The organism is Serratia sp. AKBS12, from assembly GCF_024793895.1.
GTDB lineage: Bacteria > Pseudomonadota > Gammaproteobacteria > Enterobacterales > Enterobacteriaceae > Serratia_F.
Window position 1 is genome coordinate 1 of the sequence record NZ_JANUSB010000002.1, and the last position, 57,671, is coordinate 57,671.

The 57,671-nt window shown below is 55.5% G+C and carries 55 protein-coding genes, 1 tRNA gene, 1 other RNA gene and 1 other annotated feature (1 of these 58 running past the window's edge); of the genes, 17 read left to right on the forward strand and 40 right to left on the reverse strand.

The annotated features are described in order from the left end of the window. Positions 1-435: 435 nt before the first annotated feature. The 3 genes from clpB to rluD all read right to left on the reverse strand — a co-directional run bounded on the left by clpB (position 436) and on the right by rluD (position 4,848). Complete coding sequence (gene clpB / locus NYE85_RS00020) at positions 436-3,009, reverse strand: ATP-dependent chaperone ClpB (protein ID WP_259002148.1); 2,574 nt, start codon at positions 3,007-3,009, stop codon at positions 436-438. Between the two features lie 130 nt (positions 3,010-3,139). Further along, entirely contained in the window at positions 3,140-3,871 is a 732-nt protein-coding gene (gene yfiH / locus NYE85_RS00025; RefSeq protein WP_259002149.1) for a purine nucleoside phosphorylase YfiH, read from the reverse strand. Continuing rightward, positions 3,871-4,848, reverse strand: a complete 978-nt coding sequence (rluD, locus tag NYE85_RS00030; RefSeq protein ID WP_259002150.1) for a 23S rRNA pseudouridine(1911/1915/1917) synthase RluD — start codon at positions 4,846-4,848, stop codon at positions 3,871-3,873. The genes yfiH and rluD overlap by 1 nt, the downstream gene beginning before the upstream one ends. 131 nt (positions 4,849-4,979) lie before the next feature. On the opposite strand from rluD, the gene bamD reads away from it, so the two are divergent. From bamD to pheA, 4 genes are all read left to right on the forward strand, one after another. Beyond that, positions 4,980-5,711 carry an outer membrane protein assembly factor BamD gene (gene bamD / locus NYE85_RS00035; RefSeq protein ID WP_259002151.1) on the forward strand — a complete coding sequence of 244 codons (732 nt, stop codon included), beginning with the start codon at positions 4,980-4,982 and terminating at the stop codon, positions 5,709-5,711. A 312-nt stretch (positions 5,712-6,023) separates the two neighbouring features. Further along, positions 6,024-6,371 (forward strand): ribosome-associated translation inhibitor RaiA, encoded by a 348-nt coding sequence (raiA, locus tag NYE85_RS00040; protein WP_259002152.1) that lies wholly within the window; start codon positions 6,024-6,026, stop codon positions 6,369-6,371. A 121-nt stretch (positions 6,372-6,492) separates the two neighbouring features. Beyond that, positions 6,493-6,619, forward strand: a sequence feature (Phe leader region). Then, complete coding sequence (pheL, locus tag NYE85_RS00045) at positions 6,494-6,541, forward strand: pheA operon leader peptide PheL (RefSeq protein ID WP_193764799.1); 48 nt, start codon at positions 6,494-6,496, stop codon at positions 6,539-6,541. It overlaps the preceding feature by 48 nt. Before the next feature lie 32 nt (positions 6,620-6,651). Further along, positions 6,652-7,809: a bifunctional chorismate mutase/prephenate dehydratase gene (pheA, locus tag NYE85_RS00050; protein WP_259002154.1), complete on the forward strand. Its 1,158-nt coding sequence runs from the start codon at positions 6,652-6,654 to the stop codon at positions 7,807-7,809. Between the two features lie 150 nt (positions 7,810-7,959). Here the strand turns inward: pheA and tyrA are convergent, their stop codons facing one another. Beyond that, a complete protein-coding gene (gene tyrA / locus NYE85_RS00055; protein ID WP_259002156.1) occupies positions 7,960-9,081 on the reverse strand; it encodes a bifunctional chorismate mutase/prephenate dehydrogenase in 1,122 nt (373 codons plus the stop codon). Between the two features lie 6 nt (positions 9,082-9,087). Beyond that, positions 9,088-10,161 carry a 3-deoxy-7-phosphoheptulonate synthase gene (locus tag NYE85_RS00060; RefSeq protein ID WP_259002158.1) on the reverse strand — a complete coding sequence of 358 codons (1,074 nt, stop codon included), beginning with the start codon at positions 10,159-10,161 and terminating at the stop codon, positions 9,088-9,090. 502 nt (positions 10,162-10,663) lie between these two features. Here NYE85_RS00060 and NYE85_RS00065 point away from each other — a divergent pair. Next, positions 10,664-12,007, forward strand: a complete 1,344-nt coding sequence (locus tag NYE85_RS00065) for an anaerobic C4-dicarboxylate transporter (RefSeq protein WP_259002160.1) — start codon at positions 10,664-10,666, stop codon at positions 12,005-12,007. A 247-nt stretch (positions 12,008-12,254) separates the two neighbouring features. Next, positions 12,255-13,019, forward strand: a complete 765-nt coding sequence (locus tag NYE85_RS00070; protein WP_259002162.1) for a YdiY family protein — start codon at positions 12,255-12,257, stop codon at positions 13,017-13,019. 90 nt (positions 13,020-13,109) lie between these two features. On the opposite strand, the gene NYE85_RS00075 is transcribed toward NYE85_RS00070, so the two are convergent. Beyond that, positions 13,110-13,979 (reverse strand): phage repressor protein CI, encoded by an 870-nt coding sequence (locus tag NYE85_RS00075; protein ID WP_259002164.1) that lies wholly within the window; start codon positions 13,977-13,979, stop codon positions 13,110-13,112. Positions 13,980-14,401: 422 nt separating this feature from the next. Here NYE85_RS00075 and NYE85_RS00080 point away from each other — a divergent pair, with 422 nt between their 5' ends. The 3 genes from NYE85_RS00080 (at position 14,402) to NYE85_RS00090 (ending at position 15,538) form a co-directional block, all read left to right on the forward strand. Further along, the gene (locus NYE85_RS00080) at positions 14,402-14,596 is read left to right on the forward strand and encodes a hypothetical protein (RefSeq protein ID WP_259002166.1); all 195 of its coding nucleotides are present in this window, start codon (positions 14,402-14,404) and stop codon (positions 14,594-14,596) included. A gap of 256 nt (positions 14,597-14,852) precedes the next feature. Then, complete coding sequence (locus NYE85_RS00085) at positions 14,853-15,071, forward strand: phage holin family protein (protein ID WP_259002167.1); 219 nt, start codon at positions 14,853-14,855, stop codon at positions 15,069-15,071. A 248-nt stretch (positions 15,072-15,319) separates the two neighbouring features. After that, positions 15,320-15,538, forward strand: coding sequence for an ogr/Delta-like zinc finger family protein (locus tag NYE85_RS00090; RefSeq protein WP_259002169.1), 219 nt, complete (start codon positions 15,320-15,322; stop codon positions 15,536-15,538). A 239-nt stretch (positions 15,539-15,777) separates the two neighbouring features. On the opposite strand, the gene rplS is transcribed toward NYE85_RS00090, so the two are convergent. The 5 genes from rplS to ffh all read right to left on the reverse strand — a co-directional run bounded on the left by rplS (position 15,778) and on the right by ffh (position 19,380). Further along, positions 15,778-16,125: a 50S ribosomal protein L19 gene (gene rplS, locus NYE85_RS00095; RefSeq protein WP_004955150.1), complete on the reverse strand. Its 348-nt coding sequence runs from the start codon at positions 16,123-16,125 to the stop codon at positions 15,778-15,780. A gap of 55 nt (positions 16,126-16,180) precedes the next feature. After that, the gene (gene trmD / locus NYE85_RS00100) at positions 16,181-16,936 is read right to left on the reverse strand and encodes a tRNA (guanosine(37)-N1)-methyltransferase TrmD (RefSeq protein WP_039991110.1); all 756 of its coding nucleotides are present in this window, start codon (positions 16,934-16,936) and stop codon (positions 16,181-16,183) included. A 52-nt stretch (positions 16,937-16,988) separates the two neighbouring features. Next, positions 16,989-17,537: a ribosome maturation factor RimM gene (rimM, locus tag NYE85_RS00105; protein ID WP_004955153.1), complete on the reverse strand. Its 549-nt coding sequence runs from the start codon at positions 17,535-17,537 to the stop codon at positions 16,989-16,991. A gap of 18 nt (positions 17,538-17,555) precedes the next feature. Continuing rightward, positions 17,556-17,804: a 30S ribosomal protein S16 gene (gene rpsP, locus NYE85_RS00110; RefSeq protein ID WP_039991114.1), complete on the reverse strand. Its 249-nt coding sequence runs from the start codon at positions 17,802-17,804 to the stop codon at positions 17,556-17,558. 214 nt (positions 17,805-18,018) lie between these two features. Then, on the reverse strand, positions 18,019-19,380 hold the full coding sequence (gene ffh, locus NYE85_RS00115) for a signal recognition particle protein (RefSeq protein WP_259002176.1): 1,362 nt from the start codon (positions 19,378-19,380) through the stop codon (positions 18,019-18,021). A gap of 167 nt (positions 19,381-19,547) precedes the next feature. Between ffh and NYE85_RS00120 the strand changes: the two genes are divergently transcribed. Both NYE85_RS00120 and NYE85_RS00125 read left to right on the forward strand, forming a co-directional pair. Beyond that, the gene (locus tag NYE85_RS00120; protein ID WP_004955165.1) at positions 19,548-20,339 is read left to right on the forward strand and encodes an inner membrane protein YpjD; all 792 of its coding nucleotides are present in this window, start codon (positions 19,548-19,550) and stop codon (positions 20,337-20,339) included. 64 nt (positions 20,340-20,403) lie between these two features. Continuing rightward, complete coding sequence (locus NYE85_RS00125) at positions 20,404-21,693, forward strand: HlyC/CorC family transporter (protein ID WP_004955167.1); 1,290 nt, start codon at positions 20,404-20,406, stop codon at positions 21,691-21,693. 77 nt (positions 21,694-21,770) lie between these two features. Here NYE85_RS00125 and luxS read toward each other — a convergent pair whose 3' ends face one another. The 11 genes from luxS to pncC form a co-directional block, all read right to left on the reverse strand. Then, positions 21,771-22,286, reverse strand: a complete 516-nt coding sequence (gene luxS / locus NYE85_RS00130) for an S-ribosylhomocysteine lyase (protein WP_259002181.1) — start codon at positions 22,284-22,286, stop codon at positions 21,771-21,773. Between the two features lie 165 nt (positions 22,287-22,451). Then, positions 22,452-24,014 (reverse strand): glutamate--cysteine ligase, encoded by a 1,563-nt coding sequence (gene gshA / locus NYE85_RS00135; RefSeq protein WP_259002183.1) that lies wholly within the window; start codon positions 24,012-24,014, stop codon positions 22,452-22,454. Between the two features lie 81 nt (positions 24,015-24,095). Beyond that, the gene (locus tag NYE85_RS00140; RefSeq protein WP_259002185.1) at positions 24,096-24,524 is read right to left on the reverse strand and encodes a YqaA family protein; all 429 of its coding nucleotides are present in this window, start codon (positions 24,522-24,524) and stop codon (positions 24,096-24,098) included. Continuing rightward, positions 24,521-25,087, reverse strand: coding sequence for a fructose-1-phosphate/6-phosphogluconate phosphatase (yqaB, locus tag NYE85_RS00145; protein WP_259002186.1), 567 nt, complete (start codon positions 25,085-25,087; stop codon positions 24,521-24,523). Before yqaB ends, NYE85_RS00140 begins: the two co-directional genes overlap by 4 nt. Before the next feature lie 161 nt (positions 25,088-25,248). Then, a non-coding RNA gene (locus tag NYE85_RS00150) (RtT sRNA) lies at positions 25,249-25,366 on the reverse strand. 26 nt (positions 25,367-25,392) lie between these two features. Continuing rightward, positions 25,393-25,485, reverse strand: a tRNA-Ser gene (locus tag NYE85_RS00155). A 312-nt stretch (positions 25,486-25,797) separates the two neighbouring features. Beyond that, complete coding sequence (gene csrA / locus NYE85_RS00160) at positions 25,798-25,983, reverse strand: carbon storage regulator CsrA (RefSeq protein WP_004091602.1); 186 nt, start codon at positions 25,981-25,983, stop codon at positions 25,798-25,800. Positions 25,984-26,235: 252 nt separating this feature from the next. Further along, a complete protein-coding gene (alaS, locus tag NYE85_RS00165; RefSeq protein ID WP_259002267.1) occupies positions 26,236-28,863 on the reverse strand; it encodes an alanine--tRNA ligase in 2,628 nt (875 codons plus the stop codon). Between the two features lie 134 nt (positions 28,864-28,997). Then, positions 28,998-29,531, reverse strand: a complete 534-nt coding sequence (gene recX / locus NYE85_RS00170; protein ID WP_259002268.1) for a recombination regulator RecX — start codon at positions 29,529-29,531, stop codon at positions 28,998-29,000. 58 nt (positions 29,532-29,589) lie between these two features. After that, positions 29,590-30,651 carry a recombinase RecA gene (gene recA, locus NYE85_RS00175; RefSeq protein ID WP_259002270.1) on the reverse strand — a complete coding sequence of 354 codons (1,062 nt, stop codon included), beginning with the start codon at positions 30,649-30,651 and terminating at the stop codon, positions 29,590-29,592. A gap of 111 nt (positions 30,652-30,762) precedes the next feature. Beyond that, positions 30,763-31,251 (reverse strand): nicotinamide-nucleotide amidase, encoded by a 489-nt coding sequence (gene pncC, locus NYE85_RS00180; RefSeq protein WP_259002273.1) that lies wholly within the window; start codon positions 31,249-31,251, stop codon positions 30,763-30,765. Positions 31,252-31,480: 229 nt separating this feature from the next. On the opposite strand from pncC, the gene NYE85_RS00185 reads away from it, so the two are divergent. Next, on the forward strand, positions 31,481-32,890 hold the full coding sequence (locus NYE85_RS00185; RefSeq protein WP_259002275.1) for an MFS transporter: 1,410 nt from the start codon (positions 31,481-31,483) through the stop codon (positions 32,888-32,890). A gap of 40 nt (positions 32,891-32,930) precedes the next feature. Here NYE85_RS00185 and mltB read toward each other — a convergent pair whose 3' ends face one another. Continuing rightward, positions 32,931-34,022, reverse strand: coding sequence for a lytic murein transglycosylase B (gene mltB, locus NYE85_RS00190; RefSeq protein ID WP_259002277.1), 1,092 nt, complete (start codon positions 34,020-34,022; stop codon positions 32,931-32,933). A 309-nt stretch (positions 34,023-34,331) separates the two neighbouring features. Here mltB and mutS point away from each other — a divergent pair, with 309 nt between their 5' ends. Continuing rightward, positions 34,332-36,884 (forward strand): DNA mismatch repair protein MutS, encoded by a 2,553-nt coding sequence (gene mutS, locus NYE85_RS00195; protein ID WP_259002279.1) that lies wholly within the window; start codon positions 34,332-34,334, stop codon positions 36,882-36,884. 69 nt (positions 36,885-36,953) lie between these two features. Here mutS and rpoS read toward each other — a convergent pair whose 3' ends face one another. From rpoS to ftsB, 8 genes are all read right to left on the reverse strand, one after another. Then, on the reverse strand, positions 36,954-37,952 hold the full coding sequence (gene rpoS, locus NYE85_RS00200; RefSeq protein WP_234589037.1) for an RNA polymerase sigma factor RpoS: 999 nt from the start codon (positions 37,950-37,952) through the stop codon (positions 36,954-36,956). A gap of 54 nt (positions 37,953-38,006) precedes the next feature. Further along, positions 38,007-38,990 (reverse strand): murein hydrolase activator NlpD, encoded by a 984-nt coding sequence (gene nlpD / locus NYE85_RS00205; protein WP_259002782.1) that lies wholly within the window; start codon positions 38,988-38,990, stop codon positions 38,007-38,009. Between the two features lie 316 nt (positions 38,991-39,306). Then, positions 39,307-39,933 carry a protein-L-isoaspartate(D-aspartate) O-methyltransferase gene (locus tag NYE85_RS00210; RefSeq protein WP_259002283.1) on the reverse strand — a complete coding sequence of 209 codons (627 nt, stop codon included), beginning with the start codon at positions 39,931-39,933 and terminating at the stop codon, positions 39,307-39,309. Next, positions 39,933-40,688 (reverse strand): 5'/3'-nucleotidase SurE, encoded by a 756-nt coding sequence (surE, locus tag NYE85_RS00215; RefSeq protein ID WP_259002285.1) that lies wholly within the window; start codon positions 40,686-40,688, stop codon positions 39,933-39,935. Before surE ends, NYE85_RS00210 begins: the two co-directional genes overlap by 1 nt. Continuing rightward, a complete protein-coding gene (gene truD / locus NYE85_RS00220) occupies positions 40,669-41,715 on the reverse strand; it encodes a tRNA pseudouridine(13) synthase TruD (RefSeq protein WP_259002286.1) in 1,047 nt (348 codons plus the stop codon). Before truD ends, surE begins: the two co-directional genes overlap by 20 nt. Positions 41,716-41,719: 4 nt before the next feature. Then, positions 41,720-42,193 (reverse strand): 2-C-methyl-D-erythritol 2,4-cyclodiphosphate synthase, encoded by a 474-nt coding sequence (ispF, locus tag NYE85_RS00225; protein WP_259002289.1) that lies wholly within the window; start codon positions 42,191-42,193, stop codon positions 41,720-41,722. Beyond that, complete coding sequence (gene ispD, locus NYE85_RS00230; protein WP_259002291.1) at positions 42,193-42,909, reverse strand: 2-C-methyl-D-erythritol 4-phosphate cytidylyltransferase; 717 nt, start codon at positions 42,907-42,909, stop codon at positions 42,193-42,195. The genes ispF and ispD overlap by 1 nt, the downstream gene beginning before the upstream one ends. Before the next feature lie 3 nt (positions 42,910-42,912). Continuing rightward, on the reverse strand, positions 42,913-43,230 hold the full coding sequence (gene ftsB, locus NYE85_RS00235; protein WP_039991128.1) for a cell division protein FtsB: 318 nt from the start codon (positions 43,228-43,230) through the stop codon (positions 42,913-42,915). Between the two features lie 402 nt (positions 43,231-43,632). Here ftsB and NYE85_RS00240 point away from each other — a divergent pair, with 402 nt between their 5' ends. The 3 genes from NYE85_RS00240 (at position 43,633) to NYE85_RS00250 (ending at position 46,050) form a co-directional block, all read left to right on the forward strand. Then, a complete protein-coding gene (locus NYE85_RS00240; protein WP_259002294.1) occupies positions 43,633-44,403 on the forward strand; it encodes a basic amino acid ABC transporter substrate-binding protein in 771 nt (256 codons plus the stop codon). Positions 44,404-44,576: 173 nt separating this feature from the next. Further along, a complete protein-coding gene (locus NYE85_RS00245) occupies positions 44,577-45,344 on the forward strand; it encodes an amino acid ABC transporter permease (protein ID WP_259002783.1) in 768 nt (255 codons plus the stop codon). Then, positions 45,328-46,050 carry an amino acid ABC transporter ATP-binding protein gene (locus NYE85_RS00250; protein WP_259002296.1) on the forward strand — a complete coding sequence of 241 codons (723 nt, stop codon included), beginning with the start codon at positions 45,328-45,330 and terminating at the stop codon, positions 46,048-46,050. The genes NYE85_RS00245 and NYE85_RS00250 overlap by 17 nt, the downstream gene beginning before the upstream one ends. A gap of 51 nt (positions 46,051-46,101) precedes the next feature. Here the strand turns inward: NYE85_RS00250 and NYE85_RS00255 are convergent, their stop codons facing one another. The 5 genes from NYE85_RS00255 to cysG form a co-directional block, all read right to left on the reverse strand. Beyond that, positions 46,102-46,419, reverse strand: coding sequence for a DUF3561 family protein (locus NYE85_RS00255; protein ID WP_004955234.1), 318 nt, complete (start codon positions 46,417-46,419; stop codon positions 46,102-46,104). 94 nt (positions 46,420-46,513) lie between these two features. Beyond that, positions 46,514-47,206: an adenylyl-sulfate kinase gene (cysC, locus tag NYE85_RS00260; protein WP_259002299.1), complete on the reverse strand. Its 693-nt coding sequence runs from the start codon at positions 47,204-47,206 to the stop codon at positions 46,514-46,516. Further along, entirely contained in the window at positions 47,145-48,572 is a 1,428-nt protein-coding gene (gene cysN / locus NYE85_RS00265; protein WP_259002300.1) for a sulfate adenylyltransferase subunit CysN, read from the reverse strand. Before cysN ends, cysC begins: the two co-directional genes overlap by 62 nt. Positions 48,573-48,583: 11 nt before the next feature. Beyond that, a complete protein-coding gene (gene cysD / locus NYE85_RS00270; protein ID WP_259002302.1) occupies positions 48,584-49,492 on the reverse strand; it encodes a sulfate adenylyltransferase subunit CysD in 909 nt (302 codons plus the stop codon). A gap of 9 nt (positions 49,493-49,501) precedes the next feature. Next, positions 49,502-50,920 carry a siroheme synthase CysG gene (cysG, locus tag NYE85_RS00275; protein ID WP_259002304.1) on the reverse strand — a complete coding sequence of 473 codons (1,419 nt, stop codon included), beginning with the start codon at positions 50,918-50,920 and terminating at the stop codon, positions 49,502-49,504. Between the two features lie 229 nt (positions 50,921-51,149). On the opposite strand from cysG, the gene NYE85_RS00280 reads away from it, so the two are divergent. Further along, the gene (locus NYE85_RS00280; RefSeq protein ID WP_259002306.1) at positions 51,150-52,232 is read left to right on the forward strand and encodes an aminopeptidase; all 1,083 of its coding nucleotides are present in this window, start codon (positions 51,150-51,152) and stop codon (positions 52,230-52,232) included. Positions 52,233-52,394: 162 nt separating this feature from the next. On the opposite strand, the gene NYE85_RS00285 is transcribed toward NYE85_RS00280, so the two are convergent. The 4 genes from NYE85_RS00285 to NYE85_RS00300 all read right to left on the reverse strand — a co-directional run. Beyond that, entirely contained in the window at positions 52,395-53,129 is a 735-nt protein-coding gene (locus NYE85_RS00285) for a phosphoadenylyl-sulfate reductase (protein ID WP_259002308.1), read from the reverse strand. 17 nt (positions 53,130-53,146) lie between these two features. Then, positions 53,147-54,862 carry an assimilatory sulfite reductase (NADPH) hemoprotein subunit gene (gene cysI / locus NYE85_RS00290; RefSeq protein WP_259002310.1) on the reverse strand — a complete coding sequence of 572 codons (1,716 nt, stop codon included), beginning with the start codon at positions 54,860-54,862 and terminating at the stop codon, positions 53,147-53,149. Beyond that, on the reverse strand, positions 54,862-56,673 hold the full coding sequence (gene cysJ, locus NYE85_RS00295; RefSeq protein ID WP_259002312.1) for an NADPH-dependent assimilatory sulfite reductase flavoprotein subunit: 1,812 nt from the start codon (positions 56,671-56,673) through the stop codon (positions 54,862-54,864). The genes cysI and cysJ overlap by 1 nt, the downstream gene beginning before the upstream one ends. Before the next feature lie 265 nt (positions 56,674-56,938). Further along, positions 56,939-57,671: the 3' portion of an aminotransferase class I/II-fold pyridoxal phosphate-dependent enzyme gene (locus NYE85_RS00300; protein ID WP_259002314.1), read on the reverse strand. The gene runs 449 nt beyond the window's last position; 733 of the gene's 1,182 nt are visible here — the last part of the coding sequence; its start codon lies beyond the right edge, outside the window; it ends in the stop codon at positions 56,939-56,941.

Sequence of the window (57,671 nt, forward strand, 5' to 3'; positions counted from 1 at the left end):
ACTCGTGAAGCGGTGCTCAAAGATTCACTAAATGAATTTTACTTCAGTAGTCACTCTTCAAGACTTGATATTTTTTTGCGCCGGAGATAAAACTCATCGGCGCGGGCTGCGTATACTACGCTTTTCGCCCTGAGAGTCAAGCGTTTATTTCGCTTTCGTCTCACTGACTGGGTGGTGCGTCCTGCGCTTAAGCAGTCGTTGTTCCCGGTCAGTGGAGGCGCATTATAGGGAGTTCTCAGAAGGCCGCAACCCCTAATTTCAAAAAAACTCCCAAGCGAACAAAAAACAGCCAATAAGCTTATTTTAGGGTATTTATTAGCCACTAAATGGCTATTTTTAGCCCTCCAATGTGACAACTCTCGCAAAAGTGCCAAAACACCCCAAGTAAAAGGGAGCGGTTGCCCGCTCCCTTTTTAACGTTATTATCGCTTATCGTCACTGCTTGGCGACAATATGATCGTTTTCGACATCCAGCGTCACCGGTTTGCCAGGCAACAGCGCCCCCGAAAGGATTTGCTGTGCCAGCGGATTTTCGATCTCCTGCTGGATGGCGCGTTTCAATGGCCGTGCACCGTACACCGGGTCGTAACCGGTTTTGCCAAGCAGCGCCAGCGCAGGTTCGGTAATCGTCACCGCGTAGCCGCGTTCTTCCAGTCGTTGGTACAAACGCTCCAACTGGATTTTGGCAATCTCGGCAATATGCTGTTGACCCAGTGGATGGAAGACCACCACCTCATCTATACGATTGATGAATTCCGGACGGAAGTGATGACTCACCATTTCCATCACCGACTCTTTCATTTGTGCATAGTTCATCTGACCAAAATGTTCCTGAATCAGATCGGAACCCAGGTTAGAGGTCATGATCACCACGGTATTACGGAAGTCAACGGTACGCCCTTGCCCGTCGGTCAAACGCCCGTCATCCAATACCTGCAACAGGATATTGAATACGTCCGGATGCGCTTTTTCGACCTCGTCCAGCAAAATGACGGAATACGGTCTGCGGCGCACCGCTTCAGTCAGATAGCCGCCCTCTTCATAACCCACATAGCCGGGAGGCGCACCGACCAGCCGCGAGACGGAATGTTTTTCCATAAACTCGGACATATCAATACGCACCATCGCATCATCACTGTCGAACAGGAAAGAGGCCAGTGCCTTACACAGTTCGGTCTTACCGACACCGGTCGGCCCCAGGAACAGAAAAGAGCCAATCGGGCGATTCGGATCCGACAAACCGGCACGGCTACGACGGATGGCATTCGATACTGCGGTCACAGCTTCGTCTTGGCCAATCACCCGTGAATGCAGTTCCTGCTCCAAACGCAGCAGTTTGTCGCGTTCGCCTTCCAGCATTCTGGCCACCGGGATACCGGTTGCCTTTGCCAGCACTTCTGCAATCTCGGCATCGGTGACGCGGTTCCGCAACAGCTTCATGGTCTTGCCTTCTGCCTGCGTTGCCGCAGCAAGCTGTTTCTCCAGCTCGGGGATCTTGCCGTATTGCAACTCGGACATCCGCCCCAGATCGCCAAGTCGACGAGCCTGCTCGAGGGAGATTTTCGCCTGCTCCAGCTCCGCTTTGATGTTCTGGGTACCAGACAGCGAGGCCTTCTCAGCTTTCCACTCTTCTTCCAGTTCGGAATATTCGCGTTCTTTTTGATCCAGCTCGCTGCTGAGCATTTCCAGCCGTTTCCGGCTGGCATCGTCAGATTCTTTATTCAGCGCCTGCTGTTCCAGTTTTAACTGGATAACGCGACGTTCCAGCCGATCGAGCGCTTCCGGCTTCGAGTCCATCTGCATGCGAATGCTGGACGCGGCCTCATCTATCAGGTCAATGGCCTTATCCGGCAACTGGCGGTCCGAGACATAACGGTGCGACAGCGTCGCCGCTGCCACGATCGCAGGGTCGGTAATCTGCACATGGTGATGCAGTTCATAACGTTCTTTCAGGCCACGCAGAATCGCGATGGTGTCTTCAACGCTCGGTTCGGCGACGAACACCTTCTGGAAACGACGCTCAAGCGCCGCATCCTTTTCTATATATTGACGATACTCATCGAGCGTGGTTGCGCCGACGCAATGCAGCTCGCCACGAGCCAATGCCGGTTTCAGCATATTACCGGCGTCCATCGCACCGTCAGCCTTGCCGGCACCAACCATGGTATGCAGTTCGTCAATAAACAGAATGACGCTGCCTTCCTGCTTGGCGAGGTCACTCAGCACGCCTTTCAATCGCTCTTCAAACTCACCGCGGTATTTGGCACCGGCAATCAGCGCGCCCATGTCGAGCGACAGCACTCGCTTGTGCTTGAGTCCTTCAGGCACTTCACCATTGATGATGCGCTGTGCCAGGCCTTCCACAATAGCGGTTTTACCCACGCCGGGTTCACCGATCAACACCGGGTTGTTCTTGGTACGGCGTTGCAGTACCTGAATGGTACGGCGAATTTCCTCGTCACGACCGATCACCGGGTCAAGTTTGCCCTGTTCGGCACGTTCGGTAAGATCGATGGTATATTTTTTCAACGCCTGACGCTGGTCTTCAGCACCCTGGTCTTCCACGCTGTCGCCGCCTCGCATTTGCTCAATCGCCTTGCTGATTTTATCGGTTGTCGCGCCGGCTGCTTTCAGCAGATCGGTCAGCGTGCCGCGATCTTCCAGCACCGCCAGTACAAATAATTCGGAAGAGATAAACTTGTCCGCACGCTTTTGCGCCAGCTTGTCGCACAGGTTCAGCACTCGCACCAGTTCGTGGGACGGTTGCACGTCGCCACCGGTGCCTTCGACCTGCGGCAGACGGGAAAGAGCCTGTTCGATTTCGGTGCGTACGCGCCCGGCATCGATACCGGCTGAGGTTAAGAGTGGACGAACCGAGCCCCCTTCCTGATTGAGCAATGCGCTCATCAGATGTAACGGTTCAATAAACTGGTTGTCGTGCCCAAGGGCTAGAGATTGGGCATCGGCGAGGGCAAGCTGGAACTTGTTGGTAAGACGATCCAGACGCATAACACCTCCAATATAGGACAAAATTGCTACTGGAGATTAAATGAGGTCATCCCTCAAATTTTCAAGGTTATTTTGACACTATATTATGAGTACAACGCCATGCGTCAGTGGACCGTCCTAATTCAATAGGTTATATCAGCCAGATTAAACTTGCCAGACGTCCGGTTATTCGCTCGCGTCGATAGGAGAAAAAATGACTGATTTCGCTGACGGTACAACGGTTGCCACCATATATTTCGGTGATTCCAACAGCTTGCAGCCGCTGGCGTGCCAATAAGTAGATATCGGCAAGGTATTTATCACCCTGCGGGATAAAAGCAGCGCCAGCGGCGGCGTCGACCGCCGTAAATGCCGCGCGTACCTCAGCGCCGACCTCGAAGCACTGCGGTCCGATGGCCGGTCCAAGCCAGGCAATAATCTGCCCAGGCTCGGCGGCAAATTCCGCAACCGTGCTTTCCAGCACCCCATCGCATAACCCACGCCAACCGGCATGGGCAGCGGCGACTTCCTTGCCGGCTCGGGAGCAGAACAACACCGGCAGGCAATCCGCCGTCATCACCGCACAAACCTGCCCCGGCTGATTGCTGTACACCGCATCAGCGCGCAGATCGGTCGGCACCTGCCCTTCCAGACGCAGTACGCGAGTCCCATGCACCTGTTCCAGCCAGTACGGCATCTGCGGCAGGCTTGCCCCCGCCACCAGCAGCTCACGGTTACGCCATACCGCCGATTCAACATCACCGACATGGCTGCCGAGATTGAGCGAATCATAGGGCGGCAGGCTTACGCCGCCATGTCGGGTGGTACTGCAGGCCACGACACCTGGCGGTAACGGCCAGTCAGGTTGGATAAGCGCGTCCATTACCAGTTCATCTGATCCTTGAATTCTTCGGTATCGGCCTTCAGCGCATCGATCAAATCAACCATATCCTGTGGCAATGGCGCATGCCATTCCATCTGAATGCCGCTGATAGGATGATACAGGCGCAGCATGGTTGCATGCAGTGCCTGACGGTCGAAGCCGCGTAAAGTGGTGATAAAGTCCTCTGACGCACCTTTTGGCGGACGTGGGCGACCACCGTACAGCGGATCGCCCACCAGCGGATGGTTAATGTGCGACATATGCACACGGATCTGATGGGTACGGCCGGTTTCCAGACGCAAACGTAAACGGGTATGCGCGCGGAAATGCTCCATGATGCGGTAATGCGTTACCGCCGGTTTGCCCATCGGGTGAACCGCCATATGAGTACGTTTGGTGGAATGGCGCGCAATCGGCTCTTCCACGGTGCCGCCGGCGGTCATGGTACCAATCGCCACCGCTTCGTATTCACGGGTAATTTCCCGCAACTGCAGCGCTTCAACCAGACGGGTTTGCGCAGGCACGGTTTTGGCGACCACCATCAGACCGGTGGTGTCTTTGTCCAGGCGGTGAACGATGCCGGCACGCGGCACGTCGATGATTTCCGGATAGTAATGCAGCAAGGCATTGAGCACCGTGCCATCCGGATTGCCGGCCCCCGGGTGTACCACCAGATCGCGCGGTTTGTTGATTACCAGAATGTCGCTGTCTTCATAAACGATATCCAGCGGGATATCCTGCGGTTCCCAACGCGCTTCTTCTTCAATCTGCGCATCAATGGCAACCGTCTCTCCCCCCAGTACCTTCTCTTTCGGTTTGTTTGTCGTTTTGCCGTTGACCTGTACCCGATCTTCCAAAATCCATTCTTTTATGCGAGAACGTGAATAATCGGGGAACAATTCGGCCAAAGCCTGATCTAAACGTTGTCCGAGTTGAGATTCGGCCACCGTTGCGGTGAGTTGTACTTGTTGTGCCATATGCAGCTTCTTCGTTAACGTTGGGTTTTCACGGCGATGCCGTTTAATATAATGTGCTATTGTAACTGGTCTTTGTCGGGAGCTTAACGGACAGTCTCCCGGAATAACACCCTGAGGATAATCAAAACGTCATGACGCGTATGAAATATCTGGTGGCGGCAGCCACGTTGAGCCTGGCGCTGGCAGGTTGCTCCAGTTCCAAGGATGCGGTTCCCGACAACCCGCCTTCGGAAATCTATGCAAACGCCCAGCAGAAACTGCAGGACGGTAACTTCAAGGGCGCGATTACGCAACTCGAAGCGTTAGACAACCGCTATCCTTTCGGGCCGTACTCCCAGCAAGTGCAGCTGGATCTGATTTATGCCTACTATAAGTCGGCCGATCTGCCACTGGCGCAGGCATCCATCGATCGCTTTATGCGCCTGAACCCAACGCATCCGAACATCGATTATGTGATGTACATGCGCGGTCTGACGGATATGGCACTGGATGACAGCGCATTGCAGGGCTTCTTCGGGGTCGATCGTTCAGACCGCGATCCACAGCATGCCCGCGCTGCGTTCCGCGATTTCAGCCAGCTGATTCAGCAGTATCCGAGCAGTCAATATACGCCGGATGCACAAAAGCGCCTGGTATACCTCAAGGACCGTCTGTCCAAGTATGAGCTTTCAGTGGCGGAATACTACACTAAACGCGGTGCTTACGTCGCGGTTGTTAATCGTGTCGAACAGATGATGCGTGAATACCCGGACACCAAAGCGACGCGTGATGCGCTGCCGTTGATGGAAAACGCGTACAAGCAGCTGCAGTTGAACGGCCAGGCGGACAAAGTGGCGAAAATCATCGCTGCCAATCAGTCCTGATTGTCGTCCTGCATGGCAGAAAACAAAACGGCAGCCTCGGCTGCCGTTTTTATTGGCGCGCGCTGGCACCAGACTGGGAAAATATATAATTAAAAACACAGCGTTAGCAAACAATCCACGCCGGTCAACTTATCAATAATGCGCGATCCGACGAGAAGACTCAAGCGCTAGATGGCGGTTTCAGAGGCTAAATCACAGATTGAACTAACTTTGCAAAAGGTGACAAAAAAAGGTGATTTTCCTCACCCCTTTAGCCATAAAGCGGGGTATGCTGAATCCATCCAAGACGGAAAGACAAGAGAGGTAAGTCATATGACAATCAACATTACCAGCAAACAAATGGATATCACCCCCGCAATCCGTAATCATGTCGAAGACCGTCTCAGTAAACTGGATAAATGGCAGGCCCAGCTGATTAACCCGCACATTGTTTTATCCAAAGAACCTAAAGGGTTTGTGGCCGACGCCACCATTACCACGCCAAACGGCCCGCTGGTCGCCAGCGCCAAACACGAAGATATGTATACCGCCGTCAACGAACTGATCGCCAAGCTGGAGCGCCAGCTCAACAAAGTGCAGCATAAAGGCGAGGCACGCCGCGCACACGCCAGCGTGAAGGACGTCGTTCCGGAAGTAGAAGTGGAACCGGAACAAGAGTAATCCGTCCCGGTAGTTTCACACCAGCGCGCCCAAGGGCGCGCTTTTTGTTCACCGGTTTTTATTGACAGAGAGAAAACCCAGCGGTTACTTTAAAACCTCACTCATTAGCCGATAGGCAGCCAATGCAACGCAAACCGTTTTTCTTCGCATTCTTTTTTACCTTCCCCTGATTGGGAGGCGTTTCGTCGTGTGATAAAGAATGCGAAGACGAACAGCAAAGCCTCCTGGAACCAGGGGGCTTTTTTTATGATTATTAGAAAAACACAAGGCAAAGCTGATTATGACTGACAACCCGTTACTCGTGCTGCGTGAACGCATCAGCGCACTGGATCTGAAACTGCTGGCATTGCTGGCAGAGCGTCGTGAGCTGGCGGTAGAAGTGGGCAAAACCAAGTTGCACTCTCACCGTCCAATCCGTGATAAAGAGCGCGAGCGCGACCTGCTGGACGCCCTGATTACCGCCGCCAAACCTTATGATCTGGACGGTTTTTACATCACTCGACTGTTCCAGCTGATTATCGAAGACTCGGTGCTGACGCAACAGGCACTGTTGCAACATCAACTCAATCAGACCAGCCAGCATTCTGCACGCGTTGCGTTCCTCGGTCCAAAAGGCTCTTACTCTCATCTGGCCGCGCGCCGCTACGCCGCACGCCATTTCGACCAATTGATAGAGCACGGCTGTCAGAAGTTCCAGGATATTTTCACCCAGGTCGAAACCGGCCAGGCGGACTACGCGGTATTACCGATTGAAAACACCAGTTCCGGTTCCATCAATGACGTTTACGACCTGCTGCAGCACACCAGCCTGTCAATCGTCGGCGAACTGACCAATCCGATCGATCACTGCGTGCTGGTCGCCAGCGACACCGATCTTAACCAGATTGATACCGTCTATAGCCATCCACAACCGTTTCAGCAGTGCAGCCATTTCATCAGCCGCTACCCGCACTGGAAAATCGAATACTGCGAAAGTACCGCCGCGGCAATGGAAAAGGTTGCCAAAATCAATTCGCCAACAGCCGCCGCACTGGGCAGCGAAGCCGGCGGCGCGCTGTATGGTTTGCAGGTGCTGGAACACAACCTGGCCAATCAGCAACAGAATATTACCCGCTTCATCGTGCTGGCGCGCAAGGCAATTGACGTGTCAGAACAGGTACCGGCAAAAACAACCTTTATCATGGCAACCGGCCAACAGTCGGGGGCGCTGGTCGAAGCGTTGCTGGTGCTACGTGACAACGGCATCATCATGACCAAATTGGAATCCCGCCCGATCCATGGCAATCCGTGGGAAGAGATGTTTTACATCGACGTACAGGCCAATATCCGCTCCGATGCCATGCGGAAGGCTCTGCAGGACTTGACGCCAATTACTCGTTCGTTGAAGGTGCTGGGCTGCTACCCTAGTGAAAACGTGGTGCCGGTCAACCCCTCCTGAACCGCATAAAACCGCCGGGTAGGATAACCAGGCAATCAGTTGACCGACGATTCGGCCTGGAATACGCAGGGATTCGGTTTGATAGCTGACATAGTCGCTCGTTGAAAGGTCTGGCATCTGCCAGACCTTTTTTGTGATGTATCGCGGATTTTATTGACGGCTGTCGTTGGCCTGACGCAGCAGCGAGCGACTTTCCACCAGGAAACGTTCGGCATAATCGCCGAACCAGTGCTCAACCTTTTGGAAACTATTGATAAACTGCTGTTTATCGCCATGCTCCAGCAGTTCTATCGCCGCGCCGAAACGCGTGTAGTAACGCTTGATCAGTTGAATATTTTCTTCCGACGACATAATGATATCCGCGTACAGCTGTGGATCCTGCGCGAACAGCCGCCCCACCATCGCCAGCTCCAGTCGGTAAATCGGCGAGGACAGTGCCAGCAATTGCTCAAGCTGCACGTTTTCCTCCGCCAGATGCAGGCCGTAGGCAAACGTGGCGAAGTGGCGCAGAGCCTGAATGAACGCCATGTTCTGGTCATGTTCCACCGCGCTGATGCGGTGCAACCGTGCCCCCCAGACCTGCAATTGCTCAAGCAGCCACTGGTAGGCTTCGGGCTGACGGCCGTCGCAGTACACCACCACCTGCTTGGCAACGCTGCCGACATCTGGGCCAAACATCGGGTGCAGCCCCAATACCGGGCCGCCATGTGCCGCCAACATCGCCTGCAGCGGGCGGTTCTTCACCGATGCCAGGTCAACCAGAATGCAGTCGTCCGGCAGCGCCGGCAGCCGCTGAATAACCTGCTCGGTGACGTGGATCGGCACGCTGACAATCACCATGCCGGCGTCAGACAGCAGCGTTTCCGCCTGCGGCCAATCTTGCTGATCCAACACTTTTACCTGATAGCCCGACAGCGTCAGCAGGCGATTGAACAAACGTCCCATCTGGCCGTTACCGCCGATAATCACAATCGGACGCAGTTGTGGGCACAGGGTTTTAAAGCCTTTGTCATTCTCGCTGACATACGATTCGCGCATCACACGACGCAATATGTCTTCAATCAGATCCGGCGGCACGCCAAGCGCCGACGCCTCCGCACGGCGCGAAGCCAGCATCGCCGCTTCACGCTCGGGTACATACACCGGCAGTCCGTGGCGGCTTTTGACTTCGCCCACTTCAGCCACCAGATGCAGGCGTTTCGCCAGCAAATCCAGCAATGCTTTATCCACTTCGTCAATTTGATCGCGCAGCGCGGTCAGTTCAGCCACCATAACTCACTACTCTCCAGTGCGTGCCATCAGCGCGGCACCAAGCTGCTGATGCATGCGGCGCAGCAGCGTCTCGGTATCATTCCAGTCAATGCAGGCGTCGGTGACGGATACCCCGTAACGCATATCGACACGCGGCTGCTCGGAAGACTGGTTGCCTTCATGCAGATGGCTTTCCAGCATGATGCCGGTAATAGAGCGATTACCTGCGTTGATCTGCTCCATTACCGACTCGGCAACCACCGGCTGACGGCGGTAATCTTTATTAGAATTGCCATGGCTGCAATCTATCATCAAGGACGGACGGAGTCCCGCTTCACGCATCTGTTTTTCACAGGCCGCGACGTCTTGCGCACTGTAATTCGGCGTTTTGCCACCGCGCAGGATCACGTGGCCATCCGGGTTGCCTTGAGTTTGTAACAGGCACACTTGCCCAGCCTGATTGATACCAACGAAACGGTGCGGCATGGCAGCGGCTCGCAAGGCGTTGATGGCGGTCCCCAGGCTACCGTCGGTGCCATTTTTAAAGCCGACCGGCATCGACAGGCCGGACGCCATTTCGCGGTGGGTCTGCGATTCGGTGGTACGCGCACCGATTGCCGACCAACTGAACAGATCGCCGAGGTATTGCGGGCTGTTGGGATCCAGCGCTTCGGTGGCCAATGGCAGCCCCATGCCAACCAGATCCAGCAGCAGGCGACGCGCAATGTGCAAACCGGCTTCGACATCAAACGAGCCATCCATATACGGATCGTTGATCAGGCCTTTCCAACCGACGGTGGTTCTTGGCTTTTCAAAATAGACGCGCATAACGATATACAGCTGATCGCTCAATTCAGCCGACAGGGTTTTCAAACGACGTGCGTAATCCAGTGCCGCATCCGGATCGTGGATCGAGCATGGCCCGCATACCACCAGCAGACGGTGATCGCGCCCTTGCAAAATATCGGCGATAGTTTTGCGGGCTGCGGCGATTTCATTTTCGTCGCTGGCGCTGAGCGGGAACTGGTTTTTCAGCTCTTCTGGCGTAATCAAAACCTGTTCTGCACTGATGTGTACGTTATTGAGCGCGTCTTTTTGCATGATGCTGTTCCTGTCGTTTGCCGTTATGCCTGAGCGTAAGTAAATTGAACATTGAGCGTTACAGGCCTCTACCTTAACACGACATGTAAAGATTTCAATCCAAAAACCGTAAATAAAAAATTACTGACAACCACTCACCCATGAAGACCAGAAAAAACAAACGGTGAAAAACAATAAATATCATTTAAAAACAATAAATAATAACAATAAAACCAATACAAAAATCACCATAATGCGTAAGATGTCAACTGCCTCAAACCCATAGCTGATCGTAAATATAACTTTACACAAATCAATCTTCGTCACGCAATACCGCTTTATACCTCCCCAAAATAGTTACGCGTGAATAAACATTGCGCAACCTCATAGTTCTCCCCCGGTAATTACTGAATGATGGCACTAAACGGTTCACACCTCTTTAGGGGTAAGCCTGCGCAGACAGGCTCCGTCACCTGCAAGGAAGGCTCATGAGCCACAGCATTTCTTTTAACAAGGGACTCTCATGATAACTCTGCAATTTGCCATTATTATTGTTTGCTTACTGGTCGGTACCCGCTTTGGCGGTATGGGACTGGGGTTGATCAGCGGTATCGGTTTATTCCTGCTGAGCTTTGTGTTTGGTCTACAACCCGGCAAACCACCGGTTGATGTCATGCTGACCATACTGGCGGTCATTGGCTGTGCGTCGGTGCTGCAAACCGCCGGCGGATTGAATGTCATGATGCAATACGCCGAACGCCTGCTGCGTCGTCATCCACAGCACATCACGCTGCTGGCGCCGTTCACTACCTGGACGCTGACCTTCCTGTGTGGTACCGGCCATGTGGTATATACCATGTTCCCGATTATTGCCGATATCGCCATCAAAAAAGGCATTCGACCGGAACGGCCGATGGCCGTGTCGTCGGTTGCATCGCAAATGGCCATCACCGCTTCACCGGTTTCGGTGGCGGTGGTTTCACTGGTGTCCATCATTGCCGCCGGCCATGGCATCGGCAAGGCCTATACCCTGCTGGAGATATTGGCGATCTCCGTCCCTTCTTCACTGGTCGGCGTATTGATGGCCGCGCTGTGGAGCCTGCGCCGTGGCAAGGATTTAGACAAAGATGCCGAGTTCCAGGCGCGGATCGGCGATCCAGAGCAACGTGCCTATATCTATGGCGGTACCGAAACGCTGCTGAATCAGCGCTTCGCCAGGCAGGCCTATGCCTCTACGCTGATCTTTTTTGCGGCGATTGCCGTCGTGGTGCTACTCGGGGCATTTGCCGATTTACGGCCGTCATTTGAGGTCAAAGGGGTGCTGAAACCGCTGTCGATGAATCTGGTGATTCAGATGATGATGCTGATCGCCGGCGCCATCATATTAATGAGCTGTAAAGTGAAGCCGGGCGACATCGCCAACGGCGCGGTGTTCAAAGCCGGCATGGTGGCCATTTTCTCGGTATTCGGCGTCGCCTGGATGAGCGATACGTTCTTTCAGGCACATATGGGTGAGTTAAAGCTGCTGCTGGAGGATGTGGTCAAAAGCCAGCCGTGGACCTATGCCATCGTGCTGTTTCTGGTATCCAAACTGGTAAACAGCCAGGCGGCGGCGCTAGCAGCCATCGCACCGATGGGGTTGCAACTGGGGGTCGATCCCAAAATGCTGCTGGCTTTCTTCCCTGCGGCCTATGGTTATTTCGTCTTGCCAACCTATCCTAGCGACTTGGCCTGCATCGGCTTTGACCGATCCGGCACCACGCGTATCGGTAAATTTATCATCAACCACAGTTTTATTATTCCAGGTTTGATCGGCGTGTTGTGTTCCTGCATCACCGGTTATCTGCTGGTCAGCACCTTCATGTAATTCCCCGCGAGTGGCGGCAATGGGGCAACCGTTGTCGCCTGACGACACTTGTGCTGAAAGGCCGGGTAAAGATTAAGGATACAAAGCATTTTATCGCGTCCAAGCCAGTAAAATCAGCAGAAGAGAAGAGAATAACTAGTAGTTAAAAATTAAAAACTTAAGCTAATCGGCGCTATTTTGGACGGCAGCGTGAGTCGCTATAATGCGCCCGCTTTTACCAACCACCACTTAACAAACTGGATCCAAAATGCTCTCTTCACGCGCTCGTCGCGCTATTCCGTTGTACCTAAGCTGTTTGAGTGCTTGCCTGTCTTTTTCATCCTTTGCCGACAATACGCTGTTTACCGCGATGGACGATCCGGCCACGGCAAAAAAACCGTTTGAAGGTAATATTCAGGCCGGTTATAACGCGCAGTCCGGCAACTCGGAAAGCTCCACCCTGCTTGCCAATACGTCACTGACCTGGTTTAACACCGTCAGCGCATACAGCCTGTGGGGATCCGCCACCAATACCACGTCATCCAATGTGCGTTCCTCTGAGAAATATCAGGCCGGTGGCCGCACGCGTTACAACATGACCGAGCGTAACTATTTGTTTGGACAGGCAAGTTGGTTGAACGATCGCTTCGCTGGTTATGATTCACGCTCGACGCTGACCGGAGGCTATGGTCGTCAAATCTTCAACGATCCGATTCACGATCTGCGCGTCGAGTTTGGCCCTGGTGTGCGCCATGATGAATATCACGACGGTGGCCGCACCACCAAAGCACTGGCTTATGGTGCTGCCAACTATTCCTACCAGTTGACGGACAACACCAAGTTCACCGAAGGTTTCTCCGCGTTGGCAAACGAAGACATTACCTTGAACTCCGAAACTGCACTGAACGTGGCCATTAATGACCGGTTCTCGTTGCGCCTGGCCTATACCGTGACCTACAACAGTGAACCGCCGGCTTCTGCACCGAAAAACACCGATACCACAACCTCGGTAACGCTGGTTTACGGCCTGTAAGCACGCTATAGCAACGGCCTGCCGACCATCATCGCGCCTCCCCACCGAACACCCGACGACGTCAAACTCAGTGGGCAAACGGTGGGTTTTTTATGCCTGTTGTGCCAGCGTCAACCAGACCATTCCCAACGCTTTCAAGGCGTCGGTGGAACATTGAAAATCAGCGTTTCCACCGCTGACCTGTAGCTGATTGCCTGGTAGACGCGCAATATCATACACATCTATATTGCCATCAATGTCGATCAGCCAACGTCCATTAGCGATATGCGTAATAGCCAGATCTACCAGCCATGCGGTACGCCCACCGTCAACGTAAGCCGGGTGCAAAACGCGAGTGGGGATCAAGGCCGGATCGGCCAACCACTCCCCCGCAGGCTGCAATTGCCCTGCCAGCAATTGATATTGTGGCAAGGCACGAGCACGACTGGTGGCAGGTGCCGCCGGCGTGGCCGCGCTGTGCATATTGCCTTCGCCAGTCGCCAGCCATAACAGCGGTACCCCGGTATCCAACGCACAGGTCACCACGATATCGCCAGGAAAATAGTCACGCCGCACCCAGGTACTCATGGTGCCGGAGGAGATACCCAGCAGATCGCCCAACTCTTTTTGCAGACTGAATCCGTACGCATCCAGAATCCGCCGCAGCACCCCCTTACCACCAGACGCCAGCACCCGTTCATACAACGCTTTGCCACGTACCGCCGGCAAGACTTTCTCTCGAGGCTGCTGCTTTGCTTTCTCGCCGGTCATCAGCCAGGCCAGATCGGCCCCGGTGGTCAGCGCACAATTGATAATCACCTGCCCCGGCACGCTGCCCCGTTGCAACCAACTGCTGATATTGTTGGGCGCGATGCCCAAGGTATCGCTCAGCTCTTTTTGTGTGGCTACGCCATAAGAAGAAAGGATTCTTTCAATCACTGCGCCGACGTCGGCGTTGTCATTCACAGTTTCTTCACGCATAACTTCCCCGGTCATAAAATAATGTTGCTTTTACACATCGTCGTTGGCGAATCGCAAGCGCACAGCCGCGACAACCTGTATTGCCTGGCGTGGCTTTCGCCTATCATTAGATTATGCGGCATGAACCATGAAAATACAAACAACCAGCGCGCAAAAGCAAGTTATGAAATCAAAAAGCGACTCCTGTCTTCATCAATTATCTCTCCTGCAGCCAGCAACGGTACTTTTTACCTTATCGCCCCAACCGCTGACGCTTTCTCTCCCCGGAGGTTTATCGGTGGCTTAGCGGTTTCAACAAGATAGTTCTCTTATTAAACATCCAGCAATTTTACACGGCAAATGACGCTACCACCCATTGACGGGTTTAGCATTTTGCATAATACTGTATAAATAAACAGTATATTACAGAGAGGGCAAAAACAGTGGAAACCGTGGATAAACAACAACTAACACTGTCGCGCATCCAGTTTATCGCAGATGTATCCCAGGCGGCACAATGCAGCACCTCTGAGTTTTTGATCGCCATGTCGCTGATTTCAGATCTGGCCAGTCAGGTGCTGCCGGACAATGATTATCAAGAAATATTTTACTCTGCCGACCGCCACGGCGATCGCTAACGCGTTTGACGCCGCGTGGTATTGCATTTTAGACACCCGCTGGCGCGGGTGTTTTTATTTGTCACCAATGCAACCACTACGGGTTGTGCCAGCGTATCCACAACCCGCAATGATTGCTGGCAGCATTTGGCAACAGGACACTGTGCCTAACCGGGCTCGAGGAACGAGGACCCATTCTGTCATACGGTTAGCCGGTTGAGATGCCGGTGGCGACCGCCGCTGCCAAGCGGAACTCGTATAAAGGTAGGACTACGCAATGGAAAAATTTACTTCAACGCTTTCTTATTTTATAGCCGCCTGTCTGGCGTGGTTTGGACGGCATTCGCCTGAAGATATCGCGGTATTGGTAGGAGCTGCCGTGGGTGTCGGTACCTTTGCCGTGAACTGGTACTATCGCCGCAAAAGTTATCATTTACTACGCTCACTCAAGAAAAGCGGCCTGAAACGCCGGCTGTATGATGAACTCGATAGCTAAACCGCAACGTGGCCTATCGTGCCGACTGGCGTTCACCGTGGCTGACTTCCCCCGCTTAAGTATCGAATGCCCTTGCTTGTTTCTCTGCCGTTTCGCTGCTTGTCCTTGGCGTTAACTACAGCAATCCATCAACCAGTATTTACACAAAACAAATGACCCCGATAAACTTGCAAATTTAATCTTGCTTTTGCAAGTTTATCGGCTAGTATAATCACAATACGTAAGGCAAACCACAAGAGGATCCGATCATGATGCACTGTCCACTATGCGGTAGCGTGGCCCATACCCGTTCCAGCCGCTACCTCAGCGAATCGACCAAAGAACGTTATCACCAATGCCAGAACATTAATTGCAGCTGTACCTTTGCCACGCACGAGTCGGTGGCGCGTGTAATCGTAAAGCCGGGTGATATCATCCCCGCCAAGCCACATGCAGAGAAGAGAACGCAGCGCGCGGCCGCGCTGTAGTGAAGTCAGGCGACGTTGCGATCTCTCGGCTCGAACACCGCCGAACCGCTGGCCCAACGCGTGTTTTGCCGATTATCAACGGCGTTACTGGTTGAATCATCGCCGCAGCCAAACAGGCAAGGCAGTCCATAGGGCGAGTTGTACTGAAACAAATACCAGGTATAAATATAAAAAAGGGGCTTACCATCACGGCAAGCCCCTTATGACTATTAACTTTTGGATGCAGCGTTAGCTGTATCTTAGTTAAGACGCTCTTTGATGCGAGCAGCCTTACCAGTACGCTCACGCAGGTAGTACAGTTTGGCTTTACGAACGGCACCACGACGTTTAACAGTAATGCTGTCGATTACTGGGGAGTGAGTCTGGAATACACGCTCAACACCTTCGCCGTTGGAAATCTTACGAACAGTGAATGCAGAGTGCAGACCGCGGTTACGGATAGCGATAACCACGCCCTCGAATGCCTGCAGACGTTTTTTGCTACCTTCAACGACCCATACCTTCACTTCCACGGAATCACCCGGACGGAATGCAGGTACGTCTTGTTTCATCTGCTCTTGTTCAAGTTGCTTAATAATGTTGCTCATAATATGTCTCTTACCCTAGGTAAACTGATATATCGGCTACGTCTTAGACGCTGCCTTAATAGTCCTGTTGCTCCGCGCGATGTTCCCGTTGGAACTCCGCCAGCAACACCTCTTGCTCGTCAGTCAGAGCTAGGCTTTCTAGAAGTTCAGGTCTTCTAAGCCAGGTACGGCCCAGCGACTGCTTTAAGCGCCAGCGACGTATCTCGGCATGGTTGCCCGACAGCAGAACCGGCGGTACTTCCATCCCTTCCAACACCTCAGGCCGGGTATAATGCGGACAATCCAGCAATCCATCGACGAAAGAGTCTTCTTCCGCAGAGGCCTGATGTCCCAGCACGCCCGGTATGAAACGGGCCACTGAATCAATCAGGGTCATTGCCGGCAGTTCCCCGCCGCTGAGAACGTAATCGCCGATTGACCATTCTTCGTCAATTTCGGTTTGGATCACGCGCTCATCGATCCCTTCGTAACGACCACACACCAGAATCATCTTCTGATTGGTCGCCAGTTCGCAAACGCCGGTTTGATCCAGCTTGCGCCCCTGAGGTGACAGATAAATCACCTTTGCTCCCTCGCCTGCCGCTGCTTTCGCAGCTGAAATGGCTTCCCGTAATGGTTGCACCATCATCAGCATTCCCGGGCCGCCGCCATAAGGGCGATCGTCCACGGTACGATGCCGGTCGTAGGTGAAGTCACGAGGACTCCAGCACTGCACGCTCAGCAGGCCATTTTTTACTGCCCGGCCAGTCACCCCGTAATCGGTGATTGCACGAAACATCTCTGGAAACAGGCTTACAATACCAATGAACACAAGCCAATCCCCATTGCGTTATTCCACTTGCTGCGATCGTGCGATCCGGAGGTCAAAAACCAGGATCCCAATCTGCCTCGATTACCTTGGCAGCGAGATCGACTTTCTTGATAACCTGCCCATGAAGAAACGGGACCAACCGCTCCTTCATACCGAAGGCATCTTTCAGGTTTGCCCGCACGACCATTACGTCGTTCGAACCGGTTTCCATCATATCAATGACTTTGCCCAGCTCGTAGCCGGAAGTGGTGACTACCTGGCAGCCCATCAGGTCTTTCCAGTAGTAATCATCGCCTTCCAACGGAGGCAACTGCTCGGAATCCACGACAATTTCGCAATTGGTCAGCAGATTCGCCGCATCCCGATCGTCAATATCTTTGATCTTGATAATCAGGTCCTGATTGTGGCGCTTCCAGCTTTCCAGCTCGACAACCTGCCACTGACCCGCCTTTTGGATTAACCACGGCTGATAGTCAAAAATGCTTTCGGCGTTTTCGGTGGATGAAAACACTCTGAGCCAACCACGAATGCCGTAAGTAGACCCCATTTTGCCGAGTACAAGCGGCTGCTTAGGTGCTACCGGTTTGAGTTGCTTGCTCATTGCCACCACCGCGACAGATTAAGCTGCTTTCTTAGCGTCTTTGATCAGCGCGCCAACGCGATCAGAAACGGTTGCACCCAGGCCGACCCAATGTTCGATGCGGTCCAGGTCCAGACGCAGTGCTTCAGCCTGACCAGAAGCGATCGGGTTGAAGAAGCCTACGCGCTCGATGAAACGACCATCACGAGCGTTGCGGCTGTCGGTCACTACTACTTGATAGAACGGACGCTTTTTAGCGCCGCCACGTGCCAAACGAATTGTTACCATAACATCCTCTTTAGTTAATAAAACAGCCGGGCCCCATTGAGGGACGGGGCCCGGTTGCAATATAAAAAGCCCGAAAATTTTACTCATTTTGGCGCAAAAAGCAATCTAAAGCGTAGATTGCCGGCAATTCGTTTTGCGCCCCACTCACTTTCGGGCGGTTTTTGCCGCGAACGGCAAATCGGTTAACGTGCTCCCCTGCTGGAAAGCAGCACGTTTAACGGCCTGGGAAACCTGGCGGCATCATGCCTTTCATGCCGCGCATCATTTTCGCCATACCGCCTTTTTTCATCTTCTTCATCATGCGCTGCATTTCGTCAAACTGCTTCAACAGCCGGTTGACGTCCTGCACCTGCATGCCGGAACCCATCGCAATACGGCGCTTGCGCGACCCCTTGATGATTTCCGGTTTGGCGCGCTCCTTCAGCGTCATCGAGTTGATGATCGCCTCCATACGCACCAGCACCTTGTCATCCATCTGCGATTTAACGTTGTCCGGCAGTTGGCCTGCGCCCGGCAACTTGCTCAACATACTGGCCATACCGCCCATGTTGCGCATTTGCTTGAGCTGATCGAGGAAGTCGGTCAAATCAAAGCCGTCGCCTTTCTTCAACTTGTTGGCCAGTTTCTCCGCCTGATCGCGGTCGACCTTGCTCTCGATATCTTCAATTAACGACAGCACGTCACCCATGCCAAGAATGCGCGAAGCCACGCGATCCGGGTGGAACGGCTCCAGTGCGTCGGTCTTCTCGCCAACGCCAAGGAACTTGATCGGCTTGCCGGTAATGTGGCGAATCGACAGCGCGGCACCGCCGCGTGCGTCACCGTCAACCTTGGTCAGCACTACACCGGTCAGCGGCAGCGCTTCGTTAAACGCCTTGGCGGTGTTGGCCGCATCCTGGCCGGTCATGGCGTCGACCACAAACAGGGTTTCCACCGGCTTGATCGCCGCATGCACCTGCTTGATTTCGTCCATCATCGCTTCGTCGACGTGAAGACGACCGGCGGTATCGACGATCAGCACATCGTAAAACTTCAGCTTCGCCTGTTGCAGCGCACGGTTAACAATGTCGATCGGCTTGTCTTTGGCATCCGACGGGAAAAAGTCGATGCCGACGCCTTCAGCCAGCGTTTCCAACTGTTTGATCGCCGCAGGGCGATAAACGTCGGCGGAAACCACCAGCACTTTTTTCTTTTGTTTTTCTTTCAGGAACTTGCCTAGCTTGCCGACGCTGGTGGTCTTACCGGCACCTTGCAAGCCCGCCATCAGCACCACCGCCGGCGGCTGAGCCGCCAGATTAAGCTCGGTGTTGACTTCGCCCATGGCGGCAATCAGTTCGTTCTTGACGATCTTGACGAACTCCTGCCCCGGCGTCAGGCTTTTGTTAACCTCGTGCCCAACCGCGCTTTCTTTGACGCGATTGATAAAATCACGAACCACCGGTAGCGCGACGTCCGCTTCCAGCAATGCCATGCGCACTTCACGCAGGGTTTCCTTGATATTTTCTTCGGTCAGCCGCCCACGGCCGCTGATATTGCGCAATGTGCGCGACAATCGATCGGTTAAATTTTCAAACATCGTCTCAGGCTCAACGTAAAGACAGGCCGCCATGGCGACACAATTGCAGCGATTATAACACGAAGCGGACACGATCTCTGCCTTGGCGTTGGAGATCGGTTGGAGCACGGCCCACACGACGCTATACTGGCAATCCAATTAATCACGCCGATGCAAAATTAAACGCTATGCCAGTATTTTCCATTGTGGCTTTGATAGCCTACCTGCTCAGCCTTGGACTGATCATTCCCAGCTTGTTGCGGAAGAATAGCGCATACCGTCGGCTTGCTCTGCTCTCTGCCGTAGTGGCGCTGGTGTGTCATGCCATCGCCCTGCAACAGCGTATTTTCGACGTTGGCGGCGGGCAAAACCTCAGTCTGATCAATATAGGTTCGATCGTCAGCCTGATTATCTGCACCGTGATGACCATCGTCGCATCCCGCGATCGCGGCTGGTTTCTGCTGCCGATCGTCTATAGCTTTGCGATGATCAATCTGGCATTTGTCAGTCTGTTGCCGGGTGAATTCATCACCCACCTGGAAGCCAGCCCGGAACTGCTGGTGCATATCGGCCTGGCGCTGTTTTCCTACGCCACGCTGATCATTGCCGCGCTTTATGCCTTGCAATTGGCCTGGCTGGATTACCTGCTCAAGAACAAAAAGCTCAGTTTCAGCGCCGACATGCCGCCATTGATGAGCATTGAACGCAAGATGTTCCACATCACCCAGATAGGCGTGGTGCTGCTGACACTCACCCTGTGCACTGGTTTACTGTATATGGATAATCTGTTCAGTAAGGAAAACGTCCATAAAGCGGTGCTGTCGATCATGGCATGGTTTGTCTACATCGTTCTGCTCTGGGGCCATTATCATGAGGGTTGGCGCGGCCGCCGCGTGGTCTGGTTCAGTCTGGTCGGTGCGTTTCTGTTGACCCTGGCTTACTTTGGCAGCCGCCTGATCCAAGAAGTGATGGTGCGCTAAACTGCATTATGGCTACCGCCTCATTCGTTGAGGTTACTTTTCTCCACACATAAGGAATATCGCGTTGGAGCACGTTTCGACAGCCACCCTAATCATCATTATGGTGATCATGATAGTGGTTTCAGCTTATTTTTCAGGCTCCGAAACCGGCATGATGACGCTCAACCGCTATCGTCTTCGTCATTTGTCCAAGCAAGGCAACCGTTCTGCCCGTCGGGTTGAAAAGCTGCTGCAAAAACCTGACCGCCTGATCGGCCTGGTACTGATCGGCAATAACCTGGTGAATATCCTGGCCTCGGCGCTGGCGACCATCGTCGGCATGCGCTTATATGGCGATCTCGGAGTGGCTATCGCCACTGGCGTGCTGACCTTCGCGGTACTGCTATTCGCCGAGGTGCTGCCCAAAACCTTCGCCGCACTCTATCCGGAACGCATCGCTTTCCCCAGCAGCTTTCTGCTGGCGCCGTTGCAGAAAATCATGTTCCCGCTGGTTTGGTTGCTCAATGGCATTACCAGCATCTTGCTGCGCCTGTTCGGCGTCCACACCAACCAGCGGATCAGCGATGCGGTCAGCAAGGAAGAGCTGCGCACCATCGTTAACGAATCTCACTCACAGATATCACGACGTTATCAAGACATGCTGATTTCGGTACTGGACCTGGAAAAGGTATCGGTGGAAGACATCATGGTGCCGCGCAATGAAATCATGGGTATTGATATCAATGATGACTGGAAATCCATCATGCGTCAGCTGACGCATTCGCCGCATGGCCGCATCGTGTTGTATCGCGACTCGCTGGATGATGCCATTGGCATGTTGCGGGTGCGCGAAGCCTACCGGCTAATGACCGAAAAGAAAGAGTTCAACAAGGAAAACCTGCTGCGGGCCGCCGATGAGATCTATTACGTGCCGGAAGGCACGCCGCTCAACGTGCAACTGGTGAAGTTCCAGCGCAACAAGGAAAAGGTTGGCATCGTGGTGGATGAATACGGCGATATTCAGGGGCTGGTGACGGTGGAGGACATCCTGGAAGAGATTGTCGGTGATTTCACCACTTCCATGTCGCCTACGCTGGCGGAAGAGGTGAATCCGCAGAGCGATGGTTCGGTACTGATTGACGGTACTGCCAACGTGCGGGAGCTGAACAAGGCCTTCAACTGGAACCTGCCAGCGGTTGATGCGCGTACCATCAACGGCATGCTGCTGGAAGAGCTGGAGGAAATCCCGGAAACCGGCACCCGGATCCGCGTCGGCCATTATGACTTCGACATTCTGGACGTGCAGGACAATATGATCAAACAGGTGCGGGTAACGCCAATCAAACCCCTGCAGGCTAGCGTACAAAATCATTAAGCAGGCCGCCGCACAAAAGAAAAAGACGCGAAATCGCGTCTTTTTTTACATTGACTGTCGGCAGGTCTGACTGACGACTAGATATGCAACTCTTGCAGTTTCTCTTTCGGTAACGCCAGTTCGTCGTTGTGGTTAACCACCACATCGCGATCCAGAATATGCTTGGCGATTTCCTGCGCCTCTTCCAGAGAATGCATATGGTAGGTACCGCATTGGAATTCGTTCAGCTCAGGGATCTTGCGCTGATCGGTCACTTTCAGCACGTCGGCCATAGCCGCTTTCCAGGCATCCGCCACGCGCTGCTCTTCCGGTACACCGATCAGGCTCATGTAGAAACCGGTACGGCACCCCATTGGCGAAATATCGATAATCTCCACGCCCTGCCCGTTCAGGTGATCGCGCATAAAGCCGGCAAACAGGTGTTCCAGCGTATGAATACCGCGCTCTGGCATCACTTCTTGATTCGGAATGCAAAAACGCAGGTCGAAAACGGTGATGGTATCGCCATGCGGCGTTTTCATGGTTTTCGCAACGCGAACCGCCGGGGCCGCCATGCGGGTGTGATCTACGGTAAAGCTATCCAGCAGTGGCATTTAGCACCTCCTCGTTAAAAAAAAAATTTATTTCGGATTTTTTCGCAATCCAAGGAAACCTTTTCCCACCCTGCAAGTCTGACTATGTGAAAGACGCGCATTTGTTATCATCATCCCTGTCATCAGAGATGCATATTTGGCCACATTGATGTGGCCATTTTCTTTTCAGCCCCCGCCATTAGCCTTCAGGAACTGTTCAAAGCTTAGCGTATCACTGGCTTCTATGTCGCGCTGACGCTGCCAAGAGGCTTGCGCTTCTTTAGCCAACGCCGCCTCGCTCAAAATCTCCAGCGGTTCATCCCGCAGCATCTGACGGTACTGTTCCGCCAATGCCAGGCCTACACCGCCATTGCCGGCGTCCTGCATGGCCTTCAGAATACGCGCGGAGAACGTCAGCTCAGGATCGTCAAAGGCCGCAACCAACCGATCGCATACCTGCTGATAAGCCTGGTTGCCCGCTTCACTGTCCAGCACCTCGGCTACGCGACGCAGATCGGCAAACAGCGCCTTGCCGACCTGTTGCAGCGGCTTGCGTGTATCATCGCAGCCGATGCCGATGGTTTGCCCCGGTTTGCGCCCTTCCAGGATAACCCGGTTCCAGTTTTTGCGCGTACACAGCAGTTCATCGCTGTTCATTTCCGGCGCGTCGGCCAACACGCACCACACCAGGAACAGATCGAGGAATCGCGCCTGTACCGCATCTACGCCGATTGGCGAGAACGGGTTAATATCCAGCGAACGAACTTCGATATATTCAATACCGCCGCGTAGAAGCGCATCTGACGGCGTCTCTCCGCTATGGGTAACGCGTTTCGGCCGGATTGGCGCATACAGTTCGTTTTCTATTTGCAGCACATTGGTATTCAACTGCAGATAGCGATCGCCGTCTTTTACCCCCAGTTTGGCAAACTCTTCCGACGGCGTGACGATAGCCTTCTTCAGCCCCTTCACGTAACTTTGCAAATCGTTGAAGGTAATGCCGAGGTTGCTCTGAGATTTGTTGGTATAGCCCAGATCGCTCAACCGCAGCGAGGTAGCATAAGGCAGATAAAGCATGCCACTCCCGTTGCTTTCGAACGGCAACGAGGTTTCGCGCCCGTTCAGGAACGAGGAACATATGGCCGGTGATGCGCCGAACAGGAACGGGATAACCCAGCCGAAGCGATAATAGTTGCGGATCAGGCGGAAATAGCCGGCAGATATCTGTTCCTTGCCACTTTCGGCATCTTCTACCCCGGCCCATGCCTGCCAGAACTCCAGCGGCAACGAAAAGTTGTAGTGCACGCCGGAAATGGTCTGCATCAAGGCACCGTAGCGGTTCTTCAACCCTTCGCGATACAGCGTTTTCATACGGCCGATGTTCGACGAGCCAAACTGCGCCAGTTCGATATCCTGCTCCGCACCGATAAAGCACGGCATACTCAACGGCCACATGCGTTCATCACCGATATTGCGCGCTACATGGCGATGAATATCGCGCAAGAACGTCAACAAATGATCGATATCGTCATCAACCGGCGTAATAAACTCCAGTAGCGCCTCGGCAAAGTCCGTGGTGATCCAATGATGCGTTAATGCCGCCCCCAGATGTTCCGGATGCCCGGTGGTAGCCAGCTTGCCGTCTGCGGTAACGCGCAGCGTTTCGCGCTCAATACCGCGGCGGATGCCTTTTAATGTCTGAGGGTGGGCTTCCAACCAAGCAAGCGCCTGTGATACGTCCGGGATCAAATTGACCTCCCGCTTCTAAAACGATAATTCGTAAGCATACTGAAACCGCACCCGATAGAATATTGAGTTATATTCACTTCGTTAATGCCACAAAGCGATACCCTGTAGCGTTATCATAGTCAAAACGATATAGCGTAGTGCTTTTCCGATACATAGAAAAAGCATAACAGGGCCCCACGGCATGCGCAGCCAACCTGCCAACACGCACAACAAATCGCCCACCACCGGCACCCAACTGAGTAATAACGCAGCCGGGCCAAAGCGTTGCAACCACCGCTGCGCCGTTGCCAGGCCGCGTTGTGGTTTCATCGCCGGTAGCAGGCGCCCGATAATTACATTGGTTACCCCGCCGAGCGTATTGCCTAACGTCGCCGCCAATACCAACGGCTCCGGTGAAATGCGGCCATTGCTCAACAGGGCAACCAGATAGATTTCCGAGTTTCCCGGCAACAGCGTTGCACTGAGGAAACTACTGCCAAATAACGAAAGTATCGTTAGCGTACTACTCACAGCGTGCGGACGTCTACCACCGCCATATTGGCGCTACGTGCGGCCTGAATACCGAAGTCGGCATCTTCAAACACCACGCAGTGTTCCGGCGGCACGCCAATCAGTTCGGCGCAGCGCAGAAAGGTATCCGGTTCCGGTTTGTGGCGCTGAACGTCATCGGCACCAACAATGGCATCAAAGCACTGATACAGCCCTAAATGGCGTAGCAATGCTTCCGCCATCCGGTGTTCGCTGCCGGTGCCAACCGCCATGGGGCGACGACCATGATAGGATTTTACCACCTCAATCAGTGGCAAGGGACGTACGGTATCAAGCAGCATTGCCTCTACCGCGCGCGTTTTTTCTGCCGCCAGATGATGGGGATCGAGATCGGCCTGATGCGCGGTGATAATCGCTTCGGCAATACGCCAGGTTGGCGAACCGTTCAACGCGACCATTGCCGCTTCATCGAACGCCATACCATAACGCCCCAGCACCTGATGCCACGCTTTACGATGCGTTGGCTCGGTGTCCAGAATAGTGCCGTCCATGTCAAAGATCAGACCCTGGTAGCGATCGTACATCGTTACTCCATGATCATAGAGGAAAGAAAACTACTTTATCGCAAAGCCGGCATATTGTCGCTGATTGCGTGATGACGGAAAATGCTCTGGACGGCGCAGGGGTTTAGTTCGAACGGGAATGGCAGAAAGCGAAAAACCCGCCGAAGCGGGTTTTTCTTAGATGGTGCATCCAGGAGGATGATTCGGCTTACGCCTCCCCTGCGGGCCGTTGCCAAGGCAACGTTGTCTCGCTGCGCTCGGCTCGAACCTCCAACCGCTCTTCTCGCGGTCGGAAAAGCGAAAAACCCGCCGAAGCGGGTTTTTCATGGCGGTGAGGCGGGGATTCGAACCCCGGATGCAGCTTTTGACCGCATACTCCCTTAGCAGGGGAGCGCCTTCAGCCTCTCGGCCACCTCACCAGTACGCTTCTTTCGAACTGTGCCTAACTCGCTTTAGAGAAGCTCATCGGCACTGCGTGGCGCACATATTACTTTCCCCGACTTATAAGTCAAACAATTTTTCCCAACTCCTGCGCGTTTGCACAAATCGCAGGCAACATGGGTGATTTGACGGCAAAAAGAGTATTTTATCAACAGCCAAACGCCGATAATTCCACAACATAACGAATAGGGAAGATAAGAAAAATTATTGGCGGGAATGCATTAAAGCGGGGATAACGCGCAAAAAAAGGCAGAAGCGCCTCGCTACGCAACGAGACGCTGCTTTCGAAATCAGTAAGTCGTCTGTTGAGACTTCTCTGCCTGGATACGTTGATAGATTTCTTCGCGGTGCACAGACACCTCTTTCGGAGCATTCACACCAATACGAACCTGGTTGCCTTTTACCCCTAGCACTGTAACCGTGACCTCATCGCCAATCATGAGGGTTTCACCAACTCGACGAGTCAGAATTAACATTCTTTGCTCCTTGAAAGATTAAAAGAGTCGGGTCTCTCAGTTTCCCCGTCATTATCCATCATATGTGGTGAAAAGGTAAGCCATAGAACCCACAATAAGTGTAAGTAGACTTGGTATCACCGCAGATAACGATAAGTTTAGCCGACCTGAGAAACTTTGTTCCCGTAATTGTAACTGCATTGTTTAAGCACAGTATAAAAACGCCATAATCAACAAAGAGTTATGGCGTTAAGATGTGCTATTTATTTATATTCACAGCTTGGAAGCCACCCAGGCTTCAACGCTGTCTAATGCCGCTGGCAGAGCGTTGACATCGCTTCCCCCTGCCTGCGCCATATCAGGACGGCCACCGCCTTTGCCACCAACCTGCTGCGCCACGTGACCAATCAATTCGCCGGCTTTTACCCGGTCAGTCAGATCCTTGGTCACGCCGGCAATCAGGCTGACTTTACCCTCGGCCGTGGTAGCCAGAACGATAATTGCTGAACCCAGTTGATTCTTGAGATCGTCAACCATGGTACGCAGCATCTTCGGCTCAACGTTATCCAATTGGCTCACCAGCAGTTTCACGCCGTTGACCTGCTTCGCCTTGCTGGACAGTGAGGCACTCTCCAACGCCGCCTGCTGGTCCTTGAGCTGTTGCAGCTCCTTTTCCAGCGTACGGGTACGATCGAGTACCGCGCGCACTTTCTCTGCCAGATTATTGCCGTCACCTTTTACCAGATGAGCAACCTCCTGCAACAGGTCGCTCTGCTGATGCAACGTGGCAACGGCGCCTTCGCCGGTGACCGCTTCAATACGACGGATCCCTGCGGCGGTGCCAGATTCGCTCTGGATGCGGAACAGACCGATATCACCGGTACGACTAGCATGAGTACCGCCGCACAGTTCGGTCGAGAAGTCGCCCATGGTTAGCACGCGCACATGGTCATCGTACTTTTCACCGAACAGCGCCATCGCGCCCCTCTCTTTGGCATCATCCAGCGCCATCACCTCAGTCTGGACCGGCAGATTGCGACGAACCTGTTGGTTGACCAAATCTTCTACCGCACGGATTTGGGCCGGCTTCATCGCTTCAAAATGCGAAAAATCGAAACGCAGATATTTATCGTTAACCAGCGAGCCTTTCTGAGCCACGTGTTCGCCCAATACCTGACGCAGAGCAGCGTGGAGTAAATGGGTTGCCGAGTGGTTCAGGCGAATGCGATTACGGCGAACCTGGTCAATCAGCGCGTCGACGCTGTCGCCGACTTTCAGTATGCCCTGCGCCAGTTTGCCCTGATGGCCGATAGCCTGACCGTATTTCTGAGTATCGCCAACCACGAACTCGGCAACGGCGGACTTCAGGATGCCTTTATCGCCTACCTGACCGCCGGACTCACCGTAGAACGGTGTGGCGTCCAGCACTACCACCGCCTCTTCGCCGGCATGGATCTCATCCACCGGTTGGCCGTCACGGAACAGGGCGGTGATTTTCGCCTGCTGCTGGTCATGATCATAACCGCAGAACTCACTGGCTCCGTCAACGCGGATCAGACTGTTATAATCGGCGCCAAAACCGCTGGATTCACGCGCACGACGGCGCTGGGCTTCCATCGCCGCCTCAAAGCCGGCCTCATCCACTTTCAGGCCGCGCTCACGACAAACGTCGGCGGTCAAATCAACCGGGAAGCCGTAGGTGTCATACAGGCGGAAAGCGGTTTCGCCATCCAGCGTGTCACCTTGCAGCTTGGCCAGTTCTTCATCCAGCAGCGCCAAACCACGCTCCAGCGTACGGGCAAACTGCTCTTCTTCAGTTTTCAGTACTTGCTCGACCATCGCCTGCTGGCTCTTCAGCTCATCGGCCGCAGGGCCCATAACGCCAATCAGCGGTGCAACCAATTTGTAGAAGAAGGTGTCTTTGGCACCCAGCATATTGCCGTGACGCACCGCACGACGAATGATACGGCGCAGCACATAGCCGCGGTTTTCATTCGACGGGATAACGCCATCAGAGATCAGGAAGGCACAGGAACGAATGTGGTCGGCAATAACGCGCAGCGATTTGTTATCCAGATCGGTTGCGCCAGTGACCTTGGCCACCGCTTCGATCAGCGTACGGAACAGATCGATTTCATAGTTGGAGTTTACGTGCTGCAACACCGCGGCGATACGCTCAAGCCCCATACCGGTATCCACCGACGGCTTGGGCAATGGCAGCATGGTGCCGTCAGATTGACGGTTGAACTGCATGAACACGATGTTCCAGATTTCGATGTAACGGTCACCGTCTTCTTCTGCGCTGCCCGGAGGACCGCCCCAGATGTGGTCGCCATGATCGTAGAAAATTTCGGTGCATGGGCCGCAAGGACCGGTGTCGCCCATCTGCCAGAAGTTGTCAGAGGCAAACGGCGCGCCCTTGTTGTCGCCGATGCGGATAATACGCTCTGCGGGGATGCCGATTTCGTTCTGCCAGATGTTGAAGGCTTCATCATCGGTTTCGTAGACGGTTACCCACAGTTTTTCTTTTGGCAGATTGAACCAGTTTTCACCGGTCAGCAGTTCCCATGCATAGGCGATGGCATCGTTTTTGAAGTAATCGCCAAAGCTGAAATTGCCCAGCATCTCAAAGAAGGTGTGGTGACGAGCGGTATAGCCGACGTTTTCCAGATCGTTATGCTTACCACCGGCACGCACGCAGCGTTGCGAGGTGGTCGCACGGGAGTAGGCACGTTTGTCCAGCCCCAGGAAAACATCTTTGAATTGGTTCATGCCGGCATTGGTAAACAGCAATGTCGGATCATTGTTAGGCACCAGAGAGCTGCTTGCGACAACCTGGTGACCTTTACTATGAAAGAAATCGAGAAACGCTTGACGGATCTCAGCGGTGCTCTTGCTCATATTTTTCCCGGAAAGGCTAGAATAACGATACGTGAGCAGAGGGGTGCGTCATCCTGACGGAGGCCCCCCGCACACGAACAAAAAGTGGGGATAAGATAAATTTTCTTCACAGGGAAGTAAAACCCCGTGTGCGTTCATTGCGCAAATTCACGGTAAATTGACTGAATTTCTTCCTGAAAGAAGCCGCGATAGAGCAGATAACGCTGTACTTTAGCCTTGTCTTTCCATTCTTTCGGCAACGGCTCGCCAAATTTGCGCAGTGCAACCTCTCTGGCGTGCGCGCACCAGTCGATCTCACACTCAGCCAGCGCCGTCTGCACAGTGTCCTTGTCGACGCCTTTTTGCATCAGTTCCGAACGAATGCGCTGTGCACCATAGCCTTTACGGCTGCGGCTGCCGATGTAACTGACGGCAAAACGCGGGTCGTCCAGCCAATTATGCTGATAACAATAGGCAATGACCTGTTCGACAACGGTAGGATCTATCGGTTCAACGGGCGTGGTGGCGGGAGTTTTTGTGGCCATTCTGCCACGGGCAGCAAACGGCTGCGCCGCAAGTTTGCGGCGCAGTTCGGCTTCACTGTGATCGCGTTGCGATAACAAGCGCATCGCGCGACTTAGCAGGTCATTAAAGGTGTTCCCAGCGGACTGAGGAACGGCATCATTCATAGCATCGCAGCCTTGATAAAGGCGGCGCGCTCAAACGGCGCATCGCCTTCAGTGAGGGTTAAAACTCTTCGCTGGTTTCTGCTTCGTCATCAAAGCCTTCGTTGGTGGCCATTGCCGACTCGTTGCTGCTGTGCAACAGCAGGTCACGCAGCCTCTTGTCCAGCTCGGCGGCAACCGCCGGGTTTTCCTTCAGGAAGTTACAGGCGTTGGCCTTGCCCTGGCCGATTTTCTCGCCGTTATAGCTATACCATGCGCCGGCTTTTTCGATCATCTTGTGCTTGACGCCCAGATCGACCAGTTCACCGCGGCTGTTGATGCCTTCACCGTACATGATCTGGAATTCAGCCTGCTTGAATGGCGCAGCGATCTTGTTCTTAACCACTTTAACGCGGGTTTCGCTGCCCACTACTTCATCGCCTTCCTTGATAGCGCCGATACGGCGGATATCCAGACGAACGGAAGCATAGAATTTCAACGCGTTACCACCGGTAGTGGTTTCCGGGTTACCGAACATCACACCGATTTTCATACGGATCTGGTTAATAAAGATCAGCAGCGTATTGGCGTTCTTCAGGTTACCGGCCAGCTTGCGCATCGCCTGGCTCATCATCCGCGCCGCCAGACCCATGTGGGAATCGCCGATCTCGCCTTCGATTTCTGCTTTTGGCGTCAATGCCGCGACGGAGTCGACGATGATAACGTCAACGGCACCGGAACGGGTCAGCGCGTCACAGATTTCCAACGCCTGCTCACCGGTATCCGGTTGCGAACACAACAGGTTGTCGATATCCACGCCCAACTTCTTGGCGTAGATCGGATCCAGCGCGTGTTCGGCGTCGATAAAGGCACAGGTTTTGCCTTCACGCTGTGCAGCAGCGATGACTTGCAGCGTCAGCGTGGTTTTACCGGAAGATTCCGGCCCGTAGATCTCGACGATACGCCCCATCGGCAAGCCGCCGGCGCCCAGCGCGATATCAAGTGACAGTGAGCCGGTAGAGATCGTTTCCACGTCCATGGAACGGTCTTCACCCAGACGCATGATGGAGCCTTTGCCGAATTGTTTTTCAATCTGGCCCAGTGCCGCAGCTAACGCCTTTTGCTTGTTCTCATCAATAGCCATTTTTGCTCCTCGTTACGCAATGTCGGTGTTACCCCACACTGCCACTGAATGTATGTTGTGCAGGAAATGTCACTAATTATACTGTATGGTCATACAGTATCAAGCCTAATTTTACAAAAATTCGTCAAGAGCGGTTTGCAGCGCGAAAAGCGTCGCCTGTTGCCTGACGGCGTCGCGGTCGCCGTTAAATTGCATTTTACGTGCCACCACGCGGCCGGAACGCTCGGCAAAGCCGAACCACACCGTCCCCACCGGCTTTTCAACGCTGCCGCCGTCCGGCCCGGCAATGCCGCTGACCGAGAGCGACAGGTCGGCGCCGGCGGCATGCAATGCGCCCAGTGCCATTTCGCGCACGACCTCTTCGCTAACCGCGCCATGCGACAGCAAGGTGGCCTCCGCCACGCCGAGCATCTGGTGCTTGGCCACATTGCTGTAAGTAACAAATCCGCGATCGAAATAGGCCGAACTGCCGGCAATGTCGGTAATCGCTTTGGCGATGCCGCCACCGGTGCAGGATTCCGCACAGGTGATCCAGCGCCCGCCGGCCTTGAGTTTATCGCCAATCGCCATGCTGAGTTTACGCAGCGTGTCTTCACTCATAACGCCTCCTTCAGGAACCAGGGTATATGCGCCCGATAGTAGCATTTATCAAGGCATAGCGCGGAGCGGCCGCCAAAATTGCGCGGCGCGGCGCAAGACGGTGAGGTTTTAAGCATCCGGTCAAACTGCTAGTATCAAAAAGAGCGCCCAGGTTGCCGGGCTACAGGGAAAAACCACAGGGACGCCGGTTACCGGCCAATATCCGCCATGACTGAAGTAGGATGATCGTGTGAAAAAAACGTTAGGCGTATTCTTTCCGCTGTATACCACTACTCTGCTAATGTTGCTGGGCTCAGGCCTGCTCACCACCTATGTCTCGTTGCGCCTGACCTCGATCAACGTCACCGGCGGTACGATCGGCGCGATTATTGCCGCCAACTATATCGGCCTGGTGATCGGCGGCAAGGTCGGGCATTTTCTGATTGCGCGCGTCGGCCATATCCGCGCCTATGTGTCCTGTGCCGGCATTATCACCGCCGCGGTGTTGGGACACGGCCTGACGGAATATATCCCGGTGTGGGTGGTGTTGCGACTGATCATCGGCCTGTGCATGATGTGCCAATACATGGTGCTGGAAAGCTGGCTCAACGATCAGGCGGAATCCAGCCAGCGCGGCGTGGTATTTGGTGTGTATATGGTGGCCACTTACCTTGGCATGTCGCTGGGTCAGGTGGTACTCATACTGCAAAGCGGGCTGGGCATCACCACGCTGCTGCTGATTGCGCTATGCTTCGCGCTATGCCTGGTGCCGATAGCCCTCACCACCCGCACCAATGCACGTCACATGTCCCCGGCACCGCTTGAACTGCGCTACTTTATCGGCGCCATTCCCAAAGTGCTGGCTACCACGCTGGTAATTGGCATGGTGGTCGGATCGTTCTATGGGCTGGCACCGGTATACGCCAGCCAGCAGGCGCTGTCTACCCAGCAGACGGGGTTGTTCATGGCACTGGCGATTTTCGCCGGGCTGGTGGCGCAGTTCCCACTCAGCTGGCTCTCGGATCGCTACAACCGCACTCTGCTGATGCGCGTCAATGCCATTCTGCTGACCGTGGCGGCGCTGCCGCTGGCGCTGCTGCCACATATTGATTTCCATCTGCTGCTGGTGGTCGGCTTCATCGTCAGCATGCTGCAGTTCACGCTGTACCCGCTGGCCGTCGCGCTGGCCAATGACCTGATCGAGTCTGAACGACGGGTGTCGCTGGCGGCCTGCCTGCTGATGGCGTTTGGCGTTGGCGCCAGCATTGGGCCGCTGGCCGTCGGGGTGCTGATCCAGCCGCTCGGTGGCAATATCCTGTATGTATTCTTTGCCCTGTGCGGCGTGCTGATCGTTGGTTTCAGCCGTACGGTAAAAGAAGACGAGTCGCAATTTGTCGACGATGCGCCTCTGCCACATATCGCCATGCCCGACAGTCTGGTCAGCTCCCCGCTTTCACCGGCGCTGAACCCGACCTTTGATGAGCAGACGATTCAGGAAACCATGCCACCACCGGAGGCCGCGCCCGATCCGCTTGAGCAAGACACCGCTGCCAGCGATGCATCGGCGCAGGCAGAACCGGAAGAAAGCGAACCTGCGCCACCGCAGGGTGCCGACCCTGATGACGATACCGGTTTGAAGAAAGCCTATACCATGCTGTAAAAAAGGGCCGGATTCGGCCCTGGTGCTTTATCGATCACAATCAGAAGACGTTGCCGCGCCGCGCTCGGCTCACTGCCTCGCCCAGCTGCCACACCGCCATGGCATAATGGGTACTGTGGTTGTAACGGGTAATGGTGTAGAAGTTCGGTAGTCCAAACCAGTATTGGTATTCGCTGCCCATATCCAGGCGCAGCAGACTTACCTGCAGATCGTGACCTAGCGCGCCCTGCGGCGTTAGTCCCGCCGCCTGTAACGCCCCCACGGTATAACGGGTTTTGAAGCCATGTTCCATCAGCGGCGCCTGCCCGCTGGCGGGGATCGCCACCGGCGCGTCACGCTGCCAGCCATGAGCACGGAAATAGTTGGCCACGCTGCCGATGGCATCTTCCGGATCCCACAGGTTAATGTGGCCATCACCATTGAAGTCAACGGCATAATCCTTGAATGAGGTCGGCATAAACTGGCCATAGCCCATTGCGCCGGCATAAGAGCCGCGCAAATCCAGCGGATCGCGGCCTTCCTTGCGCGCCATCAGCAGAAAGGTTTCCAGCTCGCCGGTGAAGTAGGTGGCACGACGAGGATAGTCAAATGACAAGGTGGCCAGCGCGTCGATAATGCGGGTTTTGCCCATGACGCGCCCCCAACGGGTTTCCACGCCGATAATGCCGACGATAATTTCCGGTGGTACCCCGTAAACCTGATGCGCACGCGCCAATGCATCCGCATATTGATTCCAGAAGGCAACGCCGTTAGGAATATTGTCCGCAGTGATAAATTTATTGCGATAACGCAGCCAGGCACCGTTCGGGCCGGACGGCGGCCTACCGGTCGGCGTCGGTGCCTGACGATCCATCAAACGGATCACCCAGTCCAGTCGCCGAGTTTGCGCCAGCACGCTATGCAACTGTTGCCTATCGAAGCCGTGTTCGTTGACCATCTTGTCGACGAAACGCTGCGCTGCCGGGTTATTGGCATAATCACCGGTTAATATCAGCGGGTTGGCATGCTCGGCATCCAGCAGGAAGCCGCCTTGAACGGCACGAGGATGCTGGGGAGCGGTCGTGTTTTCCGGCTCGCTGCTACAGGCAGAAAGCAAAAGTGCCAGAGGAAGAAAGCTTGCAAAGTGTCGCATCAGGTGTCCATCAGCCAGGCTACAAAGTTAAACGCTATGGTAAATCATAGTCTGGTATGAACAAACTGGAATATCAGGCGAAATTGCCCGTTCTGACGGCAACCTGAGCGATGCGCAACTGCGAGCAGTTTCGCACAGCTGTTTAAAACCACATCATGGTTTGCAGATACGTTTGAAACCGCGGTATCACCTGTTAACATCTTCTCCCAGACAGAGCAGCCAGCGTTTCACTTTTTGGCAGGACGCTTTCAAAAATATGGCAAGCATCATGCTCGCGACGCATAACCAGAACATAACGCAGTGAATATTATGGAAAACAAAGAATACGTTGACCACACCCCAATGATGCAGCAGTACCTGCGCCTCAAGGCCCAGCATCCTGAAATTCTGCTGTTCTATCGCATGGGCGACTTTTATGAGCTGTTCTATGACGACGCCAAACGCGCCTCGCAGCTGTTGGATATTTCGCTGACCAAACGCGGCGCCTCGGCGGGTGAGCCCATCCCTATGGCCGGGGTACCGCATCATGCGGTGGAGAACTATCTGGCCAAGCTGGTGCAACTGGGCGAATCCGTCGCCATTTGCGAACAGATTGGCGATCCAGCCACCAGCAAAGGCCCGGTGGAACGCAAGGTGGTGCGCATCGTCACCCCCGGCACCGTCAGCGATGAAGCCCTGTTGCAAGAACGCCAGGATAACCTGCTGGCCGCCATCTGGCAGGATGCGCGCGGCTTTGGCTACGCCACGCTGGATATCAGTTCCGGCCGCTTCCGCGTCACCGAACCGGAAGACCAGGAAGCCATGGCAGCCGAACTGCAGCGTACCAACCCGGCCGAACTGCTCTACCCCGAAAACTTCGAACAGATGTCGCTGATCGCACAGCGTCATGGTCTGCGCCGCCGGCCGCTATGGGAGTTCGAACTGGAAACCGCACGGCAACAGCTTAACCTGCAGTTCGGCACGCGCGACCTTACCGGCTTTGGCGTCGAGCAGTCGCAACAGGCGCTACGTGCCGCCGGCTGCCTGCTGCAATATGTGAAGGACACCCAGCGTACCTCGTTGCCGCATATCCGCGGCATCACCATGGAACGCCAGCAGGACGGCATCATTATGGATGCCGCCACCCGCCGCAATCTGGAAATCACCCAGAGCCTGTCCGGTGGCAGCGACAATACGCTGGCCGCCATTCTGGATTGCACCGTGACGCCAATGGGCAGCCGCATGCTGAAACGCTGGCTGCATATGCCAACCCGCGACGTCAACGTGCTGAACCATCGCCAGCAGGCCATTGGCGCATTGCAGGAGATAACTGGCGACGTACAACCGTCGCTGCGTCAGGTCGGCGATCTGGAGCGTATCCTGGCACGCCTGGCATTACGTACCGCCCGGCCGCGCGATCTGGCGCGCATGCGTCATGCGTTCCAGCAATTACCGGACATTCGCGCCCTGCTGCAAGATATTGCTACGCCGCATGTGCAGAAGCTGCTGGCGCAGATCGGTGAGTTTGACGAATTGCAGCATCTGCTGGAACGTGCCGTCGTGGAGGCACCACCGGTGCTGGTGCGTGACGGCGGTGTGATCGCGTCTGGCTACAACGCCGAACTGGATGAATGGCGCGCGCTGGCCGACGGTGCCAGTGATTATCTCGATCGCCTGGAAATCCGCGAGCGTGAAAAGCTGGGACTGGATACGCTGAAGGTCGGTTTCAATGGCGTGCACGGCTATTACATTCAGGTCAGTCGCGGCCAAAGTCATTTGGTGCCGATACACTATGTGCGTCGCCAAACGCTGAAAAACGCCGAACGCTATATCATTCCGGAGTTGAAAGAGTACGAAGACAAGGTACTGACCTCCAAAGGCAAGGCGCTGGCGATTGAAAAAGCGCTGTATGACGAACTGTTCGATTTGCTGCTGCCGCATCTGCCGGCATTGCAGCAAAGTGCCAGCGCGCTGGCGGAGCTGGACGTGCTGACCAATCTGGCCGAACGCGCCGAAACGCTGAACTATACCTGCCCAACCATGAGCGAACAGCCCGGCATCCGCATCGTCGAGGGTCGTCACCCGGTGGTGGAACAGGTGTTGAGCGAGCCCTTCATCGCCAACCCACTTGCCCTGTCGCCGCAGCGGCGAATGCTAATCATTACCGGGCCAAACATGGGCGGTAAAAGTACCTATATGCGTCAAACGGCGCTGATTGTGCTTCTGGCGCACATCGGCAGTTATGTGCCGGCCACCAAGGCGACCATCGGGCCTGTGGACCGCATCTTTACCCGGGTTGGTGCCGCCGATGACCTGGCGTCCGGCCGTTCCACCTTTATGGTGGAAATGACCGAAACCGCCAATATCCTGCATAACGCCACCGAAAACAGCCTGGTGCTGATGGACGAAATCGGCCGCGGGACCTCCACCTACGACGGTTTGTCACTGGCGTGGGCCTGTGCCGAGAACCTGGCCAACCGCATCAAGGCGATGACGCTGTTTGCCACCCACTACTTTGAGCTAACCACCTTGCCAGAGAAAATGGCAGGCGTGGTCAACGTGCACCTGGATGCGCTGGAACACGGCGATACCATCGCCTTTATGCACAGCGTTCAGGAAGGGGCTGCCAGCAAGAGCTACGGGCTGGCGGTGGCGGCGTTGGCCGGCGTGCCGCGTGACGTGATCAAGCGTGCGCGTCAAAAGCTGCGCGAACTGGAAACGCTGTCTAACCATAGCGCAGCCGGTACGGTAGACGCGACGCAGATGACCTTGCTGACCGAGGAACCCTCTCCGGCGGTTGAAGCACTGGAGGGGCTGGATCCCGATGCATTGACACCGCGCGAAGCGCTGGACTGGATCTATCGCTTGAAGAAGATGATGTAACAAGAGACAAGCGCGGATAAAAAAACGGTGAGCCTGAGCCCACCGTTTTTTATTTAATGCAGTAACGTGTTATTCGCGGAACAGCGCCTCAATACTCAGGCCCTGCATTTGCAGAATCTCACGCAGACGACGTAAACCTTCCACCTGAATCTGACGGACACGCTCACGTGTCAGGCCTATCTCGCGGCCAACGTCTTCCAACGTGGCGGCTTCATAGCCCAGCAGGCCGAAACGACGCGCCAGCACTTCACGCTGTTTGGCGTTCAGTTCGAACAGCCATTTAACGATGCTCTGCTTCATGTCATCGTCTTGCGTGGTGTCTTCAGGCCCGTTGTCTTTCTCGTCGGCTAAAATGTCCAGCAGCGCTTTTTCAGAATCACCGCCCAATGGCGTATCAACAGAAGTAATACGTTCATTCAGGCGCAGCATGCGGCTAACGTCATCAACCGGCTTGTCGAGTTGCTCGGCAATCTCTTCAGCGCTTGGCTCGTGATCCAGTTTATGAGAAAGCTCGCGCGCGGTGCGCAGATAGACATTCAGTTCTTTAACGATGTGAATCGGCAGACGAATGGTACGGGTTTGGTTCATGATCGCCCGTTCAATGGTCTGACGGATCCACCAGGTGGCATAGGTGGAAAAACGGAAGCCGCGTTCTGGGTCGAACTTTTCCACTGCGCGGATCAGGCCAAGGTTACCTTCCTCAATCAGATCCAGCAGCGCCAGGCCGCGATTGCTGTAGCGACGGGCAATTTTCACCACCAGTCGCAGGTTACTTTCAATCATACGACGACGGGATGGCACATCACCGCGCAATGCCCGTCGTGCGAAGTAAACTTCTTCCTCTGCGGTCAGCAGAGGTGAATAACCAATTTCGCCCAGATAGAGCTGCGTCGCATCCAGTACGCGTTGGGTAACACCCTGAGACAACAGCTCTTCTTCAGCTAAATCATTCTCACTGGCTTCTTCCTCTACCAGCGCTTTTTCATCAAATGATTCAGCCTCCGTTCCATTCTCGTCGAAATCCGCATCATCATGTAACTCGTTAACTTTCAGCGTATTTTGGCTCATAAGCTGCTCCTACCCGTGATACCGCGAGCAGAATACCAGCGTATTCTGCCCAATCTATCGCTGCGGAAGATAACGCAGCGGGTTTACGGATTTCCCCTTGTAACGAATTTCAAAATGCAAACGTACTGAACTGGTTCCGGTGCTTCCCATGGTTGCTATTTTTTGACCCGCCTTCACTTCTTGTTGTTCCCGGACCAGCATTGTGTCGTTATGAGCGTAGGCGCTCAGGTAATCATCATTGTGTTTGATGATGATCAGATTACCGTAACCCCGTAAAGCATTGCCTGAGTACACTACACGGCCATCGGCGGTAGCGAAAATGGCTTGCCCACGGGAGCCTGCGATATCGATACCTTTATTCCCACCGTCTGATGAGGAAAAGTTATCAATAATCTTACCGTCGGTTGGCCATCTCCAGGTACTGACTGGCGCACTATTGCTGACGGTGCTGCTCACCGGTGGTGTTGCAGCTGGCGCGGTAACAGGGGTTGCAGCGGTTCCTGCCACAACGGCCCCTGATGCTGGCAACATCTTGCCTACATTCTGTTTACCCGAATTGTCAGAATACGCGTTAGTTGGTTGAGAATCAACCGTTGCAGTCTGGATCTGAGTGCTGGATGGCGGTTTAGGAATACCGCCATTTGTAGCGTCAGTTGCCGCCACCATGCCACCGCCGCTGGCGGCAGAACCATTACCAAGCTGAATGGTTTGGCCAACGTTCAAGCTGTAGGGTTCAGGAATATTGTTACGTTGAGCCAGGTCACGGAAATCATTGCCCGTGATCCAGGCAATGTAGAACAGCGTATCCCCACGTTTTACCGTATAGGTGCTGCCACTGTAACTCCCTTTCGGGATCGCCTCATAACTGCGGTTATAGACTATGCGTCCTTGTGGGGACGCCTGCGTGCCGGCAGTCGCAGCAGCGGCATTTCCGCCCTCAACGCTGCTAATCGGCGCCGATGACGAACCGGTATTCGTACAGCCAGCCAACCACATACCTACCATCGTACACACCGCAACCCGGCGTAAAGTCATTATTGGGCTTCCCGTGCTCATGCTTCCCCCGTCACAATACTCTATCCAAAATACCCTATACATCGTAGCTGAGCTTTACGGCTTTTCTCAGTTTCTATGAAGCAAGGCGCCTCGGCCGATGTCTGAACGCCAGACCCTCTTCCACCTGAGGCATAAAAGCAGCGTCGCCAATGTAGCTACATTGGCGCCACCACACCATAAGATAACCACTCAGAAAGGCAATTGTATTGAAAACTGGTCTTATTGGAACGCTAAATACCGCTTATGAAGCGATGAAAGTGCAACAGTTTTTGCGTTTTGCCGATAAATCAGCCAATCGCTATGCCAGTTCGCCTTTGACCAACGGAACAAAGCGCACCGCCTCGACCGCGTCAATGGCAAATTCATTACCGTGACGCCGAATGCGTTTAAGGATTTGCGACTGTTCCCCGACCGGCAGCACCATGATGCCGCCATCGTCCAACTGTGCCATCAACGCCGATGGAATTTCCGGTGGCGCGGCGGTGACGATAATCGCGTCGAACGGCCCGCGTGAAGCCCATCCCAACCAGCCGTCGCCATGACGGGTGGAGACATTATGCAAATCAAGCTGCTTCAGCCGCCGTTTGGCCTGCCATTGCAGCCCCTTGATACGTTCGACCGAACAGACATGCTGTACCAGATGTGCCAGAATCGCCGTCTGGTAGCCGGAACCGGTACCAATTTCCAACACCCGTGAAGTCGGTGTCAGATTTAGCAACTCCGTCATGCGCGCCACCATATATGGCTGGGAAATCGTTTGACCCGAGCCAATCGGCAACGCGGTATTTTCATACGCCTTATGCTCAAGCGCTTCATCTACAAAACGTTCACGCGGTACCGATTCGATCGCCTGTAGCAATCGCTCATCCCGGATCCCCTGCTGACGCAGCTGCGCCAGCAATGTTTGCATCGGCTTGTTCACCATTACCCGCTAACCTCTGCTTTGGTTAACCATGTTTTTACCACGTCCTGGGCGGCATAGGCGGTCAAATCCACCTGCAACGGCGTCACCGCCACATAGCCCTGCTCTACGGCGGCAAAGTCGGTCTCCGGCCCGGCATCGAATTTATCACCAGGCGGGCCGATCCAATAGAGATTCTGTCCACGCGGATCCTGCTGGCAAAACACCTTGTCCGCCGGGTGGCGGCTGCCGCAGCGCGTAACGCGAATGCCCTTGATCTGATCGAGCGGCAGATCCGGCACGTTGATATTGAGTATTTTTCCGGTGCGCAGCGGCTCGCGCTGCAAGGCGCGCAACAGACGACAGGTGATTGCCGCCGCCGTCGCATAGTGCTGATGGCCATTGAGCGATACCGCCAATGCCGGCAGGCCCAAATGCCGGCCTTCCATCGCCGCGGCTACCGTACCTGAGTAAATCACGTCGTCGCCCAGATTTGGCCCGGCATTAATGCCGGATACCACGATATCCGGCGCTGGGCGCATCAGTGCATTGACGCCCAGATAGACACAGTCGGTCGGCGTACCCTGTTGCACCGCCACGTCACCGTTGGCCAGAGTCAGGGTGCGCAGCGGTGAGTCCAGCGTCAGAGCGTTGGAAGAGCCGCTGCGGTTGCGATCGGGCGCCACCACCATCACGTCGGCAAATTCACGCAGCGCCGCTGCGAGCACCTGAATGCCCGGCGCGCTGACGCCGTCGTCGTTACTCAGTAATATCCGCATCACTGTTATCCTGCCGCATGAGTTCGCGAACCACGCTGGTGGCAAAGCTGCCCGCTGGCAGCCAAAAGCGCAATTCAACGGTAACGTCATCCCACCAGTTCCACAGCATATTTTGCGGTTGCAACAGCAGGGCCCGACGAGCGGGTTCAACGCGCTCGCGCTTTAAAAGCGTAAGCAATTCCGGCTGTTCCGCCAAGCAACGCTGTTCAAATTCCAACGCAGCGCCGGCGCTGCCCGGAGCACCATCCCCCGGCAACGGTGCCGTAACCTGCAATTCTCCGGCGTCGAGACGCTGTTGCAGACTGTCCAGCTCGTCGGTCTGTGCCACAAACCAGCTACCGCGCCCGCTAAGTTGCAGCGCATCGCCGTCCAGCACCGTTCGATGCTGTTGGTTAGCCAAACGGGTCGACGCCAGCAGATTGAACAGCGCACTGCGGCTGGCGGAAAGATAGAAGCTGCGCTTGTTGCGCTCTTTGACGCGAATTTCATCGTTCGCCCAGCGGCGCGCCATCAGCAGGTTGTTTCCACCGTGACCAAAGCGCTGGCTGCCAAAATAATTGGGTACCCCTGCGGCGGCGATCGCCTGCAGCCGTTGTTCTACCTCGTGGCGATCGCTGATTTGCCGTAGCACCAGCGTAAAGGCATTCCCCTTCAGCGTACCAATGCGCAGCTTGCGACGATGGCGAACCGCAGTCAGCACTTCGCAGCCTTCAAGTTCAAACCGCGAGAGATCGGGATCGTCCTTGCCAGGCAGATGCAGGCAGAACCATTGCTCGGTGACCGCATGGCGGTCTTTCAGACCGGCGTAACTGACCGCACGGCCGTGAATACCGGCAAAGCGCGCCAGATAGTCGGCGACGAACTGGGTATTGCAGCCTTTCTTGCGAATATTGACCAGCAGATGTTCGCCCTCGCCGTCCGGCTCGAAGCCCAGGTCTTCCACCACCACGAAGTCTTCGGGGTTGGCTTTCAGCAGCCCGGAGGCCTGTGGCTGACCATGCAGCCAGCTCAACGTTGCCATATCCATCGGTTTACTCCTTGATTAACAAGGCAACCGCTTCGCAGGCAATGCCTTCACCACGGCCGGTGAAGCCCAGTTTTTCTGTGGTGGTCGCTTTAACGTTGACCTGATCCATATGGCATTGCAGATCTTCCGCCAGGAAAATGCGCATTTGCGGGATATGCGGCGCCATTTTAGGGGCCTGGGCGATGATAGTGATATCCAGATTGCCAAGGTGATAGCCTTTGGCACGGATACGCCGCCAGGCTTCACGCAGCAGTTCACGACTGTCTGCGCCCTTGAAGGCCGGATCGGTATCCGGGAACAGCTTGCCGATATCCCCCAGCGCCGCAGCGCCGAGCAGCGCATCGGTGGCGGCATGCAGCGCTACATCGCCGTCGGAATGGGCCAGCAAACCCTGTTCATAAGGAATGCGGACACCACCGATCACCAGCGGACCTTCGCCGCCAAATTTATGTACGTCAAAACCGTGACCGATACGCATCAGAGATGCTCCTGTTGATTCTGGGTTAAATAGAACGCCGCCAGCGCCAAATCCTCTGGCCGCGTCACTTTAATATTGTCCGAACGCCCTGCAACCAGTAACGGATGATAGCCGCAGTGCTCCAGCGCCGAGGCCTCGTCGGTGACGTTTGCGCCATCGTCGAGCGCACGCTGCAAACACCGTTTGAGCAATGCAAGCGGGAACAGTTGCGGAGTCAGCGCATGCCAAAGATCCTGGCGTTCCACCGTATGGGCAATGGCGCTGATGCCGCTTTCCGCTCGTTTCATGGTATCGCGCACCGGCGCGGCAAGTATCCCGCCGATCTGGCTGTGCGCGGTAATGGCCAGCAGGCGTTCAAGATCGTCGGCGTGCAGGCACGGCCGTGCGGCGTCATGCACCAGCACCCAATCAGCGTCCGTCGCCAGTTGCAAGCCGGCCATCACCGAATCGGCACGCTGCTTGCCGCCAAAGGCAACCCGCACGCGCGCATCGGCCGCGATCGGCAAAGTAGCGAAATGGGTATCGTCCGGGCTAATCGCCACGATCACCTGCTGGATGCTCGGATGACGCAGCAAAGCCTGGATGGCGTGCTCAAGCAGGGTTTGGCCGCCGATAGTGAGATATTGCTTCGGGCAATCCGTTTGCATACGACTGCCGATACCGGCAGCCGGCAATACGGCAATCACCTGTGGAAAGGAACCTGCGGAGTGATTCATGCGTTATTTTACGTTGTTTTGCGAAGGAGTCGCCGCGCCACGTCTGGATTGGTCAGGAACCAGACGATAAAAAGTTTCACCGGGCTTGATCATGCCCAGTTCATTACGCGCGCGTTCTTCAATCGCTTCCTGACCACCGTTCAGATCGTCGATTTCGGCGAACAGCTGATCGTTACGCGCTTTCAACTTGGCATTATTGCCCTGCTGGGCCGCAACGTCTTCGTTGACTCGCACGTAATCGTGTACACCATTTTTGCCCAGCCACAGTGAATACTGTAACCAACCGAGCAATGCCAACAATAGTAGCGTAAGTTTTCCCATCCCCGCCCCCTGAAAAACCGACCAATCATCCCACAACTTTTCGTTGGACTCCACACTGAGAGCGGCATTTCGCCGCCAGTTTCAGAATACGGATGAGAATTTATTGAGTTTATAACCTAAAACCGCGCTGAAAGCGGTAAAAAAAGCCGCTTAATTACCTTTGCCGCCACCACTAAATGGCCGTTTGTTCCACTGCCCGCCACTCGCTATGCAGCCAAAACCACTGGCTGAATGCCTTCTCGGCGCAAGATGTGCTTATTGCACGGCGAAAATGAATATTTAACAACTCAGTTTTTTACATGCCAATGTAATGGTTGTATTTTTATTCATTATTCTTTATTTTTATGCAGTAAATATGAATAAATAAATCCAATTTATAACCTTTAACTTACGGGGATCGCCATGTTTAAACGTCTTGTCCTGATCGGTGCCTGCCTGGCGGCCGGCCTGTCTGCCGGCAGCGCCGTCGCAGAAACCACCTACGTCGTCGGCTCGGGCGGCACCTACCGCCCATTCGAATTTGAAAATAGCAGTAAGCAGCTGGAAGGGTTTGATATTGATATCATCAAAGCCGTGGCCAAAGCCGAAGGCTTTCAGATAAAGCTGGTCAACACGCCGTGGGAAGGGATCTTCGCCACCCTCAATTCCGGCGACCGTGACATCATTATTTCCGGCATTACCATTACCGATAAACGCAAGCAGATGGTGGATTTCTCTACGCCTTACTTCCCGGCAGAGCAGGCCATCGTGGTGCCAAAAACCTCGACGGTAGATTCCATCGCGGCGCTCAAGAGCCTGAAGGTCGGCGTAGTCAACTCCAGCACCGGTGACATTGTGGTTTCTGACGTGCTGGGCAAAAACAGCACGGCGATCAAGCGCTTCGACAACACCCCGCTAATGCTGCAGGAACTGTTTGAAGATGGTATCAGCGCCGCGGTTGGTGACGTCGGCGTCGCCAAGTTTTATATCAAAACCCACCCGGAAAAAGAGTTCAAGCTGGTGTCCGATGCCAAGTTCGAACGCCAGTACTTTGGTATTGCGGTGGCCAAGGGCAACGTGGAATTGCGTGACCGCATCAACGCCGGCCTGAAGAAAATCGTCGCTGACGGCACCTACGCCAACATCTACCGCAACTGGTTTGACAGCAACGTTCCGACGCTGCCGACCGAATAATTGCCACAGGGCTCACCGTGCCAAACGCGGGTAAATCGACGTAGCGAGCCAGAAAAACCTGGTTGCGAACAGCATGCAGCCACCGCCGTGGACCGCGAGTCCATAGCGGTGGCGAGCAGTGCTCAATGCCAAGAGGGCGTCCCGCAGTCGCCTTAACATTCAATAAGGATCAAATCTTGAACTTCCGTTGGGAGATTATCCAGGAGTACGCGCCGCTGTTTATGGAAGGTGCCTGGATGACCATCAAATGTACCCTGATCTGCGTGATTCTGGGCACCACCTGGGGGCTGATCCTCGGTCTCGGTCGGTTGGCACAGGCACCGCACGGCATCTGGAAACACGTTTTGCACTATGGCGTGCAATGGCCGGTGCGCATCTACATCAGCGCCTTTCGCGGTACGCCGCTATTCGTGCAGATTATGGTCGTGCACTTTGCCCTGGTGCCGCTGTTTATCAATCCCCGCGATGGACTGCTGGTCACCAGCGGCATTATGAGCAGTGATTTCGCCCGCGCGCTGCGCTCCGATTACGGCGCGTTTCTGTCCTGCGTGGTAGCCATTACGCTGAATGCCGGCGCCTACGTATCGGAAATATTCCGCGCCGGCATCCAGTCAATCGATCGTGGCCAGATGGAAGCCTCCCGCTCGCTGGGCATGAGTTATGGCAAAACCATGCGCAAGGTGATCCTGCCACAGGCATTTCGCCGCATGCTGCCGCCGCTGGGTAACAATGCCATCGCCATCGTCAAGGATTCCTCGCTGGCCTCCGCCATTGGTCTGGCCGATCTGGCCTATGCCGCACGCACCGTTTCCGGCGCCTACGCGACCTATTGGGAACCCTATCTGACGATTTCACTGGTTTATTGGGTCATCACCTTCGTGCTATCGCTGATGGTGCAACACATGGAAAAGAGGTTCGGTAAAAGTGATTCGCGTACATAACCTGCAAAAGCAATTTGGTGAAGCTCATGTGCTGCGCGGCATTTCGTGTCAGATAGCCGCCAACGAAGTAGTGTGCATCATCGGCCCGTCCGGTTCCGGCAAGAGCACCCTGCTGCGTTGCATCAACGCGCTGGAAACCCTGTCCGGCGGCGAGATAGAGGTCAACGGCTTCGCCATCCATCAGCAGCAGACCAACCTCAATAAAATGCGCGAAAGCGTCGGCATGGTGTTTCAGCGCTTCAATCTGTTCCCGCATATGACGGTGCTGGAAAACATCATCATGGCGCCGATGGACGTGAAACGGCTGTCTCGTGCCGACGCTACGCTACGCGCCGAAGCCCTGTTACGCAAAGTGGGATTGATCGACAAGATAGACGCCTATCCCGCCAGCCTGTCCGGCGGCCAGCAGCAGCGAGTCGCTATCGCGCGAGCGCTGGCGATGGAACCGAAAATCATGCTGTTTGATGAACCGACCTCGGCACTGGATCCGGAACTGGTAGGTGAAGTGCTGACGGTGATGAAGGCGCTGGCGCACGAAGGCATGACCATGGTAGTGGTGACACACGAAATGGCCTTTGCACGCGAAGTGGCGGATCGAGTGCTGTTTATCGATCAGGGACTTATTCAGGAAGAAGGCACGCCGCAACAGATCTTTGGCAACCCGAGCAATCCGCGCACCCAGGCGTTTTTAAGCAAAGTTTTGTAACGTACCGCACGGCTTTGACACCTTTCCGGGCGCTCCCCTGCGTCCGGCATTTCACCAACCGGTCAGTAAACTGAACACCAGCCAGAACAGGCACAGCACCGTAATGCCGGTCAGCAACAGCGTGAAGATCAAACGCCCGCGCAACAACATGCTGAAGACAATGCCGATCAATACCGAAACCGGCATCAGCGCCAGGAAGAATGGCCAGGTATAAAGCAGGAAAAACAAGGTGTTGGAACCGTAAACCATAAATGGCACCGCAAACGCCAGCCAATAGAAGACAAAGCCGCTGACGCCGCCGAGGAAAGAATAAGAGGGCTCTTCTTTTTCCGGTGTTGAATCAATCAATATGGGCGAGACATTTTGCATAATAATCCCTGGTTATTCATATCTTTCAGCCTGCTCTGCGGCGGCTTAGAGTAAAAAGCGCATGGCGTTTGAGCGCCACACGCTTCTTTCGAATTCAGGGTTTGATAATAGCCTGACCACGCAGCACGTCTAACAATTGCGCAACTAATTTTGTTACTAATTGTTCGCCTTTCAGATGAACATCCGGCGCTTCCGGCGCCTCGTAAACCGAGTCGATACCGGTGAAATTACGCAGTTCGCCGGCACGCGCTTTCTTGTACAATCCTTTAGGATCGCGTGCTTCGCAAATCGCCAGCGGCGTGTCGACGTACACCTCGACAAATTGCCCGTCATCCAGCAGTTCGCGTACCATGCGGCGCTCGGCTCGGTGCGGCGAAATAAACGCGGTCAACACCACCAGTCCGGCATCGACCATCAGTTTCGCCACTTCACCAACGCGGCGAATATTCTCGCGCCGGTCATCATCGGAAAACCCGAGATCGCGACACAGCCCGTGGCGGACGTTGTCACCATCCAGCAGATAGGTTCTGACGCCGTGCGCGTGCAACGCCTGCTCCAACGCGCCGGCGACGGTAGACTTGCCCGAGCCGGACAGCCCGGTGAACCACAGCACCACGCCACGATGCCCATTGCCTGCTTCACGATCCGCACGCGTTACCGCATGCGGATGCCAGACCACGTTTTCGTCTTGCGGCTCGTTCGGCCGCAGCGTAACGTCCGTCACCTCATTTGCCCCCAAGCAGGTCGCGTGCGCCCCAATGCGGGAAGTGCTTGCGCACCAGCGCATTCAGTTCCAGTTCAAAAGCGCTGAACTCGCCATTGCCGACCGATGCCTGCTGCAGCGTTTCGCGCACCAGTCCGGCGCCAACGGTGACATTGCTCAGCCGATCGATAAAGATCAACCCGCCGGTCACATGATTACGCTGATAGCTATCCAGCAGCAGCGGTTCATCAAAGGTCAGTTCCACCAGGCCGATGCCGTTAAGCGGCAGCGTATCCGCCTGATACTGCGCCAGCGAGTTGATTTCCACCTGATGGCGGATGCTTTCAACCCGGGCACGGGTTTTCTTGCCGGCCACCTTGATGTCGTAGCTCTGGCCCGGCAACAATGACTGCTCCGCCATCCACACTACGTCGACCAGCGCGCTTTGCGCCGCCTGTAGCGTTTCAGCGGCATCCACCAGCAGGTCGCCGCGACTGACATCCACTTCGTCCTTCAGCACCAGCGTAATCGCTTCGCCCGGCAGCGCTTGCTGAAGATCCCCGTCAAAGGTGACGATGCGCGCCACGCTGGTTTCCACCCCGGAAGGCAGTACCTTGATGCGCTGGCCTACACGCACAACCCCGGCAGACAAAGTGCCGGCATAGCCGCGGAAATCGAGGTTCGGGCGGTTGACGTACTGTACCGGGAAGCGCAACGGCTGCGCCTGCGCCTGGTCAATCACGTCTACCGTTTCCAGTACCTCCAGCAGCGTTGGGCCACTGTACCAGGGCATGTTTACGCTCTGACTGGCGACGTTGTCGCCATCCAGCGCCGACAGTGGCACGAATTTGATATCCAGATCGTTCGGCAGTTGCTGGGCAAAGGTCAGATAGTCCTGCTTGAATTGCTCAAACGCCGTTTCGCTGTACTCCACCAGATCCATTTTGTTCACCGCGACCACCAGATGGCGGATGCCCAGCAACGTGGCGATAAAGCTGTGGCGTCGCGTCTGATCGAGCACGCCTTTGCGCGCGTCGATCAGCAGGATCGCCAGGTCGCAGGTGGATGCGCCGGTGGCCATATTCCGCGTGTACTGCTCATGCCCCGGCGTATCGGCGATGATAAACTTGCGCTTTTCGGTAGAAAAATAGCGGTACGCCACGTCAATGGTAATGCCCTGTTCGCGTTCAGCCTGCAAGCCATCCACCAGCAGCGCCAGATCGAGCTTTTCGCCCTGCGTGCCAAGACGCTTGCTGTCGGTGTGCAGCGTCGACAGCTGATCTTCGTAGATCTGGCGAGTATCGTGCAGCAGGCGGCCGATCAGCGTGCTCTTGCCGTCATCGACGCTGCCGCAGGTCAGAAAGCGCAGCAGGCTCTTATGCTGTTGCGCATGCAAATAGGCTTCTACGCCGCCCTGTTCAGCGATTTGTTGTGCAATTACATTGTTCATCCGGCGGCTCCTCAGAAATACCCTTGACGCTTTTTCAGCTCCATCGAACCGGACTGATCGCGGTCGATCATGCGGCCCTGACGCTCACTGGTGGTAGAAACCAGCATCTCTTCGATGATCTCGGGCAGCGTCTGCGCCTCGGACTCCACCGCACCGGTCAGCGGCCAGCAGCCCAGGGTACGGAACCGCACCATGCGCTGGCTGATCGCTTCGCCAGGCTGCAGATCGATACGATCGTCATCCACCATCAGCAGCATGCCGTCGCGCTCCAGTACCGGGCGCGGTTTCGCCAGGTACAGCGGCACGATGTCGATCTTTTCCAGGAAGATATATTGCCAGATGTCCAGCTCGGTCCAGTTCGACAGCGGGAAGACGCGAATGCTCTCGCCTTTGTTGATCTGGCCATTGTAGTTGTGCCACAGCTCCGGCCGCTGGTTTTTCGGATCCCAGCGGTGGAAGCGATCGCGGAACGAATAAATACGCTCTTTGGCGCGTGATTTCTCTTCATCACGACGTGCACCGCCGAAAGCGGCGTCAAAGCCGTATTTGTTCAGCGCCTGTTTCAGGCCTTCGGTTTTCATAATGTCGGTGTGTTTGGCGCTGCCGTGCACGAACGGGTTGATACCCATCGCCACCCCTTCCGGGTTTTTATGCACCAACAGCTCGAAACCGTACTCTTTGGCGGTGCGATCGCGGAACTGGTACATTTCGCGGAACTTCCAGCCGGTGTCGACGTGCAGCAGCGGGAACGGCAAAGTCCCCGGATAGAACGCCTTGCGCGCCAGATGCAGCATCACCGAGGAATCTTTGCCGATGGAGTACAGCATCACCGGATTGCCGAATTCTGCGGCGACTTCACGGATGATATGGATACTCTCCGCCTCCAATTGCCGCAAGTGAGTGAGTCGTTTTTCGTCCATAACAGATCCTTAAGCCAGATTCACAACGGTAGAAACCGTCTGAGATTGCTGCCCAAACCAGGCTATTTGATGGTGCAGTTGCACTACCTCGCCGATCACCAGCAAAGCCGGCAGCGGCGCCCGTTGGGCCAGTTGTTCAAGTTGTTGCAGCGTGCCGGTCAGCACCTGCTGGTCGGCGCGCGTACCGCGGCTGATCACCGCCACCGGGGTCTCGGCCGCACGACCGTGCGCCATCAGACGCTGGCTGATATCCGCCGCCTTCATTGTGCCCATGTAGATCGCCAGCGTTTGCCGCGCCCGAGCCAGATCGGCCCAGTCCAGTCCGTCGCCGTCGGCACGGGCATGGCCGGTAATAAAGGTGACGCTCTGCGCATGATCGCGATGCGTCAGCGGAATGCCGGCATACGCGGTGGCACCCGCCGCCGCCGTCACGCCGGGCACTACCTGGAACGGTATGCCCGCCGCCGCCGCCACTTGCAGCTCTTCGCCACCGCGGCCGAAGATGAACGGGTCACCGCCCTTCAGGCGCACCACGCGTTTCCCCTGCTGCGCCAGTTCCACCAGCAGGCGGTTGGTTTCTTCCTGAATCACCGAATGCGCGCCGGCGCGCTTGCCGACGCAAATACGATCCGCGTCGCGGCGCACCAGATCGAGGATCTCTTCGCTGACCAGATGGTCATACAGCACCACGTCCGCCTGTTGCATCACCTGCAGCCCGCGCAACGTTAGCAGGCCTATGTCGCCCGGCCCGGCACCGACCAGGGCGATCTCACCCTGTGCGCCTTCGTTGCCGGCGGCAAACGCCGCCAAATCCTGCGCCAGCTGTTGTTCGGCCTGTGCTTGCTGGCCGTTCGCCACCAACGTGGCAAAACGGCCGTTAAGCGCCTTTTCCCAAAAGCGTCGACGCGCGCCGATCGCCCCCAGCGTCTGTTTCACCCGTTGGCGAAAACCGCCGGCCAGTTGCGCCATCGGCCCCAGGCTGGCTGGCAACAGCGCCTCGAGTTTTTCCCGCAGCATGCGCGCCAGTACCGGTGCCTGTCCGCCGGACGATACCGCCACCACCAGCGGCGAACGGTCAATGATCGACGGAAAGATAAACGAACAGCGCGGCTGATCGTCCACCACGTTGGCCAGCACCCGCCGCGCGTCGGCCTCGGCATACACCGTGGCGTTCAGCGCGCTATCGCTGGTTGCCGCAATCACCAGGAAAACATCATCCAGCTGTTCGGGGGCAAAAGCCTGCCCCAGCCAGTGAATGCGCCCTTCCTGACGACGTTGTTCGAGTTCCGGTGAGAGCGACTGCGCAACTATCCGTATTTCAGCCCCGGCGCGCGCAAGCAGTTCCACCTTGCGTGCAGCGACTTCACCGCCGCCAACGACCAGCACCGGGCGTTGTTTCAGATCGGCAAATATTGGTAGATAGTCCACAACAGCCTTTTCATATAACAGAAAGATAGGGAGACTATACGGGCTACGATTTCGCCTCTGAAATGACGAAAAGGAATGAGTAGTGCGATAATGGAATAAGGCCACGGCAGCGTGCGCGCCAGCGCAAATTTAAGAGCGCAGGAAATTGAGTAATTCGTCCTGGCGTTTCATACTGGCAACCACAAAAAACACTCGGCATCGCCGATAGCAAAAGAGAAGGACTTTCGGAATGTTTTCCCGTTTTTGCCTGCAGTCCAGCCTGCTGGTCATGGCATTTTGCAGCGTTTTCAACGTTTCGGCCGCTACACAGCACGCCAAGGATGCCCCACTGGGCAAATACGCCGCCGAGCATATTCGCCATATCGCCACCTATTTCCCGGGCCGCATGGCCGGTAGCCCGGCGGAGCTGCTCACGGCAGATTATCTCAAGCAGCAGTTTGCCAGGATGGGCTATCAGAGCAACATTCGCAATTTCAACACCCGCTTTCTCTATGTAAATAAAAATGCCAGCGAAAACTGGCATAACATTGCGGTCAACTCGGTGATTGCGGCAAAGAATGGCGAGCAGCAGAAACAGATCATCATCATGGCGCATTTTGATACCTATATGCCGCGTAGCGATGACGAAGTGGACAACAATCTGGGTGGGCTGACCCTGCAAGGGGTGGACGACAATGCCTCCGGCGTTGGCGTGATGCTGGAACTGGCACAGCGGTTAAAGGATATTCCGACCGGCTATACGCTGCGGTTCCTCGCCACCAGCGGCGAAGAACTGGGCTCGCTCGGCGCAAAAAACTATCTTGAACGCATGAGCCCGGAGGAACGGGCTAATACCGTACTGGTGATTAATCTCGACAGCCTGATCACCGGCGACAGGCTCTATTTCCACGCTGGCCGCCAGACGCCGCCACAGATGGCGAAGAAAAGCCGCGATCGCGCGCTGGACATTGCCCACCGCTACGGCATCGCCGCCGCCATCAATCCGGGCAGTAAAAAATATCCGAAAGGCACCGGTTGCTGTTCCGATCAGGAAATATTTGATAACGCCGGTATCCCGGTGCTAGCGGTGGAGGCTACCAACTGGTCACTGAGCGATAAGGACGGTTATCAGCAGCGCGCCATCAGTCCGCACTTTCCGCAGGGCACCAGTTGGCATCAGCCACAGTACGACAACCTGAACTACCTGGAACGCTATCTTCCTGGGCGCATCGACAAACGCAGCCGCGACAGCGTGCAAATCCTGTTGCCGCTGATCAAAGAGCTGGCGCAGGCGCACCCGCAGCCGCAGCCGCATGCACAGAAGACAAAATAGCAAAAAGGCCGCAAAGCGGCCTTTAGACTGATGACAAACCTCATTCCTGTACTGAGCGAGTAGAGGTCAATAAATAAAAAATCAGCAAAACCAATTTTTTGATTTTGGCTGTTCACCACAAAGCAGGAAAAAACACGCTTTTCCTGCGTTGTCAGCATCGGTTTACCCTTCGTGCAGCCCGCACTCGCGCTTGAGGCCAAAGAAGCGGGTTTCTTCCTCGCTCATGCCCGGCTCCCATTTGCGCGTGGTGTGGGTGTCACCCACCGACAGATAGCCCTGCTCCCACAGCGGGTGATAACTCAGCCCATGCTCGGTCAGGTACTGATAGATCTGCCGGTTGTCCCAGTCGATGATCGGCAGCATTTTGAACACCCCGCGCTGCACCGCCAGCACCGGCAGATTGGCACGACTGCCGGACTGCTCGCGTCGCAGGCCGGCGAACCAGGTTTGCGCGCCGAGCGTTTCCAGCGCACGGCTCATCGGTTCTACCTTGTTGATCTGGTTATACTTTTCGATACCTTCCACGCCCTGTTCCCACAGTTTGCCGTAACGCGCTTCCTGCCAGGCAGCCGACTGCTCGGCACGGAACACCTGCAGATTCAGTTGCAAACTGTCGGTCAGTCGATCGATAAACTGATAGGTTTCCGGGAACAGATAGCCGGTGTCGGTGAGGATAACCGGAATATCCGGTCGAATGCGCGTGACCAAATGCAGGCACACCGCCGCCTGAATGCCAAAGCTCGAAGAAAGCACAAACTCGCCCGGCAGGTGCTCCAGCGCCCAGGCCACGCGCTGTTGCGCAGACAGGCTTTCCAACCGCCCGTTGAGTTCGGCCAGCGCCAGCGCCTGCCCGGATTTGGGCAGCGCATTCAGCGCCGCCAGATCGAATTCAGCCATCTTGTCTGCCTCCACGATTAATCCCAGAAATCCTGCGCCGGATCCACCACCGGACGCACGATGCCGGTACGGATGGTGAAGTCGCCAAAGCCCTCGCCTGCGTTGCGCTCCAGCGCCCAGCGGCCGACCAGTTGGTCGATCTCTTTGAGGATTTCGTCTTCGTTGATATTTTCGCGATACATGCGCGGAATGCGCGTACCGGCCCGGTTACCGCCCAAATGCAGGTTGTAGCGGCCAACGGCCTTGCCCACCAGGCCAATTTCCGCCAGCAGCGCACGGCCGCAGCCGTTCGGGCAGCCAGTGACCCGCAGCACGATGTGCTCATCGCCAACCCCATGCTGATGCATGATGCCTTCAACCTTGGTGACAAAGGCCGGCAGGAAGCGCTCGGCCTCGGCCATTGCCAGTGGGCAGGTCGGGAATGACACGCAGGCCATCGAATTTTTGCGCTGCTCGCTGACGCCGTCGTCGATCAGACCATGTGCACGCGCGATGGCTTCGATCTTTGCCTTTTCGCTTTCCGGCACGCCGGCCACGATCAGGTTCTGGTTGGCCGTCAGGCGGAAATCCCCCTGATGGACCTTGGCGATCTCGGCCACGCCGGTTTTCAGCGGCCGTCCCGGATAGTCCAGCAGGCGGCCGTTTTCAACAAACAGCGTCAAGTGCCAATGATTGTCCACCCCCTTCACCCAACCGATGCGATCGCCGCGGCCGGTAAATTCATAAGGGCGGATCGGTTCAAAGGTGATACCGGCGCGTTTTTCCACTTCGGCGCGGAAGGTATCGACGCCAACGCGTTCCAGCGTGTATTTGGTTTTGGCGTTTTTACGATCGGTACGGTTGCCCCAATCGCGCTGGGTGGTCACTACGGCTTCCGCCACCGCCAGCGTGTGTTCCAGTGGAATATAGCCAAATTCGCTGGCCTGGCGCGCATAGGTTTTCTTGTTGCCGTGCTCGATCGACAGGCCGCCGCCGACCAGCAGGTTAAAGCCTACCAGTTTGCCGTTTTCGGCGATCGCCACAAAGTTCATGTCATTGGCGTGCAGATCCACGTCGTTTTGCGGTGGGATCACCACGGTGGTTTTGAACTTGCGCGGCAGATAGGTGGCGCCCAGAATCGGCTCTTCGTCGGTGGTGGCCACCTTCTCCTGATCCAGCCACACTTCGGCATACGCACGCGTACGCGGCAGCAGGTGCTCGGAAATCTTCTTCGCCCATTCATAGGCTTCCTGATGCAGCTCGGATTCCACCGGGTTTGAGGTGCACAACACGTTACGGTTTACGTCGTTGGCGGTAGCCAGCGCGTCCAGCCCCAGTTTGTTCAATAACTGGTGCACCGGTTTGACGTTGCCCTTCAGAATACCGTGGAACTGGAACGTCTGGCGGTTGGTGATACGAATGCTGCCGTACAGCGTGCTTTCCTGCGCAAACTTGTCGATGCCCAGCCACTGCTGCGGGCTGATGATACCGCCCGGCAGACGGCAACGCAGCATCATCGCATGGCGCGGCTCCAGTTTCTGTTCGGCACGTTCGGCCCGAATGTCGCGGTCGTCCTGCTGGTACATGCCGTGAAAACGGATCAGCAGAAAGTTGTCGCCGTTGAAGCCGCCGGTCAAACCGTCATTTAGATCTTCGGCAATGGTGCCGCGCAGGAAGTTGCTTTGTTGCTTCATGCGCTCGGCATCAGCCAATTTGCCTTCTACCACCAGAGGCCCCGGGTGTTTGTCACTCATCAGTAAACATCTCGCTGATAACGGCGCTCAAGGCGCAGCTCACTTAAAAATTCATCGGCCTGCTCGGTATCCATGCCACCGTGCTCGGCTACCAGTGCCAGTAATGTGTTCTCAACGTCTTTCGCCATGCGATTGGCATCGCCGCAGACATAAATGTGCGCGCCTTGCTGGATCCAGCGCCACACTTCCGCGCCCTGTTCGCGCAGTTTGTCCTGGACGTAGACTTTTTGCTGCCGATCGCGCGACCAGGCCAGATCGATACGGGTCAGCAAACCGTCCTTGACGTAGCGCTGCCACTCAACCTGATACAGGAAGTCCTCGGTAAAATGCGGATTACCGAAGAACAGCCAGTTTTTACCTGCGGCGCCGTCGGCGTCACGCTGCTGCATGAAGGCGCGGAACGGCGCAATGCCGGTACCGGGGCCAATCATGATCACCGGCGCGTCCGGATTGGCCGGCAAGCGGAAATTGTCGTTGTGTTCAATAAACACCCGCAGGTCGCCGTCCTCTTCCAGCCGATCGGCCAGGAAACTGGAGGCGCCACCGGCACGCGCACGGCCGTCGATGTCATAACGCACCACGCCTACGGTGATGTGTACTTCGTTCTCGTTTTCCGCCTGCGAGGAAGCAATGGAATACAAACGCGGCGTCAGCGGGCGCAGCAGGCCAATCAGTTGCTCGGCGGAAAGATCGGCCGGCGCCTGGCGCACCATGTCAACGATCGGCGTGTTATGCGCAAAATGTTGCAGTTTGGCCTTGTCGGCCAGCAAGGCGATCAGCTGTTCGTCGCGCGACAGGGCAGCGTATTTTTCAACGATCGGCGTGGTGTTTTGCGTCAGCTCGAAATGGCTGCGCAACGCGTCGGCCAGCGGCAGGGTTTTGCCCTCCACCTCCACCGGTTCGTCGCCTTTCAGCCACAACAGTTGCACCAGTTCATCCACCAGCGCCGGATCGTTGTCAAACCATACGCCAAGCGCATCGCCCGGTTGGTAGCGCAGCCCGGAGTCGGCGAGATCGATCTCGATGTGCCGCACGTCTTTATCCGAATGGCGACCGGTGATCTTTTGGTTGACCGCCAGCTGCGCCGTCAGTGGCTGTTCCTTGCTGTACGGACTGCTGTCGATCAGATCGACCGCACCGCTGGCCAGAGCGCCGGGCACGGCGTTTTCCGCCGGCGCGCGCGCTTTCAATACCGATACCACCTGCTTGCGCCAGGCCACGGCCAATTCTTGGTATTCCACGTCAGCGTCGACGCGCTCCACCAGACGTTCCGCCCCCAGTTCCGCCAGTTTGGCATCGAAGTCCTTGCCCGACTGGCAGAAGTTTTCATACGAGGTATCGCCCAGGCCAAACACCGCAAACGCGGTATCGGTCAGTTTGGGGGCTTTCTTGGAGTGAAGGAACTTGTGCAGCGCCACCGCCTCTTCCGCCGGTTCGCCTTCGCCCTGGGTGGAAGCCACGACGATCAGCAGTCGCTCCTGGGCGATCTGCTTGAATTTGTAATCGCCGGCATTGACCAGGTTGACGCTGAGCTTGGCCGCCAGCAGATCGTCGCGCAGCTGTTCCGCCAGGCGACGCGCATTACCGGTCTGCGAAGCGGAAATCAGCGTAATGCTGGGCGCCGCTGCGGCTGGCGCTGCCGGCGCCACCGGCAGCGCCACGGCGCCAGGTTGTTGATTCACCATTCCCCAGAAGTAGCCGGACAGCCACGCCAGCTGTGTCGGCGAATAATCACCGATGGCAGCTTGCAGGCTCGCCAGCTGGTCGGGCGTCAGCGGGAGCAAGGATGTAGGAGGAGCCTGAGTGGTCATTGCGTCACGAATTCCGTTATATATACCCGCTGCAACCGGGCAAAAATAGTTCATTTAAAAGGTAGGAAGGTAAGGTTACCGAGTGGAATCATAACAATTAAAGAAGTGATGGAAATAATTAATAACCAAATGAGCTAAGTGTTTTTGCGGGTATTATTTATCGCTAAAAGTGGTAACAGCAAGATGAATATAACAGCATGAAAGATAATGATTTAACCACTGAGACCGGCCGCCCGAGCGTTAAGCAACCGGCTACCGACGCCGGTTATTCCGGCAGCCAGGTGGGAAAATTAACGCAACTTGCCGCCGCGCTCATCCCCACCGGACAATCAGCCAACTCCAGCGGCTGCGGATGCATCGGTGTGGTAAACCAGACGCCAACCTCCACATTCAGCTGACGTTCCAGGCTGTCACGCCGTTGTTTTTGTTGCGCCGACAGCAGTAACGGGAACCGCAGCCAGCTGTTTTCTGCTCCTTCGATGCGAGGTGGTTGCCGGTATCCGTGCGCCGCAGCCCAGCGCTGCCAAAAAGCTGCACCGCGCCGGCGCCGCTCTAGTAACGTCGGCAACCGGCTCAGTTGCAGACGCAGCAGCTCCGCAACCGGTTCGGCCATCCGCCAGCGGTATTGCGGGCTGAACAGTCCGCTTAATTCGGCGCTCTGCATCTGTGGCACACGCCCTTCCAGCGGCCAAGCGGCATCCGCCGCCGTCTGACCATCCTGCGTTATCGCCACCGCATGGCGCAACGTGTGCAGCAGACGCCGTATAAATACAGGCTCGGCGTCGGCGCTGGTGGCATATACCTGCTGCAGCCGTTGCTGCAACGCCGGCGAATGCGTAATTACCCAACCACCGTGGATGGTATTGACCACCTTGGAACGTTCACTGCTGAAAAAGGCGATATCGCCCAAGCTGCCGAGCAATTGGCCGCGGTAGCGCGCGCCGGTGGCATGCGCGCAATCTTCTATCACCCATAGCCGATGCGCACGCGCCAGCGCC

Bases quoted from the DNA above. Each gene is read 5' to 3' on its own strand.
- clpB (WP_259002148.1), bottom strand. From the start codon at position 3,009: ATGCGTCTGGATCGTCTTACCAACAAGTTCCAGCTTGCCCTCGCCGAT.
- yfiH (WP_259002149.1), bottom strand. From the start codon at position 3,871: ATGGACGCGCTTATCCAACCTGACTGGCCGTTACCGCCAGGTGTCGTG.
- rluD (WP_259002150.1), bottom strand. From the start codon at position 4,848: ATGGCACAACAAGTACAACTCACCGCAACGGTGGCCGAATCTCAACTC.
- bamD (WP_259002151.1), top strand. From the start codon at position 4,980: ATGACGCGTATGAAATATCTGGTGGCGGCAGCCACGTTGAGCCTGGCG.
- raiA (WP_259002152.1), top strand. From the start codon at position 6,024: ATGACAATCAACATTACCAGCAAACAAATGGATATCACCCCCGCAATC.
- pheA (WP_259002154.1), top strand. From the start codon at position 6,652: ATGACTGACAACCCGTTACTCGTGCTGCGTGAACGCATCAGCGCACTG.
- tyrA (WP_259002156.1), bottom strand. From the start codon at position 9,081: ATGGTGGCTGAACTGACCGCGCTGCGCGATCAAATTGACGAAGTGGAT.
- NYE85_RS00060 (WP_259002158.1), bottom strand. From the start codon at position 10,161: ATGCAAAAAGACGCGCTCAATAACGTACACATCAGTGCAGAACAGGTT.
- NYE85_RS00065 (WP_259002160.1), top strand. From the start codon at position 10,664: ATGATAACTCTGCAATTTGCCATTATTATTGTTTGCTTACTGGTCGGT.
- NYE85_RS00070 (WP_259002162.1), top strand. From the start codon at position 12,255: ATGCTCTCTTCACGCGCTCGTCGCGCTATTCCGTTGTACCTAAGCTGT.
- NYE85_RS00075 (WP_259002164.1), bottom strand. From the start codon at position 13,979: ATGCGTGAAGAAACTGTGAATGACAACGCCGACGTCGGCGCAGTGATT.
- NYE85_RS00085 (WP_259002167.1), top strand. From the start codon at position 14,853: ATGGAAAAATTTACTTCAACGCTTTCTTATTTTATAGCCGCCTGTCTG.
- NYE85_RS00090 (WP_259002169.1), top strand. From the start codon at position 15,320: ATGATGCACTGTCCACTATGCGGTAGCGTGGCCCATACCCGTTCCAGC.
- rplS (WP_004955150.1), bottom strand. From the start codon at position 16,125: ATGAGCAACATTATTAAGCAACTTGAACAAGAGCAGATGAAACAAGAC.
- rimM (WP_004955153.1), bottom strand. From the start codon at position 17,537: ATGAGCAAGCAACTCAAACCGGTAGCACCTAAGCAGCCGCTTGTACTC.
- rpsP (WP_039991114.1), bottom strand. From the start codon at position 17,804: ATGGTAACAATTCGTTTGGCACGTGGCGGCGCTAAAAAGCGTCCGTTC.
- ffh (WP_259002176.1), bottom strand. From the start codon at position 19,380: ATGTTTGAAAATTTAACCGATCGATTGTCGCGCACATTGCGCAATATC.
- NYE85_RS00120 (WP_004955165.1), top strand. From the start codon at position 19,548: ATGCCAGTATTTTCCATTGTGGCTTTGATAGCCTACCTGCTCAGCCTT.
- luxS (WP_259002181.1), bottom strand. From the start codon at position 22,286: ATGCCACTGCTGGATAGCTTTACCGTAGATCACACCCGCATGGCGGCC.
- yqaB (WP_259002186.1), bottom strand. From the start codon at position 25,087: ATGTACGATCGCTACCAGGGTCTGATCTTTGACATGGACGGCACTATT.
- csrA (WP_004091602.1), bottom strand. From the start codon at position 25,983: ATGTTAATTCTGACTCGTCGAGTTGGTGAAACCCTCATGATTGGCGAT.
- alaS (WP_259002267.1), bottom strand. From the start codon at position 28,863: ATGAGCAAGAGCACCGCTGAGATCCGTCAAGCGTTTCTCGATTTCTTT.
- recX (WP_259002268.1), bottom strand. From the start codon at position 29,531: ATGAATGATGCCGTTCCTCAGTCCGCTGGGAACACCTTTAATGACCTG.
- recA (WP_259002270.1), bottom strand. From the start codon at position 30,651: ATGGCTATTGATGAGAACAAGCAAAAGGCGTTAGCTGCGGCACTGGGC.
- pncC (WP_259002273.1), bottom strand. From the start codon at position 31,251: ATGAGTGAAGACACGCTGCGTAAACTCAGCATGGCGATTGGCGATAAA.
- mltB (WP_259002277.1), bottom strand. From the start codon at position 34,022: ATGCGACACTTTGCAAGCTTTCTTCCTCTGGCACTTTTGCTTTCTGCC.
- mutS (WP_259002279.1), top strand. From the start codon at position 34,332: ATGGAAAACAAAGAATACGTTGACCACACCCCAATGATGCAGCAGTAC.
- rpoS (WP_234589037.1), bottom strand. From the start codon at position 37,952: ATGAGCCAAAATACGCTGAAAGTTAACGAGTTACATGATGATGCGGAT.
- NYE85_RS00210 (WP_259002283.1), bottom strand. From the start codon at position 39,933: ATGGTGAACAAGCCGATGCAAACATTGCTGGCGCAGCTGCGTCAGCAG.
- surE (WP_259002285.1), bottom strand. From the start codon at position 40,688: ATGCGGATATTACTGAGTAACGACGACGGCGTCAGCGCGCCGGGCATT.
- truD (WP_259002286.1), bottom strand. From the start codon at position 41,715: ATGGATATGGCAACGTTGAGCTGGCTGCATGGTCAGCCACAGGCCTCC.
- ispF (WP_259002289.1), bottom strand. From the start codon at position 42,193: ATGCGTATCGGTCACGGTTTTGACGTACATAAATTTGGCGGCGAAGGT.
- ispD (WP_259002291.1), bottom strand. From the start codon at position 42,909: ATGAATCACTCCGCAGGTTCCTTTCCACAGGTGATTGCCGTATTGCCG.
- ftsB (WP_039991128.1), bottom strand. From the start codon at position 43,230: ATGGGAAAACTTACGCTACTATTGTTGGCATTGCTCGGTTGGTTACAG.
- NYE85_RS00240 (WP_259002294.1), top strand. From the start codon at position 43,633: ATGTTTAAACGTCTTGTCCTGATCGGTGCCTGCCTGGCGGCCGGCCTG.
- NYE85_RS00255 (WP_004955234.1), bottom strand. From the start codon at position 46,419: ATGCAAAATGTCTCGCCCATATTGATTGATTCAACACCGGAAAAAGAA.
- cysC (WP_259002299.1), bottom strand. From the start codon at position 47,206: ATGCGCTGGTGCGCAAGCACTTCCCGCATTGGGGCGCACGCGACCTGC.
- cysN (WP_259002300.1), bottom strand. From the start codon at position 48,572: ATGAACAATGTAATTGCACAACAAATCGCTGAACAGGGCGGCGTAGAA.
- cysD (WP_259002302.1), bottom strand. From the start codon at position 49,492: ATGGACGAAAAACGACTCACTCACTTGCGGCAATTGGAGGCGGAGAGT.
- NYE85_RS00280 (WP_259002306.1), top strand. From the start codon at position 51,150: ATGTTTTCCCGTTTTTGCCTGCAGTCCAGCCTGCTGGTCATGGCATTT.
- NYE85_RS00285 (WP_259002308.1), bottom strand. From the start codon at position 53,129: ATGGCTGAATTCGATCTGGCGGCGCTGAATGCGCTGCCCAAATCCGGG.
- cysI (WP_259002310.1), bottom strand. From the start codon at position 54,862: ATGAGTGACAAACACCCGGGGCCTCTGGTGGTAGAAGGCAAATTGGCT.
- cysJ (WP_259002312.1), bottom strand. From the start codon at position 56,673: ATGACCACTCAGGCTCCTCCTACATCCTTGCTCCCGCTGACGCCCGAC.